General features: G+C 66.1%; 55 protein-coding genes and 4 pseudogenes (1 of these 59 running past the window's edge). 36 read left to right on the top strand and 23 right to left on the bottom strand.

Features of this window, described 5'->3' with window-relative positions:
- Together A5764_RS16850 and A5764_RS16845 are read left to right on the top strand one after the other, a co-directional pair.
- Positions 1–215, top strand: partial view of an alpha/beta hydrolase gene (locus tag A5764_RS16850; RefSeq protein ID WP_067114647.1) — the 3' end only. Its footprint begins 829 nt before the window's first position; 215 of the gene's 1,044 nt are visible here — the last part of the coding sequence; its start codon lies beyond the left edge, outside the window; the stop codon is at positions 213–215.
- A 182-nt stretch (positions 216–397) separates the two neighbouring features.
- A complete protein-coding gene (locus A5764_RS16845; protein ID WP_197501559.1) occupies positions 398–3,064 on the top strand; it encodes an FHA domain-containing protein in 2,667 nt (888 codons plus the stop codon).
- Between the two features lie 14 nt (positions 3,065–3,078).
- Here the strand turns inward: A5764_RS16845 and A5764_RS28905 are convergent, their stop codons facing one another.
- Positions 3,079–3,243, bottom strand: coding sequence for a hypothetical protein (locus tag A5764_RS28905; RefSeq protein ID WP_197501543.1), 165 nt, complete (start codon positions 3,241–3,243; stop codon positions 3,079–3,081).
- On the opposite strand from A5764_RS28905, the gene A5764_RS28425 reads away from it, so the two are divergent.
- Positions 3,242–3,385 carry a hypothetical protein gene (locus A5764_RS28425; protein ID WP_156664729.1) on the top strand — a complete coding sequence of 48 codons (144 nt, stop codon included), beginning with the start codon at positions 3,242–3,244 and terminating at the stop codon, positions 3,383–3,385. The two genes, A5764_RS28905 and A5764_RS28425, sit on opposite strands and share 2 nt — an antisense overlap.
- Before the next feature lie 74 nt (positions 3,386–3,459).
- Here the strand turns inward: A5764_RS28425 and A5764_RS16840 are convergent, their stop codons facing one another.
- Complete coding sequence (locus A5764_RS16840) at positions 3,460–4,311, bottom strand: DMT family transporter (protein ID WP_067114646.1); 852 nt, start codon at positions 4,309–4,311, stop codon at positions 3,460–3,462.
- 243 nt (positions 4,312–4,554) lie between these two features.
- Here A5764_RS16840 and A5764_RS16835 point away from each other — a divergent pair, with 243 nt between their 5' ends.
- Together A5764_RS16835 and A5764_RS16830 are read left to right on the top strand one after the other, a co-directional pair.
- Complete coding sequence (locus tag A5764_RS16835) at positions 4,555–5,652, top strand: ferredoxin reductase (protein ID WP_067114645.1); 1,098 nt, start codon at positions 4,555–4,557, stop codon at positions 5,650–5,652.
- 30 nt (positions 5,653–5,682) lie between these two features.
- Positions 5,683–7,077 carry a fatty acid desaturase gene (locus tag A5764_RS16830; protein WP_067114644.1) on the top strand — a complete coding sequence of 465 codons (1,395 nt, stop codon included), beginning with the start codon at positions 5,683–5,685 and terminating at the stop codon, positions 7,075–7,077.
- A 57-nt stretch (positions 7,078–7,134) separates the two neighbouring features.
- On the opposite strand, the gene A5764_RS16825 is transcribed toward A5764_RS16830, so the two are convergent.
- Positions 7,135–8,016 carry an alpha/beta fold hydrolase gene (locus tag A5764_RS16825; protein WP_067114643.1) on the bottom strand — a complete coding sequence of 294 codons (882 nt, stop codon included), beginning with the start codon at positions 8,014–8,016 and terminating at the stop codon, positions 7,135–7,137.
- Positions 8,017–8,069: 53 nt separating this feature from the next.
- The gene (locus A5764_RS16820; protein WP_231989733.1) at positions 8,070–8,615 is read right to left on the bottom strand and encodes a hypothetical protein; all 546 of its coding nucleotides are present in this window, start codon (positions 8,613–8,615) and stop codon (positions 8,070–8,072) included.
- An 81-nt stretch (positions 8,616–8,696) separates the two neighbouring features.
- Between A5764_RS16820 and A5764_RS28420 the strand changes: the two genes are divergently transcribed.
- The 4 genes from A5764_RS28420 (at position 8,697) to A5764_RS16805 (ending at position 12,831) form a co-directional block, all read left to right on the top strand.
- Positions 8,697–9,011, top strand: coding sequence for a hypothetical protein (locus tag A5764_RS28420; RefSeq protein ID WP_156664728.1), 315 nt, complete (start codon positions 8,697–8,699; stop codon positions 9,009–9,011).
- A 49-nt stretch (positions 9,012–9,060) separates the two neighbouring features.
- The gene (locus tag A5764_RS16815) at positions 9,061–10,683 is read left to right on the top strand and encodes a class I adenylate-forming enzyme family protein (protein ID WP_067114642.1); all 1,623 of its coding nucleotides are present in this window, start codon (positions 9,061–9,063) and stop codon (positions 10,681–10,683) included.
- Positions 10,670–11,443: a class II aldolase/adducin family protein gene (locus tag A5764_RS16810; RefSeq protein WP_067114641.1), complete on the top strand. Its 774-nt coding sequence runs from the start codon at positions 10,670–10,672 to the stop codon at positions 11,441–11,443. Before A5764_RS16815 ends, A5764_RS16810 begins: the two co-directional genes overlap by 14 nt.
- A gap of 119 nt (positions 11,444–11,562) precedes the next feature.
- Complete coding sequence (locus tag A5764_RS16805; RefSeq protein ID WP_067114640.1) at positions 11,563–12,831, top strand: amidohydrolase family protein; 1,269 nt, start codon at positions 11,563–11,565, stop codon at positions 12,829–12,831.
- Here the strand turns inward: A5764_RS16805 and A5764_RS16800 are convergent.
- The 4 genes from A5764_RS16800 to A5764_RS16785 form a co-directional block, all read right to left on the bottom strand.
- Positions 12,828–13,139 (bottom strand): hypothetical protein, encoded by a 312-nt coding sequence (locus A5764_RS16800; RefSeq protein WP_156664727.1) that lies wholly within the window; start codon positions 13,137–13,139, stop codon positions 12,828–12,830. The two genes, A5764_RS16805 and A5764_RS16800, sit on opposite strands and share 4 nt — an antisense overlap.
- A gap of 398 nt (positions 13,140–13,537) precedes the next feature.
- Positions 13,538–14,359, bottom strand: coding sequence for a class I SAM-dependent methyltransferase (locus A5764_RS16795; protein ID WP_067114638.1), 822 nt, complete (start codon positions 14,357–14,359; stop codon positions 13,538–13,540).
- Positions 14,356–14,826 (bottom strand): GbsR/MarR family transcriptional regulator, encoded by a 471-nt coding sequence (locus A5764_RS16790; RefSeq protein WP_067114637.1) that lies wholly within the window; start codon positions 14,824–14,826, stop codon positions 14,356–14,358. Before A5764_RS16790 ends, A5764_RS16795 begins: the two co-directional genes overlap by 4 nt.
- A 113-nt stretch (positions 14,827–14,939) precedes the next feature.
- Positions 14,940–15,959, bottom strand: a complete 1,020-nt coding sequence (locus A5764_RS16785; RefSeq protein WP_067114636.1) for a nitronate monooxygenase family protein — start codon at positions 15,957–15,959, stop codon at positions 14,940–14,942.
- Positions 15,960–16,076: 117 nt separating this feature from the next.
- Between A5764_RS16785 and A5764_RS16780 the strand changes: the two genes are divergently transcribed.
- The 5 genes from A5764_RS16780 (at position 16,077) to A5764_RS16760 (ending at position 21,994) form a co-directional block, all read left to right on the top strand.
- Entirely contained in the window at positions 16,077–17,705 is a 1,629-nt protein-coding gene (locus A5764_RS16780) for an arylsulfatase (protein ID WP_067114635.1), read from the top strand.
- Complete coding sequence (locus tag A5764_RS16775; RefSeq protein WP_067114634.1) at positions 17,705–18,928, top strand: FAD-dependent oxidoreductase; 1,224 nt, start codon at positions 17,705–17,707, stop codon at positions 18,926–18,928. Before A5764_RS16780 ends, A5764_RS16775 begins: the two co-directional genes overlap by 1 nt.
- 105 nt (positions 18,929–19,033) lie before the next feature.
- Positions 19,034–20,032, top strand: a complete 999-nt coding sequence (locus A5764_RS16770; protein ID WP_067114633.1) for a Gfo/Idh/MocA family protein — start codon at positions 19,034–19,036, stop codon at positions 20,030–20,032.
- Between the two features lie 29 nt (positions 20,033–20,061).
- On the top strand, positions 20,062–21,138 hold the full coding sequence (locus tag A5764_RS16765; RefSeq protein WP_067114632.1) for a putative zinc-binding metallopeptidase: 1,077 nt from the start codon (positions 20,062–20,064) through the stop codon (positions 21,136–21,138).
- 121 nt (positions 21,139–21,259) lie between these two features.
- Complete coding sequence (locus A5764_RS16760; protein ID WP_231989732.1) at positions 21,260–21,994, top strand: class II glutamine amidotransferase; 735 nt, start codon at positions 21,260–21,262, stop codon at positions 21,992–21,994.
- On the opposite strand, the gene A5764_RS16755 is transcribed toward A5764_RS16760, so the two are convergent.
- From A5764_RS16755 to A5764_RS16750, 3 genes and pseudogenes are all read right to left on the bottom strand, one after another.
- Positions 21,995–22,801 carry a sugar phosphate isomerase/epimerase gene (locus A5764_RS16755; RefSeq protein WP_067114630.1) on the bottom strand — a complete coding sequence of 269 codons (807 nt, stop codon included), beginning with the start codon at positions 22,799–22,801 and terminating at the stop codon, positions 21,995–21,997.
- A 13-nt stretch (positions 22,802–22,814) separates the two neighbouring features.
- Positions 22,815–22,919 (bottom strand): annotated as a pseudogene (locus A5764_RS29445) (preprotein translocase subunit SecD); the annotation flags it as partial.
- Positions 22,874–23,224 carry a hypothetical protein gene (locus tag A5764_RS16750; RefSeq protein ID WP_197501537.1) on the bottom strand — a complete coding sequence of 117 codons (351 nt, stop codon included), beginning with the start codon at positions 23,222–23,224 and terminating at the stop codon, positions 22,874–22,876. The pseudogene A5764_RS29445 and the gene A5764_RS16750, both read right to left, overlap by 46 nt.
- A gap of 124 nt (positions 23,225–23,348) precedes the next feature.
- On the opposite strand from A5764_RS16750, the gene A5764_RS28900 reads away from it, so the two are divergent.
- From A5764_RS28900 to A5764_RS16695, 13 genes are all read left to right on the top strand, one after another.
- The gene (locus A5764_RS28900; RefSeq protein ID WP_197501534.1) at positions 23,349–23,504 is read left to right on the top strand and encodes a DUF6131 family protein; all 156 of its coding nucleotides are present in this window, start codon (positions 23,349–23,351) and stop codon (positions 23,502–23,504) included.
- Positions 23,505–23,615: 111 nt separating this feature from the next.
- Positions 23,616–24,194, top strand: coding sequence for a hypothetical protein (locus A5764_RS16745; protein WP_067114629.1), 579 nt, complete (start codon positions 23,616–23,618; stop codon positions 24,192–24,194).
- The gene (locus tag A5764_RS29440; protein WP_067114628.1) at positions 24,191–24,757 is read left to right on the top strand and encodes a hypothetical protein; all 567 of its coding nucleotides are present in this window, start codon (positions 24,191–24,193) and stop codon (positions 24,755–24,757) included. Before A5764_RS16745 ends, A5764_RS29440 begins: the two co-directional genes overlap by 4 nt.
- Before the next feature lie 220 nt (positions 24,758–24,977).
- Positions 24,978–25,682, top strand: a complete 705-nt coding sequence (locus A5764_RS16735; RefSeq protein WP_067114627.1) for a TetR/AcrR family transcriptional regulator — start codon at positions 24,978–24,980, stop codon at positions 25,680–25,682.
- A 184-nt stretch (positions 25,683–25,866) separates the two neighbouring features.
- Positions 25,867–27,072, top strand: a complete 1,206-nt coding sequence (locus A5764_RS16730; protein WP_067114626.1) for a cytochrome P450 — start codon at positions 25,867–25,869, stop codon at positions 27,070–27,072.
- On the top strand, positions 27,069–27,905 hold the full coding sequence (locus A5764_RS16725) for a mycofactocin-coupled SDR family oxidoreductase (RefSeq protein WP_067114625.1): 837 nt from the start codon (positions 27,069–27,071) through the stop codon (positions 27,903–27,905). The genes A5764_RS16730 and A5764_RS16725 overlap by 4 nt, the downstream gene beginning before the upstream one ends.
- 23 nt (positions 27,906–27,928) lie before the next feature.
- Positions 27,929–28,900 (top strand): enoyl-CoA hydratase/isomerase family protein, encoded by a 972-nt coding sequence (locus A5764_RS16720; protein WP_067114624.1) that lies wholly within the window; start codon positions 27,929–27,931, stop codon positions 28,898–28,900.
- A 7-nt stretch (positions 28,901–28,907) separates the two neighbouring features.
- Positions 28,908–31,262: a CaiB/BaiF CoA-transferase family protein gene (locus tag A5764_RS16715; RefSeq protein WP_067114623.1), complete on the top strand. Its 2,355-nt coding sequence runs from the start codon at positions 28,908–28,910 to the stop codon at positions 31,260–31,262.
- Positions 31,259–32,023, top strand: a complete 765-nt coding sequence (locus A5764_RS16710) for an SDR family NAD(P)-dependent oxidoreductase (protein WP_067114622.1) — start codon at positions 31,259–31,261, stop codon at positions 32,021–32,023. Before A5764_RS16715 ends, A5764_RS16710 begins: the two co-directional genes overlap by 4 nt.
- A gap of 23 nt (positions 32,024–32,046) precedes the next feature.
- A complete protein-coding gene (locus tag A5764_RS16705; protein ID WP_067114668.1) occupies positions 32,047–33,318 on the top strand; it encodes a hypothetical protein in 1,272 nt (423 codons plus the stop codon).
- Positions 33,319–33,423: 105 nt separating this feature from the next.
- Positions 33,424–34,527 carry a hypothetical protein gene (locus tag A5764_RS16700; protein WP_231989731.1) on the top strand — a complete coding sequence of 368 codons (1,104 nt, stop codon included), beginning with the start codon at positions 33,424–33,426 and terminating at the stop codon, positions 34,525–34,527.
- 78 nt (positions 34,528–34,605) lie between these two features.
- On the top strand, positions 34,606–35,376 hold the full coding sequence (locus A5764_RS28415) for a hypothetical protein (RefSeq protein ID WP_156664726.1): 771 nt from the start codon (positions 34,606–34,608) through the stop codon (positions 35,374–35,376).
- Between the two features lie 822 nt (positions 35,377–36,198).
- The gene (locus A5764_RS16695; protein ID WP_067114621.1) at positions 36,199–37,122 is read left to right on the top strand and encodes a DUF5655 domain-containing protein; all 924 of its coding nucleotides are present in this window, start codon (positions 36,199–36,201) and stop codon (positions 37,120–37,122) included.
- 53 nt (positions 37,123–37,175) lie between these two features.
- On the opposite strand, the gene A5764_RS28410 is transcribed toward A5764_RS16695, so the two are convergent.
- Both A5764_RS28410 and A5764_RS16690 read right to left on the bottom strand, forming a co-directional pair.
- Complete coding sequence (locus A5764_RS28410) at positions 37,176–37,832, bottom strand: hypothetical protein (RefSeq protein ID WP_156664725.1); 657 nt, start codon at positions 37,830–37,832, stop codon at positions 37,176–37,178.
- A 75-nt stretch (positions 37,833–37,907) separates the two neighbouring features.
- Positions 37,908–38,336, bottom strand: a complete 429-nt coding sequence (locus tag A5764_RS16690) for a phage major capsid protein (protein ID WP_067114620.1) — start codon at positions 38,334–38,336, stop codon at positions 37,908–37,910.
- Positions 38,337–38,351: 15 nt separating this feature from the next.
- On the opposite strand from A5764_RS16690, the pseudogene A5764_RS16685 reads away from it, so the two are divergent.
- A pseudogene (locus tag A5764_RS16685) lies at positions 38,352–38,628 on the top strand (sensor histidine kinase); the annotation flags it as partial.
- 1,221 nt (positions 38,629–39,849) lie between these two features.
- Here A5764_RS16685 and A5764_RS16680 read toward each other — a convergent pair.
- The 5 genes from A5764_RS16680 to A5764_RS16660 are packed head-to-tail and all read right to left on the bottom strand — an operon-like array spanning position 39,850 to position 45,302.
- Positions 39,850–40,983, bottom strand: a complete 1,134-nt coding sequence (locus A5764_RS16680) for a Xaa-Pro peptidase family protein (protein WP_067114618.1) — start codon at positions 40,981–40,983, stop codon at positions 39,850–39,852.
- Positions 40,973–42,208, bottom strand: a complete 1,236-nt coding sequence (locus A5764_RS16675) for a Xaa-Pro peptidase family protein (RefSeq protein ID WP_067114617.1) — start codon at positions 42,206–42,208, stop codon at positions 40,973–40,975. Before A5764_RS16675 ends, A5764_RS16680 begins: the two co-directional genes overlap by 11 nt.
- 1 nt (position 42,209) lies before the next feature.
- On the bottom strand, positions 42,210–43,376 hold the full coding sequence (locus A5764_RS16670; protein ID WP_067114616.1) for an amidohydrolase family protein: 1,167 nt from the start codon (positions 43,374–43,376) through the stop codon (positions 42,210–42,212).
- 28 nt (positions 43,377–43,404) lie between these two features.
- The gene (locus tag A5764_RS16665; RefSeq protein ID WP_067114615.1) at positions 43,405–44,628 is read right to left on the bottom strand and encodes a cytochrome P450; all 1,224 of its coding nucleotides are present in this window, start codon (positions 44,626–44,628) and stop codon (positions 43,405–43,407) included.
- Positions 44,625–45,302, bottom strand: a complete 678-nt coding sequence (locus A5764_RS16660) for a TetR/AcrR family transcriptional regulator (RefSeq protein WP_067114614.1) — start codon at positions 45,300–45,302, stop codon at positions 44,625–44,627. Before A5764_RS16660 ends, A5764_RS16665 begins: the two co-directional genes overlap by 4 nt.
- 166 nt (positions 45,303–45,468) lie before the next feature.
- Here A5764_RS16660 and A5764_RS16655 point away from each other — a divergent pair, with 166 nt between their 5' ends.
- The gene (locus tag A5764_RS16655) at positions 45,469–45,945 is read left to right on the top strand and encodes a nitroreductase family deazaflavin-dependent oxidoreductase (protein ID WP_067114613.1); all 477 of its coding nucleotides are present in this window, start codon (positions 45,469–45,471) and stop codon (positions 45,943–45,945) included.
- A gap of 189 nt (positions 45,946–46,134) precedes the next feature.
- Here A5764_RS16655 and A5764_RS16650 read toward each other — a convergent pair whose 3' ends face one another.
- The gene (locus A5764_RS16650; protein WP_067114612.1) at positions 46,135–47,076 is read right to left on the bottom strand and encodes a LysR family transcriptional regulator; all 942 of its coding nucleotides are present in this window, start codon (positions 47,074–47,076) and stop codon (positions 46,135–46,137) included.
- A 163-nt stretch (positions 47,077–47,239) separates the two neighbouring features.
- On the opposite strand from A5764_RS16650, the gene A5764_RS16645 reads away from it, so the two are divergent.
- Positions 47,240–48,358 (top strand): sulfite oxidase, encoded by a 1,119-nt coding sequence (locus tag A5764_RS16645; protein ID WP_067114666.1) that lies wholly within the window; start codon positions 47,240–47,242, stop codon positions 48,356–48,358.
- Here the strand turns inward: A5764_RS16645 and A5764_RS16640 are convergent.
- From A5764_RS16640 to A5764_RS16630, 3 genes are all read right to left on the bottom strand, one after another.
- Positions 48,355–48,846: a DUF2231 domain-containing protein gene (locus A5764_RS16640; protein WP_067114611.1), complete on the bottom strand. Its 492-nt coding sequence runs from the start codon at positions 48,844–48,846 to the stop codon at positions 48,355–48,357. The two genes, A5764_RS16645 and A5764_RS16640, sit on opposite strands and share 4 nt — an antisense overlap.
- Positions 48,847–48,895: 49 nt before the next feature.
- Entirely contained in the window at positions 48,896–49,516 is a 621-nt protein-coding gene (locus A5764_RS16635; protein ID WP_067114665.1) for a hypothetical protein, read from the bottom strand.
- 103 nt (positions 49,517–49,619) lie between these two features.
- On the bottom strand, positions 49,620–50,423 hold the full coding sequence (locus A5764_RS16630; RefSeq protein ID WP_067114610.1) for a SigB/SigF/SigG family RNA polymerase sigma factor: 804 nt from the start codon (positions 50,421–50,423) through the stop codon (positions 49,620–49,622).
- 232 nt (positions 50,424–50,655) lie between these two features.
- Between A5764_RS16630 and A5764_RS28405 the strand changes: the two genes are divergently transcribed.
- The 6 genes and pseudogenes from A5764_RS28405 to A5764_RS29435 all read left to right on the top strand — a co-directional run.
- Positions 50,656–50,919: a hypothetical protein gene (locus tag A5764_RS28405; RefSeq protein WP_156664723.1), complete on the top strand. Its 264-nt coding sequence runs from the start codon at positions 50,656–50,658 to the stop codon at positions 50,917–50,919.
- A 57-nt stretch (positions 50,920–50,976) separates the two neighbouring features.
- Complete coding sequence (locus A5764_RS16625) at positions 50,977–51,861, top strand: SDR family NAD(P)-dependent oxidoreductase (protein ID WP_067114609.1); 885 nt, start codon at positions 50,977–50,979, stop codon at positions 51,859–51,861.
- 131 nt (positions 51,862–51,992) lie between these two features.
- Positions 51,993–53,174 carry an NAD(P)/FAD-dependent oxidoreductase gene (locus A5764_RS16620; protein WP_067114664.1) on the top strand — a complete coding sequence of 394 codons (1,182 nt, stop codon included), beginning with the start codon at positions 51,993–51,995 and terminating at the stop codon, positions 53,172–53,174.
- A gap of 56 nt (positions 53,175–53,230) precedes the next feature.
- Complete coding sequence (locus tag A5764_RS16615; RefSeq protein ID WP_067114663.1) at positions 53,231–53,800, top strand: DUF4389 domain-containing protein; 570 nt, start codon at positions 53,231–53,233, stop codon at positions 53,798–53,800.
- Positions 53,797–54,498 (top strand): class I SAM-dependent methyltransferase, encoded by a 702-nt coding sequence (locus tag A5764_RS16610; RefSeq protein ID WP_082951752.1) that lies wholly within the window; start codon positions 53,797–53,799, stop codon positions 54,496–54,498. Before A5764_RS16615 ends, A5764_RS16610 begins: the two co-directional genes overlap by 4 nt.
- A gap of 50 nt (positions 54,499–54,548) precedes the next feature.
- A pseudogene (locus A5764_RS29435) lies at positions 54,549–55,068 on the top strand (PPE family protein); the annotation flags it as partial.
- A gap of 365 nt (positions 55,069–55,433) precedes the next feature.
- On the opposite strand, the pseudogene A5764_RS16600 reads toward A5764_RS29435, so the two are convergent.
- Positions 55,434–56,849, bottom strand: a pseudogene (locus tag A5764_RS16600) (ABC transporter permease); the annotation flags it as partial.
- Between the last annotated feature and the right edge of the window lie 114 nt (positions 56,850–56,963).

Here is a 56,963-nt window from a genome sequence, read left to right as displayed (position 1 = left end):
CCGAACTCATGGCGGAACGTTTGCAATACAGCGGCGTTCGTTGCGACCTTCACCTTTGGGACGGTCAAATTCACGATTTCCCATTGGCGGCCGACGTCTTGCCCGAAGGACGGCGGGCCATTCGCTATATCGGCGATTTCATCAAAGAGGTCACCGCTTCGGCCGGAAGTTTGCCGAGGAGCTGGGACCGGGGCGTCACCGCGGCGGCGGGCTAGCCGATCACGGCATCGCCGGTCATCTAGCCGCCGCGCTGAGCCCGAAGCCACGCACACCCCCGTCGGCGTGTCGTCTGCGTGGCTACGGTGTGACGGCGGAACGGCGCCGACGGGCAGGTCGTCGGGGCGGTCTGAAACCGCGTTGACGACTTAGTCTGCAATCGCCGCCATGGCCGATACAGTTGGTCCTCGTGAGCCCACCAGCCCCGCCTGTGCTGACCGTGCGGTACGAGGGATCCGAGCGCACCTTCGCAGCAGGAACAGATGTCGTCATTGGGCGTGACCTGCGCGCCGACGTCCGCGTCGCACACCCCCTGATCTCCCGGACGCACCTGATCGTGCGTTTCGACCAGGGCCGATGGGTTGCCATCGACAACGGCAGCCTCAACGGCCTGTATGTGAACAACCGTCGCGTGCCGGTGGTCGACATCCAGGACGGCCTGCGGGTCAACATCGGCAACCCCGACGGCCCGGCGCTGACCTTCGAGGTCGGTCGCCATCAGGGCTCGGCGGGGCGGCCCCCGCTGACGGCGTCGATACCGATCGCCAACGCGCCGAACGGGCCGAGCGCACGCGCGCCCCAGGCGCCGCCGCAGCAGGTCGGCGCGCAGTGGCCGGGGCAGCCGCAGTCACCGTCGGCCCAGGTTCGCCAACCCTCACATCCGGTCGGCGGACCGCAGGCGAACGTTCCGCCAGCGGGACCGGTGTTAGGTCACTCGCCCAGCTGGCCGCAGCCGCGCCCCCCGGCAGGCGGATCTCCGTCGGGACCGCACACCGGACCGCAGCAGGCGCCGAAGATCTACCGGGCGCAGCCCATGCACGTGCCGCCGGCTCCCACTTCGGAACCCGCTGCCGGCGAGACCTCCAACATCGCGACGTCGATGATGAAGATCCTGCGGCCCGGTCGCGCGGCGATGGAGTCGGCGCCCGGCGCCATCAAAATCGGCCGGGCCAACGACAACGACATCGTCATTCCCGAGGTACTGGCCTCGCGCCACCACGCCACCCTGATCCCGACGCCGCACGGCACCGAGATCCATGACAACCGCAGCATCAACGGCACGTTCGTCAACGGCGCGCGGGTCGAGACGGCCGTTCTGCACGACGGCGACGTCGTCACGATCGGCAACATCGACCTCGTCTTTGCCGGCGGCACGCTGGCCCGCCGCGACGAGAGCGCGACGGCGACGCGCACCGGCGGCCTCGACGTGCGCGGGGTGACGTGGACGATCGAGAACAACAAGGTCCTGCTGGACGACATCTCGCTGGGGGCTCAACCGGGGACGCTGACGGCGGTCATCGGTCCCTCCGGCGCCGGAAAGTCGACGTTCGCCCGGTTGGTGGCCGGCTACACACACCCGAGTACGGGCACGGTGTCCTTCGAGGGTCACAACGTTCACGCCGAGTACGCCTCGCTCCGCAGCAGGATCGGGATGGTGCCGCAGGACGACGTGGTGCACGGGCAGCTCACCGTGCAACAGGCACTGATGTATGCCGCCGAGTTGCGGCTGCCGCCCGACACCACCAAGACCGACCGCGCCCAGGTGGTGGCCCGGGTGCTCGAGGAACTCGAGATGACCCAGCACCTGCACACCCGCGTCGACAAGCTGTCGGGCGGTCAGCGCAAGCGCGCGTCGGTTGCGCTGGAGCTGCTGACCGGGCCGTCGCTGCTGATCCTCGACGAGCCGACGTCCGGGCTGGACCCGGCGCTGGACCGGCAGGTGATGACGATGCTGCGGCAACTGGCCGACGCCGGTCGCGTGGTGCTGGTGGTCACCCACTCGCTGACCTACCTGGACGTCTGCGACCAGGTGCTACTGCTGGCGCCCGGCGGCAAGACCGCGTTCAGCGGGCCGCCCAACCAGATCGGCCCGGCCATGGGCACGACGAACTGGGCCGACATCTTCAGCACGGTCGCCAGCGACCCGGACGGGGCGAAGGCGCGGTACCTGGCGCGGACGGGTCCGCCGCCCCCGCCGCCACCCGCCGAGAAACCGGCCGAGCTGGGCGACCCGTCACACACCAGCCTGTTGCGGCAGTTCTCGACGATCGCGCGGCGGCAGGTGCGGTTGATCGTGTCCGACCGCGGCTACTTCATCTTCCTCGCGTTGCTGCCGTTCATCATGGGTTCGCTGTCGATGTCGGTGCCCGGCGATGTCGGCTTCGGCAGGCCGAACCCGATGGGAGCCGCGCCGACGGAGCCGGCGCAAATCCTGGTGTTGCTCAACGTTGGCGCGGTCTTCATGGGAACGGCGCTGACGATCCGCGACCTGATCGGCGAACGGCCGATCTTTTTGCGCGAACAGGCGGTCGGCCTGTCCACGTCGGCGTACCTGCTGGCCAAGGTCGGCGTGTACACCGTGTTCGCGGTCATCCAGTCGGCGATCGTGACGGTCATCGCCATCCTCGGCAAGGGTGGCCCCACCCAGGGTGCGGTCGCGTTGGGCATCCCCAATCTGGAGCTGTTCGTCGACGTCGCGATGACCACGGTCACCTCGGCGATGCTCGGGCTGGTGTTGTCGTCCATCGCCAGGTCCAATGAGCAGATCATGCCGCTACTCGTCGTGGCGGTGATGTCGCAGCTGGTGTTCTCCGGTGGCATGATCCCGGTTACCGCGCGAACCGGTCTCGACCAGATGTCCTGGGTTACCCCGGCCAGATGGGGTTTCGCGTCGTCAGCCTCCACTGTCGACCTGCTCAGCCTGCAGGATAAGGTCCCGCAGACGCCGCATGACTCGCATTGGCGTCACACGGCCGGCGCGTGGTGGTTCGACATGGGCATGCTGGTGTTGCTCAGCATCGCCTATCTCGGCTTCGTGCGCTGGAAGATTCGCCTCAAGGGCGGCTGACCGCACGCCGGTGGCTACGCGCCCTTGCGGACCACCTGCTCGGCGGCCGCGCGCATGCGGTCGGAGAGCTGAAGCAGGCTGTGCTCGCCAACCCCGTGCGGCAGCGTGTACGCCAGCTGCCGCAGCTCGATGGCATAGTCGCGCAACTCCTGGCGGAGACGTGTCTCAAAGGTCGGCATGGCTTTCTTCCTGTCAGGAGGGGACTGGCAAAATGCCCTGTTATTCCGCATATCTTCCCAGCCGGGCCGCATCACCGCGATTGAGCCGGAGCAGTTTTACGGGACATTGACAGCGTTTTTACATCCGGTGCCCACCGGTTGAGGCGATGGTGAACATCGCGCGAGGGGGACGCTGTCACGGCGCCAGCGCTGCCGCTGATGCAAGAGCAAAGTGGCTCAACCGGTTTCGGCCGGATTGGGCGCCTCGCCGAAGCGCGCAAGCACCAGCGTTCCGGCCACCGCCACAACAAATCCCGCGATCACCAGCCAGCCCAGACCATCGCGGGCGGTGTCACCCAGCCACACCACGCCCACTATCGCGGGAGCGATCGTTTCACCGACGACCATCGCGGCCACCGTTGTGGTCACCGATCCGCGGTGCAGGGCGGAGGTGAGGAGCAGGAATCCCGCGGCGCCGCCACCCGCGGCCGCGTACAAAGCGGGTTGGGTGTAGAAGGCGGCTTTCGTCGGGTCGATCACATCGATCAGGCGCACGCCGATCTCGACCACACCGAATCCGCTTCCGGCACAAAGCCCAAGGGCAAGCGCGCGCTCCCGGTTATGCAAACGGCCCGCCGCGGCACCGACGATGAAGAGCGCGGCGACCACACCGATCAGCGCCCAACCGAGTCCGGCCGGGGCATGACGGAAGTGCCCCGGCCCGGCCGCGCAGGCCAGCGCGACCAGGCTCACGCAGACCACTCCCACGGCCGTCCACTCGGCCGGGGACAGCCGCGCCGACAACGCCCAGGCGGACACGATGCCGGTGACGGCGATCGAGGCGGCCAGCGCCGCTGCGACGACGTAGATCGGCACCATGCGCAATGCCATCACCTGAAGCAGAAAACCGACGGCGTCGAGGCCGACGCCGGCCAGATAGCGCCACTGCCGGACGGCGCGCATCAACAGCACGGCATCGACACCCGACGTGCTGGCGGGTTCCACCGATCGTGTCGCGACGGCTTGCAATACCGAGGCGGTGCCGTAACACACCGAGCAGCCCAGAGCCAGCAGGAACCCGATCAGCACCCACCGACAATAGCCGCGACGCTGGGCGGCAAATCCGATGGTCTTCGCCGCGCGATGTTTGCGCGGGTGAGCGGATGGGCAAGTCATAGGGCACGTGCGATGTGACCGCGAACACACCTGAAGGCGAGTTGAGTAAACACTCCTGCCGTCTCGGTGCAATGCCCTAAATCGCAAAGCTGCTGTTTCCCAGCACATTTAAATCCGCTACTTGCGTTCAGTGTACAACTGTGTACTGTAGAAACCATGGCGGAACGCGGCGCTCCTCCCCAAGTCCCACGCGGACGCCGGTTGTTCTTGCGCGCGATTCGGCAACTGTTCAGTCCTTTGCAGCCGGACGACTACCTGGAGATGATCAACCCGCTCTGGACGACCAAGGAGCTGCGGGGAAAGGTCGAGCGGGTCGAGCCGCAGGGCTCAGAGGCCGCGAGTGTGCTGATCCGGCCCGGCTACGAATGGCCGGGCCACAAGCCCGGCCAGTACGTGCGGCTGGGTGTGGTCATCGACGGCGTTTATCACTGGCGCGCGTACTCGCTTACCTCGGATCCGTCGCCCGACGACGGTCTGATCAGTGTGACCCCCAAGAAGGTGGACAGCGGGGTGGTGTCGCCCTACCTGGTGCAGAAGATCCAATCCGGAGACCTGGTGCGGCTCGGCGAGGTGGAGGGCGTGTTCACGCTGCCCGAACCGCTCCCGCCCAAACTGCTGTTCATCAGCGCCGGCAGCGGCATCACGCCGATCATGAGCATGCTGCGCAGCCTCGACCATCGCGACGATCTGGGCGATGCGGTCGTCATTCACTCCGCCCGCACCCGCGACCAGGTCATGTTTTTGCCCGTCCTGGAAGACCTGGACCGCCGCCACGAGCGGATGCGCCTGGATTTGCGCCTCACCTCCGAACGTGGCCGACTCTCGCCGGGCGACCTCGACGAGGTGTGCCCGGATTGGCGTGAACGCGAGTCGTTCTGTTCGGGTCCGGGCGAAATGCTCGACGCGCTGATCGAGCACTGGGAGAACAACGGCGATCCGGATCGCCTGCACTTCGAGCGGTTCCAACCGAAGATCGGTGGTGACGCCGCCGCCGGCGAAGGCGGCACGGTTTGCTTCCTGGACAGCGAGAAGACCGTCGAATGTGACGGCGGCACATCGATTTTGGACGCCGGCGAAAAGGCCGGCCTAAACCTTGCGTACGGCTGCCGAATCGGAATCTGCCATACCTGTGTAGGAACGCTGAAGTCGGGCAAGATGCGTGACCTGCGCTCCGGTGAAGTCATTGAACCCACCGGACAGGACGTGAGGATCTGTATCAACACCGCCGAAGGCGATGTCGAACTCGAACTGTGACCGAAAGGAGCCACAGTGACCACTACGGATGTGACTAAGGCCGTGGAAAGTCCGCTCGCCCGCCTGGGCGAACAGGAGCTGGAAAAACTTGCGAAAGAACTCGACGCGATCCACGACGAGGTGTTTGCCGACCTCGGTGAGCGGGACAGACGCTACATCAAGACCGTGATCTCGGTTCAGCGGCAGATCGTGGTGGTCGGGCGCGTGCTACTGCTGGCGTCGCGCTCGAGAACCGCCTGGGTTCTCGGCACAGCGTGCCTCGGTATGGCAAAGATCTTGGAGAACATGGAGATTGGCCACAATGTGATGCACGGCCAATGGGATTGGATGAACGACCCCGACATTCATTCCTCGGTCTGGGACTGGGACACCGCCTCGACGGCGGAGGCTTGGAAGCACTCGCATAACTTCATCCACCACACCTACACGAACATTCGGGGCAAGGACAAAGATCTCGGCTACGAGATCATGCGTATCGACCCTAATCAGAAATGGCGACCCATATACCTCGCCCAACCGCTTTACAACTTGCTATTGACGGTGCTCTTCGAGTGGGGCGTGGCAGTTCACGACATGGACATCGAGGCGATCCGGGCCGGCGAGAAGCCTTGGTCGGAGGTGCGGAAGGACCTGAAAGGAATTGGAGTTAAGGCCCGTTCGCAGGCCATCAAGGACTACCTCGGTTGGCCGCTCATCAGCGCCGGCGCGTTTGGACTTGTGCAGCTTGCCTTGCGGGGCAGGATCGACCAGCCCGCAGAGTCCCGCGTCGGCAGAGCGCTGCGGAGGGTTTCCGACAAGGGACGGGTAGGCGCCGCGGCGACGCTGTTGGACCGGGTTCTGCCGGGCGTGGAAAGCACATATCTGCGCACCCTGGCCGCTGACGCGGTGGCGAACGTGATCCGGAATGTGTGGGCGCATGCCATCATCTTCTGCGGGCATTTTCCCGACCAGACCTACACCTTCAGCCAGGACGAGGTCGAGAACGAAACGCGCGGCGGTTGGTATGTCCGCCAATTAGTCGGCGCGGCGAACATCGAGGGCAGCCCCCTGTTCCATGTCATCAGCGGCAACCTGGGTTATCAGGTGGAGCACCACCTGTATCCGGACATGCCGAGCAGCCGATACTCCGAGATTGCCCCGAAGATCAAGGATATCTGCGAGCGGTACGAGCTGCCGTACAACTCCGGGCGATTTTCCAAACAGTGGTTCATGGTGCACCGCAGCATCTTCCGATTGGCGTTCCCCGGCGGAAAGCCGCGGCCCAAGCCCGGGCCGTATCGAAGCCAGGACGGGCGGCCGGCGCCACAGGAACCCGGCGAGGCCACGCGGTTCCGTGAGCGTGTCCCGGCTGAACACCCGGCCGCCGGACCCGAGCATGAGTCCACCGGTGTCGAGGTGCAGCCCCCGCCGCGTGGTAAGGACTGAATGGAACGGGGCTTCGCGCTGAACTCATCCTTCGACTGAGCCCGCCAGCGTCCTGGGCTAGCCGCCTGTGGTCGCGATGCGACGGACCGCCGCGGCGATCTCCTCGGGATGGTCCTCCTGCAGGAAGTGTTTGGCCGGCAATATGATTGGGTCCCGCACGCCGGCCGCGCGCTGGGCCTGAACACCGTAGCGGCGCCAGGGGAGCATCGTGTCGCGCGCGCCCCACACGATCTGCACCGGGTAAGGCGTGTCGCGGACCGCGTCGAGGTAGCGGCGCTGCTTGGCGGCGGTGAGTTCGAAGCCGCGCATGATCTTCAGGAAGGCCCGACCGCCGTCGTCGCCGAACAGCAGCGGCAACCAGCACGCGAGTTCGGCGGCCGGGACGCGGCGGCTCACCCCGACGAGTCGCATGATCGAAAGGAAGGCGCCCGGCAGGTGCATCGAGGCCAGCCACGCTTCTCCGATGCCCCGATGCGCGAAAGGCTCCATGGGCCATGGCCGGTGAAACGACTGCACCTCGATGATCGTGTTCAACACCGTCATCGACAGCAGCCGATCGGGCACCGCGGTGGCCACCTCGAAGCCGATCGGGCCGCCGATGTCGTGCACCACGAGGTGGAAGCGCTCGAGTCCCAATGCGTCGATCGCCGACAGCAGCCAGCGGCCGAGTCCCGTCCAGCTGTAGTCACCGTCGGCGGGTCGCTCGGCGAATCCGAGCCCCGGCAGGTCGACGGCGATGCCGCGCAAGCCTTCGGCGGCCAGGGCCGGCACCACCTTGCGGTACAGGTAGGCCGAGGCCGGAACTCCGTGCACGCAGACCACCGGGGGCGAGTCCCGCGGGCCGTCGTCGAGCACGAAGGACGAGATCCCGTCGGCGCTGAAGGTGCGCCCGGAGGATCGATGGCGTTCCAGCAACCGGGTGACCTGTGCGCCGCTCATCCCTCCTTGATATCGGATGGCGCGTGGCGGCGGCGTTCGTAACCGGCCACGGCTCATTTCGATCCGCGATCGACGCCATCAGCCGTCGCGATGGCGTCTCGAAGCTCCGGCTCGGGCCGGTAGAGGTAGTGCAGCACGAGCGCCGTCACGATCCCGTAGCCGAAATGCGGAACCAGATCGCTGATCCAGCCGACGACGCCCCAGGTTCGCGGATCGGTCACGCCGAGCACGGTCATCGGCCCGTTGGTGCCGATCAGCGCGATGAGCGTCGCAACCAGGGTCGCGACGAGGAGACGGGGGCGCCATCCCAGCGCGTAGGCCAGCCCGAGGATCACGCCCATCCCGATGCCCGCGGCATACCCGGTGAGCGCGCCAAGGCCCAAGAGCCGGTTGGCCAGGGTGTCGCCGGTGCCCGGCACCGTGAGGCCGACCAGCCGCGTCATCGCTTCGACGGTTCTTTCGGGCGTGCTGCTCGTCGGCCGGCCCCGCACCGCGATGTCGAGATAGGTGATCACATCGAGGGCGGTGGTCCCCGCCGCCCCGGCGGCCGCGCCACTGAGCAACCCGGGCCAAAGCCCGGATATTCGTCGGGTTTTCATCGGCCACCGCCTCCTGAGCATTGAAGTGCCATCGCACTGCCACTGTGCGCATCCCGTGCAGAGAAATTACAGTTGACACCCATGGCGAATCGCAGAGGCAGGAGGGCCGCCGCATGGTGCGGTGGCGCCGCTCTGGTTCTTGCGGTCGGGCTGGGGCTGGGCGGTTCGGATGAACCGGCGACTGCCGCGATCGGCACGTCGTCCAGCGTCACGCCCGCGCCCCTGCCGGCCGGTGACGGCGGCGGCGCCTTGCCGGTGCAGCCCGTCGGCGGGGGCGCCTGCATCGTCGGCCTCAACTGTGGCTGCATTCCGCGTCGCACCTGTCCCACCCCGCACGCGCGTCCGGGGATTCCGGGGGCCAACCAACACAACGCCCCCGCCCCACAGAATCCCTAGCGGCAGCACTCGCTGACTCAACGCCGGGCGGCTTTCCTATCATTTGGGGATGAGCGCCGCTGGGCTGGCTACCGTGGGCTCGCCGGCCTTCACCGACGAGGACGCGGCCCGGTTTCGTGCCGCCGGCTGGTGGTCCGACTCGACGCTATCGGACGCGGTGCGCCGCAACGCCGCATCCACACCGGACCGTCCCGCCTACGTCAATCACCCAGGCGCATGCCTGAGCTGGCACGAATTCGACGGCGCTGCAAGCGATTTAGCCTGGCAGCTGGCCGGTGTCGGCGTGGGGCGCGGCGATCGGGTCGCGGTGTGGCACGGGGACTCCGCGGCCATCCACGTGTTGTTCGTCGCGATCGAACGCTGCGGCGCCATCGTGGTCGGGATCGGCGCGCGGGCCGGGGTCCGCGAGGTCGCTGCCATACTGCGCAATGCGAAGCCCAGCATCCTGGTCAGCGATCAACGCCGCCGTGCCGCCGCCATTGGTGTGGCCGACGAATACCCGGTGTCCCCGCTGGTCTTGGGTGGCGATGCCGGCGCGCCCCGGCTCGACACCCACGCCGAGCCCAAGGAGTTGGGGAACGAAGCCCAACCCGGTCCCGACGACGTGTTTCTGATCAACTCCACCTCGGGCACCACAGGCCTGCCGAAATGCGTCGTGCACACCCAGAACCGTTGGTACTACTTCCACCAGAAGGCCGTCGCCAACGGGCTGCTGACGTTTGACGACGTCTTCTTGCCGGTCATTCCGACGCCTTTCGGCTTCGGTATCTGGACCAGCCACACCACTCCGATCTATCTCGGCGCCAGCGCCGTGATCCTGCCGAGGTTCAGCGCGGCCGCGGCGTGTGAGGCGATCGCGCGCCATAGGGTCACCGTGTTGTGTTGTGTCAGCACGCAATTGACCATGCTGATGGCAGACCCCGCTTCTCGCGAGCACGACCTGAGCTCGCTGCGTGTCGTGTTTGCCGGCGGTGAGGCGTTGCCGTACCGGCCGGCCGCGGAGTTCGAGGAACTCACCGGCGCGACGATCCTGCAGTTCTATGGCTCCAACGAGACCGGAATGCTGAGCGCGACCACGATCGATGACTCGCGCGAACGCCGATTGCGCACCGGCGGTCGCATAGTCCCGGAAATGAGGGTCCGGCTCTTCGATGGGGATCGGGACGTCACCGAGACCGGGCGTGGCCAGCCCGCCTGCCGGGGCCCGGCAACCAGCGTCGGCTACCTCGGCGGAACCGATCACGACAAGCTGTTCACCCCCGACGGGTGGATGCGGATGGGCGACATCTGCGAGATCGACGCGGACGGCTATCTCACCGTCACCGGCCGAACCTCCGATTTCATCCTGCGCGGCGGCAAGAACATCAGCGCCAGCCAGGTCGAGGATGCCGTCGCGACGCATCCCGCCATCGCCGTGGCGGCGGCGGTCGCGATGCCCGACCCGGTGTTCGGCGAAAAGGTCTGCCTCTACACCGAACTCGTCGACTCGGCCACCATCGAACTGCCTGAGCTGGTCGAGCACCTGCTGGCGCTGGGGGTGTCCAAGGAGCTGCTACCCGAACGGCTCATCGTCCTCGATGAGCTTCCCCGATCGTCAGGCGGCAAGGTTGCCAAAGGCCAACTCCGCGAGGATATTCGAACCAGGATGGAGGCCGACCATGAACGCTCCTGACCCGCGGCGAGGCGGCCTGGAGGTCTGGGCTCCCTCGGTGGTGCCCCCGATCGGCGTCGACCTGTCCAACGAGCAGGCACTCGCGGTGGCCTTCCGCCACCTTGCCGCGATCGGGTTCGCGGAGAACATGGCCGGGCACATCACCTGGCAGGCCGACGGCCAAACAGACATGTTCGTCAACCCGTGGGGTCTGTGGTGGCAGGAGCTCACCGCCTCGGACATCTGCGTGGTGGACAGCGAGGCGCGGGTGGTCCACGGCCGCTGGGATGTCACCCCGGCCATTCACATCCACACCGAACTGCACCGTGTCCGCGCCGACGCCCGGGTGGTCATTCACAACCACCCCTACTACGCATGTGTGCTCGCCGCGTTGGGCAGGCTGCCCGAACTGGTCCACCAAACCGGATCGCTGTACCTCGATGACCTCTGCCTCGTCGACACCTACGACGGCGAGATCGACACTCCCGCCCGCGCAGCCGATCTAGCGGCCCGCATCGGTGGGGCCAACCTCACCATCCTGGCCAACCACGGCGTCATCGCGACGGGCCGCAACCTGCCGGAGGCCGTCTACCGCGCGGCATCGATCGAGCGGGTCTGCAAGCTCGCTTATGACGTCATGCTGACCGGCCAGCAGCCGGCGAAGATGAACTGGTCCGACATGGCCGGCATGCAACGCTCGCTCATCGAACGGGCCGCCGACGTGTATTGGGCCGGCGCCGCCCGGATGACCATCAAGGCCGACCCAGGCGTGCTCACGTGATGCGTCGTGGCGGTCCAGTGTGCATCCAGGGTGGCGACACGCCGACAGGCCTCGCCCTCACTTCACACCCAAAGCCGCGATTGCACACTCGATGCGATGCCGCGCAAGGAGGTTGACGAGTGAAATCGATCGATGAGCTGGCCGCGAACCTGAACTTCACGACCGCGAAAACCGGCGAGCATCGCGCGGTGACGTTCCTGCCGGATCCGCCCCGGGCGCCCCGCCGCTACACGGTGATCTCGGTCGACGATCACATCGTCGAACCGCCGGACACCTTCGCCGGACGGCTGCCGCGCAAGTTCGCCGACCGCGCGCCCAAGGTCGTGGAGGCCGAGAGCGGGCGACAGACATGGGTCTACGACGGCCGCGAATTGCCGAACGTGGGATTCAACGCCGTCGTCGGGCGACCGGTGGCGGAGTACGGCTTCGAGCCGGTCCGGTTCGACGAAATGCGCAGGGGAGCATGGGATATCCATGAACGTGTCAAAGACATGGACCTGAACGGCATCTACGCCTCGCTCAACTTCCCGTCGTTTTTGCCCGGGTTCGCCGGCCAGCGGCTGCAGCAGGTGACCAAGGACCGCGACCTGGCGCTGGCCTCGGTGCGCGCATGGAACGACTGGCACCTCGAGGTGTGGGCGGGCTCGTATCCCGAACGCATCATTCCGTGTCAGTTGCCGTGGCTGCTGGATCCCGAGCTCGGCGCGAAAATGATCTACGAGAACGCCGAGCGGGGCTTTCACGCCGTCACGTTCACCGAGAACCCGGCGATGCTCGGGTTGCCGAGCATCCACTCGGGTCACTGGGATCCGATGATGGCGGCCTGCGCCGAGACCGGCACCGTGGTCAACCTGCACATCGGATCTTCCGGGTCCTCACCGTCCACCACCGACGACGCGCCGCCGGATGTGCAAGGGGTGCTGTTCTTCGCCTATGCCATCTCGGCGGGGGTCGACTGGTTGTACTCAGGTCTGCCCAGCAGGTTCCCCGACCTGAAGATCTGCCTGTCCGAAGGCGGGATCGGCTGGGTCGCCGGGCTTTTGGATCGCCTGGACCACATGCTGAGCTATCACGCGATGTACGGCACCTGGCAGGCACATGGCGAAAGCCTTACCCCGGCAGAGGTTTTCACCCGCAATTTCTGGTTCTGCGCGGTGGAGGACAAATCGTCGTTCGTGCAGCGCGACCGGATCGGCATGGACAACATCATGCTGGAGGCCGACTACCCCCATTGCGACTCCACCTGGCCGCACACCCAAGCAACGATCCACGAGCAAATCGGCGATCTGCCCCAGGACGTCATCCGGAAGTTCACCTGGGAGAACGCGTCTCGCTTGTACCGCCACCCCGTGCCGGACGCAGTGCAGCAGGACCCCGACGCGTTCTAGGGCGATTTCGCGCTACCGCTGTGCGGACACGGGCAGTCTCCCCGGTTGAGGGCGACCTCGGCGGGCGCCGCCAGGCGGGGTGGTCCGCCGGCCTGGGCGGAGTCGAGCAGCACTGGCGCCGAGGACACCGGCGGCGTCGACGCGACGGCCTGGCACGACGGTGCGCCTACCCAGTCCATGAATTGCCAGATGGCAGCGACCAAAGCGATGAGCAACAGGGCCGTCGCGATCGCATGGGCCACCAAGTAGTAGCGATATCCGGAGGGGGACTGGGGCGAACCGTCGCCGGCGGCAACCATTCTGTACATCGCGTATCCCATCGGCATGGGCCTCCCTTTCTGACCTAACCGTGTTAACCGTCACATCCGCTCGGTAGTGCTTCGGAGCCGCGACCGACACGGATGACCGCCGGTCGCAATCAGGTCTAGAAGCCGCTGCGCACAATGCGCAAAAGCTCAAAATCGCTTGTTGCGTGGCTATCGAGCACAAGCGCGTCACGGGCGCCGTCGCTCCGTAGCTTCGGATGCAGCCAAGCAGCCAGCGTGCGGGGTGCCACGCACCTGCACCGACCCGCCGCCGGGCACATGCTCCTGCACCAGGACCCAGAATGCGTCAGCGATGCAATCGACCGCGTCATCGGGACACAGCGCCCGTACGCCCGCGGCGCGGCCGGTTGATTGCCGCGGCGGCTATGCGCCGCATGACTTTAGAACGCGAAGCGATTGAGCACGTCGTAGTTGCCGAGCGGTGTGGTGTTGACCAGCCGCCACAACAGCCGCAGTGACGCCGAGGGTATGCGTTCGTAGAGTGCCCCCACGCGGGACTGCTCGAGGAAGCGCAGCCGCGGGTTCCATCGCTCGAGTTCGCGGACATCCCGGATGCCCCACTTGGTGATGCCCTTGGTGAGCACCTTGGACAGCCGCGGCCCCATGGGCGAGGTCGTGTCGAAGAGGAGCTCGCCGCCGCGGAACCGGTCGGTGAGGTTCTGCAGCAGCCTGCGCACCTCGGGCTCGGTGAGGTACATGATGAGTCCCTCGGCGATCATCAGGGTCGGGCGATCGGTGGGTATCTCGTCGAGCCATGCCTCATCGGTCACGGACGAGCCGATCATCCGGTAGCCGTCGCGGTCGTCGTACAGCTTGCGTCGCAACGCGATTACGTCCGGTTGGTCGACATCGAACCACAGCACGTCTTCAGGTGGACACAACCGGAACGCCCGGGTGTCCATGCCGCACCCGAGGTGCAGCACGACGGCGTTCGGATGCCGGCGCAGGAAGTCGGCGCACCAGTCGTCGAGCTGTTTGGCGCGCATCGTGACCAGGTACTGGTTGGACCCGGGTCGCATCGAGCGGCGCATCCGGGCCCAGTCGTAATCGATGCGGTCCACCGCCTCCGCGGCCGCCGCATCGCCCAGAATCGGTGCCGGCGAACCATTTTCGTAGGCCCGCAGGTACAACGTGCACAGGTTCGTCCACTCCACCGACCCCCACGGCACGTTGGTGAAGTCGACTTTGTCCGTCCGAGTCACGACCGTTTCCTTCCCTCCCGGTATTCGGTCCACATCCGCATGAGCTGGTCGCGATAGGCCTGGGTGCAGAACTCGCAGAAATCGCGGAAGTCCTCGACACGCTGTCGCTGCTCGGCGCGGTCGTCGCCCAACACGGACAAAGCGAACTCGGCGGGCTCGATGCCCCGACGCATCAGCGACAGCTGCGTTTCCAGAACGCTGGTGAATCCGCCCGGCGTGACCCGGTAGAGGTGTTGACGATTCGGGCTCGGCAACCGCTCTACCATGCCGCCGTCCTGCAGTTGCCGGGCGACGGTACTGATCGAGGCCTTGCTCACCGATAGCGCGGCGGCTAGCTGGGTCAACGACTGCTGGGGCGGATCACAGATCAGTAGCCACCCATATATGCGGCCCATGGTGCGGCTGGCGCCGAGCAGCTCGAAGAACAAACCTATGCGGTCGACGAACTCGCCCTCTTCCGGAGACATAGGCCTCGCTTTGTTCGTTCAGTACGTACTAAACGCAGATTACAATACCCCGCGAGGCGGGGAAAGGCATTCAGAGTTGGAGGGGTCCGACACGCGAAGCGGGTCGGTATCGATCAGAGGTCGGAGACCAATCGGCGCAGAATGTCGGCCGCGGGTTCGGCGGTGGCGTGCCGGTACCCGGTGCCCGCCCACAGGTGGACGTAGTCCGGTTTGCCCGCCGCGGCGGCCGCCTTGCGCATCGGGCTGGTGAGGTAGTGAATCGCCGGATAACCCAGCGGCGCCTCCGCCTCGTGGGCGTCGATGAACGCGTTGCGCAGGCCGCGTGCGGGGCGACCGGTGAAGGCGCGGGTGATGACCGTCTCTGTGTAACCGGGATCGGCAAGGGCGGCCTGGTGCGTGGCCGAGGCGCCGCTTTCGGTGGCGCGCAACAAGACCGTGCCGACCGCGGCCGCCGTGGCACCCGCCCGGATCACCTCGGCCACCGCGGCGGGGGTGGCGAGCCCGCCCGCGGCCAGAACCGGCAGCGGCACCCTCGCGACGATGCTCTTGACGAGGTCGACGATCGGGACGGGCGTCAACGGTTTGCGCGGCGAGAGGGTACCCGAGTGCCCGCCGGCGGCCGCAGCCTGCACGGCCAGCATGTCAACCCCGGCTTCGTGGGCCTGCGCTGCCTCGTCGGGCGTGGTCACCGTCTGCACCACAACGCTATTGGCCTTTTTCAGGGCGGTGATCACGTCGCCCGGCGGTATCCCGAACGTGAACGACACCATGGGCACGGGGTCGTCGAGTAGCAACGCCACCTTCTCGTCGAACCTGTCGGTGTCCTCGATCGGCTCGGCGGGAAGGGTCAGGTCGAACTGGTCGGCCTCCTTCTGGACGATCGCGGCGTATTCGCTGTAGCGGTCCGGGTCGATAGGCAGGGGATTGGGCGCAAAGACGTTGATGCCGAACGGGATTCCCTCGGCTCGGACCTTCTTGATCTCGGCCTCGACGGCCTCCACGGTCTTGTAGCCGGCCGCCAGCATGCCCAGCGCACCCGCCCGGTTCGCGGCCGACACCATCGCCGGGGTAGTGGGGCCACCCGCCATCGGGGCGGCGACCAGCGGAATGGACATCCCAAACTGTTCCAGCATTTCGGTGCCCCTTCGACGTCAAGGCGTGGCGTGCATCGAGCGTTATCCCGACAATATCGACCACAGCGTCGCGTCAAACATTCCATCCCGACCCAGGACCTGACAGGATGCTTCACCGTGACGCGGCCTAATTTTCTTGTGATCGTGGCGGACGACCTCGGGTTTTCCGACATCGGCGCGTTCGGTGGCGAGATCAACACGCCGAACCTCGATCGGCTGGCCCACGCGGGCATCCGGTTCACCGACTTCCATTCCGCGCCGGCGTGCTCGCCGACGCGGGCGATGCTGCTGACCGGCACCGACCACCATGTCGCCGGCATCGGCACGATGCTCGAGGTCGCGCTCCCCGGCTTCCAGGGCGCGCCCGGTTACGAGGGCCACCTCAACGACCGGGTCGTGGCGCTGCCCGAGCTGCTGCGCGACGCCGGATATCTGACGCTGATGTCGGGCAAGTGGCATCTGGGCGACACCATCGAAACGTCGCCGTGGGCCCGCGGATTCGAGCGCTCGTTCGCGCTGCTGCCGGCCGGCGCCAGCCATTACGGCCCCGCCGCGGGCGGCGGCTTTTCGCCCGTGCAGACGCTTTACACCGAGGACGATCGATTCGTCACCGTCGGCGAGGACTTCTACTCCTCCGACTTCTACACAGACACGCTGCTGCGCTACTTCCAGGAACGCTCTCCGGAGGACGACCGGCCGTTCTTCGCTTACCTGCCATTCCAGGCGCCGCACTGGCCATTGCAGGCGCCCGACGAGTCCATCGCGACCTACCGCGGCCGCTACGACGCGGGTCCGGACGCCCTGCGGGAGGAACGCCTGGCCGCGCTCAAGAAGCTCGGTCTGTGCCCACCCGACGTCGCGGCACACCCCGTCGTGGCGGACGGCGCCCCCGAGTGGGACGACATGACCGACGACGAGCGCGCGCGCTCGGCCCGCAGCATGGAGGTCTACGCCGGGATGGTGGACCGCATGGATCAGAACATCGGCCGGGTGATCGACTACCTGGCGGGCACCGGTGAACTGGACAACACGGTGGTGATCTTCTTGTCCGACAACGGCGCCGAGGGCGCGATGGTCGAGGCGATGCCGCTGCGCGGGCCGCAAATCGTCGCGCAGATCGAAACGTATTGCGACAACAGCCTCGACAACCTCGGCCGCCCCACCTCGTTCATCTGGTACGGGCCGCGCTGGGCGCAAGCGGCCACGGCGCCGTCGCGCCTGCACAAGGCGTTCACCACCGAGGGCGGGATCCGGGTGGTGGGCTTTTTGACCTGGCCGGGCTTTTCCCGGCAGGCCGAGATCGGCACGGCGTTCACCACCGTCATGGACATCGCCCCGACCGTGCTGGAACTGGCCGGCATCGCGCATCCGGGCACCGCCCACAACGGGCGCTATCAAGGCCGCGAAGTCGAACCCATGCGCGGCCGCTCCCTGGTTCCGTACCTGGCCGGGGACAGCGAAGCGGTGCACGACGCCGAGACCGGCACCGGCTGGGAGTTGTTCGGGCGCAGGGCAATCCGCCAGGGCGACTGGAAGGCGCTCTATCTGCCCGTGCCGTACGGTTCGGGCGCCTGGCAGCTCTACGACCTGTCCGCCGACCCGGGCGAGACCGACGACCTGGCCGCGGTGCGGCCCGACAAGCTGACCGAGCTGGTGGCGCTGTGGGACCGCTACGTGGAGGAAACCGGGGTGATCCTCGACCCAGTCTCGGTGTTCGACGCCGACCTGCAGTCCTTCGAGCGCTGATGGCTCAGACAACCACCTGCGCGATCATCGGCGGCGGCCCGGCCGGCATGGTCCTCGGGCTGCTGCTGGCCCGGGCGGGCGTGGAGGTCACGCTGCTGGAGAAGCACGGGGATTTCCTTCGCGATTTTCGCGGCGACACCGTGCATCCGACCACGATGCGGTTACTCGACGAGCTGGGCCTGTGGGAGCGCTTCGCGAAGCTGCCCTTCACCGCGGTGAGCAACGCGAAGTTTGAGTCCGACGGGCGCTCGGTGACCTACGTCGACTTCGGGCGGCTCGGGCCTTTTGGCCAACCCCATCCCTTTGTCGCCATGGTGCCGCAGTGGGACTTGCTCAACCTGCTCGCCGACGCGGCCCAGGCAGAGCCGAGCTTCACCTTGCGGATGAAGACGGAAGCCACGGGCCTGCTGCGGGAGGGCGGCCGGGTCGCCGGGGTCCGCTACCACGGGCCCGACGGCCCCGGTGAGTTGCGGGCCGAGCTGATCGTGGCCTGCGACGGCCGGTCGTCGATCGTGCGCCGCGAGACCGGCCTGAAGACGCGGGAATACCCGGTGAACTTCGACGTTTGGTGGTTCCGGTTGCCGCGCAAACACGCCGCGCAATTCTCCTTCCTGCCGCGCGTGGCTCCCGGCAAGGCGCTCGGTGTGATCCCGCGCGAAGGCTACGACCAGATCGCCTACCTCGGCCCCAAAGGGACGGACGCCCAGTTGCGCGCTCGGGGCATCGAGGAGTTCCGCCGCGATGTCAGCGCGCTGCTGCCGGACGCGTCCGAGGCGGTGGCTGCCCTGACTTCCATGGACGACATCAAGCACCTCGACGTCCGGGTGGATCGGCTGCGCCCCTGGCACACCGACGGGCTGCTGTGCATCGGCGACGCCGCGCACGCGATGTCTCCGCTCGGAGGCGTCGGCATCAATCTGGCGGTCCAGGACGCCGTTGCGGCCGCGACGATCTTGGCCGAACCACTGAGACAACACCGCGTCACGATTCGCGAGCTGGCGGCCGTCCGCCGCCGCCGCCTTTTCCCGACCGCGGTGACCCAGGCGGTGCAACGGGTGCTGCAGAAGCGGCTGCTCGGCCCGCTGCTTCGCGGCGCCGACCCCACGCCGCCGGCGGCCTTGTTCAGCGTGATCGAGCGGCTGCCGTGGCTCTCGTTCCTGCCGGCGTACTTCATCGGCGTCGGGGTGCGGCCCGAGCACGCGCCCGCCTTCGCCCGTCGATAGCCGCCGAGATCGACGCAAGCGCGGAAAAGTGCGAGTGAGCCGCACGCTGGCGTCGATTTGGGCGATGGCCGCGGCCAGACATGACCAGCTGCTAGCGTCGGCTCCGTGTCTGGACAGGGGAGCCCGTTGCGGATCGGCATCCTGGGCGCGGCCCAGATCGCACCGTTGGCGCTCGTAAACCCGGCCAAGGAAGACAGCGAGGTCGCGGTGGCCGCCGTGGCGGCGCGCGATGCGTCGCGCGGGCGGGCCTTTGCCGACAAGCACGGCATTCCGCGGGTGCACGAAAGCTACGACGCGCTGATCGCCGACCCCGACCTCGACGCGGTTTACATCCCGCTCCCGAACGGCTTGCACGGCCGGTGGACGCGTGCGGCGCTGGCTGCGGGCAAGCATGTCTTGTGCGAAAAGCCGTTCACCGCCAACGCGGCCGAGGCCCGTGAGGTCGCCGAACTGGCCGCGAATTCGGATCGGGTGGTGATGGAGGCCTTCCACTATCGCTATCACCCGCTGACTCGTCGCGTCGAGGAGATCATCGCGTCGGGCGAGCTGGGCAAGCTCAAGCGGGTGGAGGCCGCGCTGTGCTTCCCGCTGCCGAGGTTTTCCGACATCCGCTACAACTATTCGCTCGCCGGCGGCGCCACGATGGACGCCGGGTGCTACGCGGTTCACATGGTCCGCACGTTCGGCGGTTCGACGCCGGAAGTCGTTTGGGCAAAAGCAAAATTGCGCGACCCGCGAGTCGACCGGGCCATGACCGCCGAGGTCCGGTTCGCCGGCGGCCACACCGGCCGGGTCCGCTGCTCGATGTGGTCGGCACGCCTGTTGCAGATCAACGCCAAGGTGGTCGGCGAACACGGCGAGGTGCGCGTATTGAATCCGGTGCTGCCCAACCTTTTCCATCGGCTCACGGTCCGCTCACGCGACGGCAGGCGCGTCGAGCGTTTCGGGCGACGCGCCTCCTACGCCTACCAACTCGACGTCTTCGCGGCGGCGGTGCTGCGCCGCGAACCGATCAGGACGACTCCGGAAGACGCGATCGAGAACATGACCGTCATCGACGCCATTTATCGCGCCGCCGGCCTCCCGCTCCGAGAACCGAGCTAAGCGCACCCAGACCGTGCCACGATGGATCCGTGCGCGCGTTCGCCTGCCCCGTTTGTCGGGGCTTCGCACCATTCGAGTCGCGGCGTTGCCCGAGTTGCTCGGCCGAGCTGGGATTGCACATCCCAAGCCAAACCATGGTCGCGACCTCATCGGGCACGGCCGTACTCGACGGCCAGGCATGGGTCGCGTGCACGCGATCGGTCACCCTCGGCTGCAATTGGCTGGTTCCCGAGCAACAGGGATTCGGCGGCCAGCAGGGGCGATGCCTCGCCGATTCGCTGATCCGTCGCGAGCCGGAGGCGGACGACACCATCGCCATGGAAAAGCTGATGTCCACCGCGTTTGCGCTGCGGCGGTTGATTTATCAGCTTGTCGATATCGGGCTGCCGGTCGACCCGTATTGGCGTCACGACGGAGGGCTTGCATTCGATCTGCTGTCCAGTTTTACGGGCGGCGAGCGCATCGTGATCGGTCATGCGGGCGGGGTGATCACGATCGATCTGGTCGAGTCGCTGGACGCCTATCGAGAGTCGTTGCGGGTGCACCTCGGCGAGCCCTACCGCACCATGCTGGGTCATTTCCGGCATGAGGTCGGCCACTATTACCAGAGCGTTCTGGTGGAACGCGATCCCGGCGCGGCGCGCTATCTCGACGAGTGCCGCAAAATCTTCGGCGACGAACGCGCCGACTATCAAGAGGAGATCGCGCGTCACTACAAATTCGGTGCCCCGCCGAACTGGAGCGACTCCTACATTTCCGAATACGCGACGATGCATCCTTGGGAGGACTTCGCCGAGTGCTTCGCGCACTACCTGCACATCACCGACCTCGTCGACACCTGCTGTGAGGCGGGACTGATCTTGCACGCCAACAGGCTTCGCTTCTCTTTCCCGCGCGACGTCGTTCCCGTTGCGTCGCACGACGATGCACCGATCGAGCAGGTGTTGGATGACTGGAAATGGTTGGCGGTGTTCTTCAATCGGGTCAACGCGGCGATGGGCAAGAACCCGCTCTACCCGTTCCAGATCCCGCCACCGGTCGTCCGCAAGTTGGCCTTCGTGCACAAAGTGATCCGCGAGCAGGCTGTCTCACGTTCGGGCAACTAGAGGCAAGGAGACGCAGATGTGTCGCTGGGTTGGGTACCTGGGCAGCCCGATCGCGCCCCGGGAATTGCTACACGATCCGCCGCGGTCGCTTATCGAGCAGAGCCGCAGGCACGCCCCTAACATGGAGATTCCCAACGGCGACGGCACCGGGCTGGGCTGGTATGAGCACCGCGCGGAACCTGCGCTGTTTCGCAGCATCACGCCGGCGTGGGGCGATGACAATCTCCTGGAACTGGCCACGGAGATCCGGACGCCGCTGTTCCTCGCCCACGTGCGCGCCGGGACCGGGACTCCGGTGCAGCAGAGCAACTGTCACCCGTTCCGCTACCGCAATTGGCTGTTTGTGCACAACGGATATATCGGCGGATATCACAAGTTGCGCCGGGACCTGCTGCTCGCCGTGCATCCCGACTTGTTTGGCAACATCGCCGGTTCCACCGATTCGGAATTGATGTTCCACCTCGCGCTCACCTTCGGCCTCACGGACGATCCGATCGCCGGGATCGCTCGGATGGCGGGTTACATTGAAGCGGTCGCCGCCGCGGCGAAGGTGGCTGAACCCGCCCTCCAGATGACGGTAGGGCTCAGCGACGGCGTACGCCTGTACGCCGCCCGTTACGCCAGCGGGCCGCAAGCGAATACCCTTTACGTGAGCGAAGATCCGGAGTCGGTGCGGATGCTGTATCCGGACAACGAAAAATTCGAGCACTTTGGTGATGATGCCCGCGTGGTGGTGTCTGAGCCGCTGACTCGATTGCCGGGAATGTGGCGGGAACTGGCCGCCGGGACCGCATTGATCATCGACCAGGACATCGAAGAGCGAGCCTTCCAGCCGATCGGCCCGCAGGCTGCCTGACTACAACAAACGGCGCGCGGCCTCGACGCACGGGCGCAGTCGATCGATCGGGCTGACGCCGGCCAGCGCCAGTGATCGCCGCGGCACCTCGAGTTCGATCACGATGTCGGGCGGAAGCGCGGACAGGATGTCGCCCAGCGGCAGTTCGCCTTCGCCGGGAACCATGCGCTCAAACATGGCTTCCTCCATGTAATTGTCCATGCGCGGCCGCAGCGTCGTGTCGTTGAGTTGGGCGTAGCCGACGCAGTCGGGGTCGGCGGCCGCGACGTCGGCGGCGCCGGCCCCGGATCGCACCAGGTGCATGGTGTCGATCAACACGCGGAAGTCGGGCCGTCCGACGTGCTTTCGGGCGGCCAGCGCGGTGGGCAGGTCGCCGACGGTCAGGCCGGGGACCGGTTCGACCACCGTGTCGATGCCACGTTGGGCGGCCAGTTCCGTCAGCACCGCGAACTGGTCGAAGGTGCGGCCCAGATCCGGATCGAGGCTGACGACATTGATCCGCGGGACACCGAGTTCGGCCAGCGCGTCGAGGTCCCCCGAGAAGCTGCCCATGTCGGCGTCGGGCAGCACCAGGAACCCGTCGCCGAGCGAGATGGTGACGCCGCGGTGATCCATGGCGGCGAGCACGTCTCGCCGCGTTTGCGCGTCCTGCAGCGAGAACGGCGCGTAGCCGAGCGGCACCAGCGGTTGGCCCCGTACAACGGCCGACATGTACCCGCAGCCAAGGTCCGCGGTGAGGTTGACGAATTCGACTGGCGGAAGCCCGAATCCGCAGAGGAAACCGATACCCAGCCGATCTGTATTCATCCGCGGGGTCCGGTCAAGCGGGCCGCCCCGCCAGCTTGGCCAACTGGTCGGTGGCTCGGGGTGTTTGGGTGGTCAATGCGATCCGCCCCGAAGTGACTTGCTCTTCGATGATCGGCGATAGATAGCCCTGGGCTCGTGGTTCCGCGCACTTTCGATGAGATCGGGGTGAGAGTTCCAGGTGTAGAACACAACTCGCCGCGCCCGAGGATTCGCAACCAGGACCCCGATCTCTTCATGATCGGATTCGAGTTGGGCGAATGAGTCGTACAAGACGACGTCGACGGCGTCATCGACGGGGATGGTGGAGTCGAGCTCTGCGATCGCAACACGGTCGCGGTACGGGTCCAGCATGTTGGCCACCCCTTTCACGACGACGTCGTAGTCATCGACAAGTGCGACCGTGATCGGTGCGCGCGGAGGCATGTCGGGGACATTACCTCCCTAGGGGTGTACTGCTGCCCCCCTTAGGGGTGGTCAACTGAAGTCAGCGTCGGGCCAACCGACCCGACCAGTCTCCGTCAGCGACTGCGAGAAGAAAGGCCTCACCATGATCATTCTCGGCATTGTCCTGCTGATCGCAGGATTCCTGCTCAAGATGTCAATCCTGTGGACCATCGGGATCATCCTTGTCGTCATCGGCGCGATCCTGGCGATCGTGGGTCACACCGGACGCGCTATCGGCGGCCGCCGGCACTACTTCTGAAACCATCCGTCGGCCACATCGCTGGAGCCGGCTTCGTGGTGCACGCCACAAAATGGGCGTTTGCCTCGGCGCGGGCTGGGCTATTCGACACGAGTATGAGAGGAGCACGAGATGCCCGTTTGGGAATGGATTTTGATCGCGGCCTCCGTCGTTATCGTGGTCGCCGCGCTGGTTGTCGTAGCGAGCTTGATGCGCAGCCGCAGGAAAACAGCGCGTATGAAGCAGCACTATGGCCGCGAGTACGAGCGTCTGGTATCGCGGACGGGTGACCCGAAGGCCGCCGAGAAGGAACTGACCGCTCGCGAACGTAAGCGGGACACACTCGACATCGTTCCATTGACGCCGTCGGCGCTATCGGACTTCGCCACCCGCTGGCAGCAGGTGCAAACGCAGTTCGTCGACAACCCGGCGACCGCTGTAGGTGTCGCCGATCGTCTGGTGAACGCGGCAATGCGCGCGCGGGGCTATCCGGTCGACGACTTCGATCAGCGGGCGGCTGACATCTCGGTGGACCACCCGCAGATCGTCGAGAACTACCGCGCGGCGCACGGCATTCACCTTGCGCAGCAGCAGGACGGGGACGTCAGCACCGAACAGCTGCGGGAGGCGTTCGTGCACTACCGGGCGCTGTTCGAAAAGTTGCTCGAGAACACAACAGATGACAACACGTCACAGGAGGCAAGCGCATGACAACGCACGATCATCCAACACTGACCGGTTCGGACCCTGAGTCCCAGGCCCCGCAGTCGGGAACGGGTCCGGTCGGCGAGCACACGACGCGGACGGCGGCCAACCCCACGACCGTTTCTGGCGAGCCGTCACCGCCGTTGGGCGCACCAGCGCCTTTTGGTCAGGAGCAGAATCAAAATCAGCCGCCGGTCACGCCGGCGGACCCCTCGACCGCTCCCGGCGAAACGGCGCCCACCGGTGAGGCTGCGGCAGTGCCTGCGGGGCATTCGGGCGAGGAAGCCGAATCACCAACGAAGCCATCGTTATTCGCCGATGAAGAACTCGGGGACTTGCGCGCGCGGTGGGCCGCCGTGCAGGCGGCTTTTGTCGATGATCCGAAGGAGTGTGTCCACAAGGCTGATCATCTGGTCTCTGATCTGGTCGAACAGCTAACGACTGGTTTCGCCCACGCGCGCTCGCGCCTCGAAGAACAGTGGGCTCGCGGGGAGGAAGCGTCCACCGAAGACCTCCGCTTGGCCCTGATGCACTATCGCGAGTTTTTCGAGAGGCTGCTCGCCGTGTAACGCCACTAATAAAGCGGTGCCGCAGCGCATTTCGGCTCCGGGCAGCCGACGAAGCGACCCGCGGCAGGTATCGCCGCCCCAGACACTGTGGCGGCGATACCTGCTTGTGTTGCGTCGACGTCGAAGCGGCTGCGACCCTTTTGCTGACACTACAAATATAGAGTAGCCTCGTGGTTCAAGCTAACTAGCTCCACGTCCGTCGGCAGGAAAGCTACTGCTCATGGCCCGACCCACATCCGCTGTACCGCAACGACGCAAGCCCAACCCGGCCGAGCGCCGCCGCGACCTGTGCGATGCGGCGATCCAGCTGTTGGCCGGCGACGGGGTCAAGGGGCTGAGTCATCTCAAGGTCGACCGCAAGGCCGGCGTGCCCGACGGCACGACCTCGTTTTATTTCCGAACCCGCTCGGCGCTGTTGCGCGCGGTGGCCGAGCGGCTGGCCGAGCTGGATCTGGCCACGCTGCAATCCGTCGCCGACGGCGCGGACGGGCCGGGGAAGCGTCCATTGCCGTCGCGGTTGTCGCAGGTGGTCATACAGGCGGGCACCGAGCCCCAGTTGTCCCGGACGAAGGCCAGGTACGAGCTCACCATGCAGGCCAGCCGCGACCCCGCGCTCGCCGCGATTCTGCAGCAGGCAACGGACGGATTCACCAAGCTGCACCGCGAAATCCTGGTGCAGCTGATGCCGCACGGCGCCGATTTGGATCCGGCCGTGGTCGAGGATCTGAGCAATGTCACGCTGACGTTCATCAACGGTCTGCTGATGCGGTCGGCCCACGGCGACCGGATCGTGGACAGCGCAGAGCAGCTCGACGGCATCTTGTCGGCTATTGCCGCCGGCATTTTGAAAAGTCCCATCAAGGGCCGCCTGACCGAAAGCGGCGGGCGTCCGGCGCGTCGCCGCCGGGTGGCCGCATCCGGTTGAGTGTCGTGTCCGGGTCTTGCCAGAGTATCCGCGGTATGGTTCTCTACGAGAATAGAGTAGGCCCTGCCGAGGCAAAAGCATTTAAGCGGAGTGTACAAATTGCCCGAACAGATTCGGCGCTGACGCGAACCGGCGGCAGGCATCTTTACGGAAATCCGGAAACGGAAGCGGTAGGAGGCATTTCGTGACGACGAGCACCGACAGCGATGTTCATTTCGATCCGTACGATGTCGAGCTCATCACCGACCCGTACCCGATGTTCGCGCGCCTGCGCGACGAGGCGCCGCTTTATTACAACGCCGAATACGACTTTTTCGCATTGAGCCGGTACGCCGACGTCACCAAGGCGCTGGTCGACCACACCACCTTCAGCTCGGCGCGCGGCGCGATCCTGGAATTGATCAAGGCCAACCTGGAAATCCCGCCGGGCATGCTGATCTTCGAGGACCCGCCGATCCACGACGTGCACCGCAAGCTGTTGTCGCGGATGTTCACGCCGCGCAGGATCGCGGCGCTGGAGCCGATGATCCGCGAGTTCTGCGCTCAATGCCTGGATCCGCTGGTGGGCTCGGGCCGATTCGACTTCGTCGCCGACCTGGGTGCGCGAATGCCCATGAAAGTCATCAGCATGCTGCTCGGCATTCCCGAGGACGACCAGGAGTACATCCGCGACCGGGGCAACGCCCAGCTGCGCACCGAGGCCGGCAAGCCCATGAAGGCCGCCGAACACGGCCTCTCGGTGGGCGAGCAGTTCGAGGCCTACATCGACTGGCGCGCCGAGCATCCTTCCGACGACATCATGACCGAGCTGCTCAACGTCGAGTTCGTCGACGAGGCGGGAACGACCCGGCGGCTGACCCGCGAAGAGATCCTCGTGTACCTCAACGTCGTCGCCGGAGCGGGCAACGAAACGACGACACGCCTGATCGGTTGGGCGGGAAAGGTTCTCGCCGAGCACCCCGATCAGCGTCGGGATCTCGCCCAAAGCCCGGGGCTCATCCCGCAGGCCATCGAGGAGGTGCTGCGCTACGAGCCACCCGCGCCCCACGTTTCGCGGTTCGTGACCCGCGACGTCAGGTTCTATGACCGGACGGTGCCCGAAGGCAGCGTGATGATGATGCTTCTCGGTGCCGCGTGCCGCGACCCCCGCCAGTTCGGCCCGGACGCAAACGACTTCAACATCCATCGCACCGCCCGACCGCACCTCACCTTCAGCGTTGGAACCCATTTCTGTCTGGGCTCGGCACTCGCGCGACTCGAAGGGCGCGTCGCGCTCGAGGAAATTCTCAAGCGATTCCCCGAATGGGAGGTCGACATGACCAACGCGATGCTCAGCCCCACGTCGACCGTGCGGGGTTGGGAATCCATGCCCGCCCTGGTGCCCAGATGACCGGCCGGGTCGCGGGCAAGGTCGCATTCATCAGCGGCGCGGCTCGAGGTCAGGGCCGCAGTCATGCCGTGCGCCTGGCGCAGGAAGGCGCCGACATCATCGCCATCGACATCTGCGGACCGATCGACAATTTGGCCTATCCGCATTCGACCCCTGAGGATCTCGCCGGAACGGCGGACCTGGTCAAGGGCCACAACCGCCGCATCGTGACGGCCCAAGTTGACGTCCGCGATTACGACAAGCTCAAAGCCGCCGTCGACAGCGGCGTGGAACAACTCGGGCGGCTCGACATCATCGTCGCCAACGCGGGTGTGGGTACCGACGGCAGGAAGCTGCACAAGATTCGGGAGAACGTCTGGCAGGACATGATCGACATCAACTTGAGCGGCGTGTGGCACACCGTGAAAGCGGGTGTACCCCACATTCTTTCGGGTCGCCGCGGTGGCTCAATCGTGCTCACCAGCTCGGTCGGCGGCCGCAAGGCCTACCAGAACACCGGCCACTACGTGGCCGCCAAGCATGGCGTCCTCGGCCTGATGCGGGCCTTCGCCGTGGAACTGGGCCAGGACATGATCCGGGTCAACTCGGTGTTGCCCACTCAGGTCAGCACCACGATGGTGATGAATGACAACACGTATCGGCTCTTTCGCCCGGACCTGCCCAACCCCGGACCCGACGACTTCGCGCCGATCTCGACCATGATGCACACCTTGCCGGTGCCCTGGGTGGAGGCCGCCGACATCAGCAACGCCGTTTTGTTCTTCGCCTCTGACGAATCTCGTTATGTCACCGGCGTTTCGCTTCCTGTCGACGCAGGCAGCTTGCTCAAGTAGAGACTGACGAATTGGAGAGGACCATGCCCGAATACGACTACGAAGAGATGAAGAAGGAAGCCGAGCAGTACATCAAGTTCGAGAAGGACACGAAGAACCGAATCGCCTACATCACCTTCGATCGTCCGGAGGCGCAGAACTCCACCACGTTGGGAATGCGGCAGAACTACGCCGATCTGATCCACAAGTGCAACGTCGACGACGATGTCAAGGTCGTGGTGATCCGCGGCGAGGGCGAGGATTTCGGCAGCGGCGGGGACCTGCCCGAACAGCGCGGAATGCTCGAGAACCCCGGCATGCCGCTGTTGCATGAGCTTGCGATCAACGACGACGACGTCAAATACCCGCCAGGCGGCTCGTATCGGTACCTGTCCACCGTGACCGACTTCTACGCCAAGGCGCGCGCGGGGAACCGCCCGCTGCAGGAGCTGCGCAAGATCAGCATCATCGAAGCCAAGGGGTACTGCTACGGGTGGCACTTCTATCAGGCCGGCGACGCCGATTTGGTGATCGCCTCCGACGATACGCTTTTCGGGCATCCCGCCTTCCGCTATGTGGGTTGGGGCCCGCGCCTGTGGTGGTGGGCCGAGACGATGGGGCTGCGGAAGTTCTCCGAAATGCTGTTCACCGGGCGGCCGTTCAGCGCCAAAGAGATGTACGAGTGTGGCTTCGTCAACAGCGTGGTGCCCCGCGAAAAGCTCGAAGACGAAACGCTGAAGTACGCGATGGCGTGTTCCCGTTCTCGTCCCACCGACACCGTCGCGGTGCAGAAGACCTTCCTGGAGCTGTACAAGCAGCACAAGGGGGAGTACTTCGGGAGCCTGCTCACCGGGATGGTCGAGGGCATGCTGCCGCTGATCGCCAACGACCAGGAGAACGACGTCGACCTCACCGAGGGAACCTTCAGCAGGGGTCTCAACAACGTGGTGAAGGACAACGACATGAACTTTCCGCCGGAGTGGCGCCTGAGCCGCTCGGGGCGCAAGAAGCCCTGACACGCGCATGGCGGCTCTAGCCGGTATCCGGATCGTTGAGCTGGCCGAAACGGTCGCGGGGGAGTACTGCGGAAAACTGCTGGCCGACTTCGGCGCCGACGTGATCAAGGTCGAGGCGCCGGGGTGCGGCAGCCCCACCCGGGCGATGGCACCCGTCGTCGCTCGGGACGCCGGCCCCGAGGGCAGCGCACTGTTCGCCTACCTCAACACGAACAAGCGCTCCGTCGTTCTCGACGCCGACTCGACGCCGGGCGCCGAGCGTCTGGACCAGCTGATCGCCACCGCCGACGCGGTCATCGAAGACCGCGCCGCGGACTGGTCCGGGCGGCACCCCAACGTGGTGTTCTGCTCGATCACCCCCTACGGGCAGAATGCTGCCGCCGGGAATGCCCAGAGCATCAACGTCTTTCATGACAGCGGGTGGGGGTATCACACGCCCAGCCACGCCGATCCGGACAAGCCGCCGCTGCAGGGGCCGGGACGATTCCTGACCGACTACGAAGCGGGGCTGGACGCGGCTCTGTGTGTCGCGTCATCGCTGTTCGGGCGCCTGCACACCGGCCGGGGCGAGGAGATCGACATTTCCCAGCATGCCGTGCTGGTTTCCCGGGCCGACTGCATCCTGGGCCGATTCATCACCGGGGAGGTTCCCGCCGCGGGCGGCCGCGACGATTACGACCAGGCCGGCCCCGCATCGTTTTTCCCGTGCGCCGACGGCTACGTGTACCTGTACATGACCAGCCGCGCGCACTGGCTCGGCGTGAAGGAACTCCTCGGCCACCCGGAATGGCTCGACGCTTTCGACGAGGACTGGCTGGAGTTCTCCGTCACTGTCGACAAGGTCGCCGCTTTTCGGCGCGGGTTCGCCGCCTGGGTGCTCGGCGTGGCCAAGGACCGCGCGGCGGACAAAGCGCAGCGCCTGGGCGTGCCGTTGGTCCCGGTCAACGAGGCCGCGGATCTGCGCCGCTCGGCGCAATACCGCCACCGCGGTTTCTTCCAGAACGTCAGCCACCCCGCGCTGGGCGATGCGGCCTACCCCACCGTGCCGTACGCGCTCAGCGCATCCCCGGCCGAAATCACCTCCGCGGCACCGGCTCTCGGTCAGCACACCGCGCTATTCCTGGACCGCCCTCCTACCCGCCAGTCGTTGGTGGTCAAGTCGGCGCAGCTCAAGCCGCCCAGGGAGCCCCGCGGCGGACCGCTGCAAGGGGTGCGCGTCGTGGAGCTCACCAAGGTGTGGGCCGGCCCGTACGCCGGCAAACTGCTCGCGATGCTGGGCGCCGAAGTGATCAAGGTCGAAACCGCCGCCAACCCCGAGGAGATGCGCGCCTACGGCGGCACCGACCTCAATCACGCCCCTTACTTTTTGAGCATCAATCCCGAGATCCTCAGCGTGGATCTCGACATCAAGTCGGTCGAGGGCATGGCGCGGCTGCGCGAGCTGATCGCCCGCAGCGACATCGTGATCAACAACCTGCGCCCGGGTGCAATGGAGCGGCAGGGCCTGGCCTACGAGCAGCTGAAAGCGATCAAGCCCGACATCATCTCGGTGTCGATCAAGATGTGGGGGAACGACGGGCCGCTGGGGCATCAAACCGGTTACGCGCCATGCTTCGCCGCGCTCGCCGGGCTCGCGTCGCTGGTTGGCTACCCCGGTGGCCCCCCGCTCGGGACCAGCATGCGCTACGGCGATTCCACGGTCGGCGCGGCCGCCGCCTACGCTGCCGTAGTGGCATTGCTGCATCGCGACCTCAGCGGCGCGGGCCAATTCGTCGACGTGTCGGCCGTGGAAACACTCTCCTCGATGGTCGGCGACTGCCTGCTGGAACAAAGCCTCACCGGAAAACGGCTGGGGCCGAACGGCAACCGCCACGCCGATATGTGCCCGCACGGCTGCTACCCCTGCGCGGACGGCGCGTGGCTCGCGCTTGCCGTTTCCAGCGACGCCGAATTTCGCCGGCTGTGCGACGCGCTCGACGCCGGCGAGCTGGCCCTGGATCCGCGCTACGCCACGATGCACGCGCGACACCGTCATGCCGAAGCGCTGGACGCCGAGTTGGCGCGCCTCACCCGTAACCACGACGCCGAGGGGCTCGCGCACCGCCTGCGCGCGGCGGGGGTAGCGGCCAACAAGAGCGCCACCGCCCTCGATGTGATCGGCGATCAGCGACTGTGGGACCGCGAGCTGTACCGCTTCGTCAGCGATCACCGCGAAGGGCAGCGGCCGATCATCGGACCGTCCTGGCTGCTGGCGCGCTCCCCGGCCCGGATCGCACGCGGCGCACCGGACCTGGGCGAGGACACCGACTATGTGCTGCACGAGGTCCTCGGCGCCGGATCGCCCGCTGGGGGCGGCACATGACGGCGCTGCTGGCGGGCACCGCGGCCCTGGTGACCGGCGCCAGCAGCGGAATCGGCGCCGCGACGGCGAAGGCGCTGGCCGCACAGGGCGCCGCGGTGGGGCTCCTGGCCCGCCGAGCCGACCGGCTGGCCGAACTGAAGGACGACATCGAATCCGCAGGTGGCACCGCGCTGGTCGTGGCCGCCGACGTCACCGACGCCGAACAGGTATCGACCGCCGTTCAGGGCACCGTCGCGGAGTTCGGGCGGCTCGACACTGTGGTGAACAACGCCGGATTGATGCAATCCGCCCCCGCGGCCGAGGCGCGTCTGCAGGACTGGGATGACATGGTGGCCGTGAACGTGCAAGGCGTCCTCTACGTTACCCGCGCGGCGCTGCCACACCTGGTCGACGCCGCGGCCAGCGCACCGCGCGGGGTGGCCGATCTGGTCACCATCAGTTCCACCGCCGGATGGGTGTCCCGGCCCAACACCGCGGTCTATTCGCTGACCAAGTTCGGCGTGAACGCTTTCAGCGAGGCCGTGCGTCAGGAGGTGCTCGGTAAGCGGGTCCGCGTCGGAGTGGTCGGTCCCGGCACCGTCGACACCGAGATCTTCAGCCACCTGGCCGCACCGTCGCGGGAAGCCATCGAGCGCCAGACCGCCGGGATGGTCAAGCTGCGCCCCGAGGACATCGCCGATGCGGTCCTTTACATGGTGACGCGCGACCGACGGGTGTCCGTCAACCACATGTTGGTGCGCGCGGCCGAACAGACGTGGTGACGGACAAGGGGATTCACCGGCATGTGACCGGCGACCACTTGGGCCTGCCATTCCCAGCCGATCCCGCCGGCCTACGTGAGGGCGGGGCGCGGTTTCTCACCGACGCGTTTCAAGCCTCGGGGGCGCTCGGCGACGACAACAGGATCACGGGCATCACCGAGTTTCGTGAGGTCGCCGGCGGCAGCACCGGACGCAAGGCCGTGCTGTCGGTCCACTACGACCGGCCGCAGCCGGGTCTGCACACCGACCTGTTCGTCAAATTCTCCCGCGACTTCGACAACCCGATGCGCGACCGCGGGAGGACGCAGATGGAACCGGAGGTCCGGTTCGCGTCGCTGTCCCGGGCGCCGGGATTCCCCATCGCGGTACCCGCCGTGCAGTTCGCCGATTACCACCGCTCGACCGGCACCGGAATAGTCATCACCGAGCGAATCGCATTCGGCCACAACGGCATCGAGCGCCAATACCACAAGTGCCTCGACTACGACATGCCCGAGCAATTCGAGCACTATCGCGCGCTGCTCACCGCGCTGGCCCGCCTTGCCGGCGCCCACCGGGCGGGGCGCCTGCCATCGGTCCTGACGGCGCACTTTCCGCCGGACGTGCCTGCGGCGACGGTGGGGGAGAGAACGCCGCTGTGCCCGGACGCGCTGGACCGGAGGTTGGTCCAACTGACCGAATTCGTCCAGACCAATCCCGGCCTGGTGCCCGCGAATGTCGGGTCGCCACGGTTCCTTACCCGCCTACGCGAAGACGTTCCGCGGGTCGCGCAGCACGACCGGACGATCGCGCACCAGCTCGCCGCCGACTCCGACTACGTCGCGCTGTGCCACTGGAACGCTAACGTCGACAACGCCTGGTTTTGGCGCGGTGCCGACGGCGTGCTGCGCTGCGGCTTGCTCGACTGGGGGTGTGTCGGCCAGATGAACCTGGGCATGGCGATCTGGGGCGCCATGTCGGGTGCCGAAACCGACCTGTGGGACAGGCATTTCGACGAACTGCTGCGGTTGTTCGTCGCGGAGGTGGAACACTGCGGCGGCCCGCGCCTCCATCCGGGCCGCTTGCGTCGGCACACGCTGCTGTACGCGGCCGCGATGGGGGTCGCGTGGCTGCTGGATGTGCCGGCGTTGATTCGCAAGCGGTTCGGGGCCGACGCACCGAATAGCCGCATGGATCACCGGATCCGGGACGACGAGAGCGTGCGCGCGCCCCTGCAGATGCTGTCAAACCTGTTGAGCCTGTGGGAGCGTCACGACATAGGCGATTTGGCGGACGACGGGTCTTCGTCGTCGTAGCGCAGAAATCGTTCGGGGTGGTGGTAAGGGTTGGTTCGTGGTTGGCCGCGATTCCACGAAAAACTCTTTATAAGTGCTGTCAGTAGTCTTCAGTATTCTTGACGCGTGAGCGATGGCTTGGAGCATCCCATTGAAGACCTCCGTGAATCGGTGTTGCGGGTCGCGGACGTTCCTGAAGGCGGACAATTCTTCGGCCTGGGACCCGATGACGAGTGCCCATGCGGATCACTAGAGAAGGCGCACAACTGCCATCGCGCCAGCGATCACTCTTGGATCGCTCCACGCCCGCCTGCCCTACTAACTGACGAGCGGACCGGGTACGCGAACCCCGGCTGTTACGCCCGTCGCAGCAACGATTGCAGCGACGACCTCACGCTGGAGCACTATCTGACTGAAGACCTGCTCGAAGCCATCTCGGCCGATAAGAAAGTGGTCATGGTGGATGGAGCAGCGTGGATGGATAAGAACGTCAAACAGAAAGCCATCGGGATGAACTCGCTGGCGAAGCGGATGCTGTGCGGGCGACACAACCATGCACTTTCACCGTTGGACACGATGGCAACTGGTTTCTTTCATCACTTCCGCGCCGACCAGCTCGACGTTATGCGGTTCCAGGGGAACTACTTTCAGCGGGACCTCACCCTGATCAGCGGTCCGTACCTTGAACTGTGGTTGCTGAAAGTCATCTGGGGCGCGGTCGAGGCGGGTGCCGTGAAGGTGGAGGGCAAGCGGGCTTATCGGTTCCGCCTCGGCGTCTCTACACAGCAGCTCGCCGAAATTCTGTGGCGCGGAGCGGAATGGCCACCGCACTGGGGCATGTACGTGCTTCACAACCAGAACTGGGATCATCCCGTGCGACAGAACTCCGTCCAGCTTCGGCCCGCGAGCATGGGCAGCGAAATTCTGGCCGGCTTCATCCAGATCGCCGGGTTCGAATTTTTAATTTCCTTCGAGCTGCCCCCCGTCCCGCGCACTTACCGCCCCTGCGGGCTCACATTCCAGCGAAACGGATTTCCGAAGAGATGCTGGAAGATGTTCGCTTTCGCCTGGCCAGAAATTGGCCACCCCATCATCAACGTGGTCAGTGCCGTGCCACCAAACGTGAACTTCACGGAGCCTCCCAACGCGTACGCTGCGAGCCTCGCGAACCAGACCCTGCCCGGTTCGCTGAACATAACCAGCGGAGCGACGCCAGCCACGCCGGGTTAACACTCCTCAGGGGTAATCCTCTTCGAGTAAGGACCTCTGGAACTTTGACTTTGAGACCGCTCCTGGTGAAAATCTGGTTTGGAGACCGCAGCTTCCGACGAAGCTCCGTCGCTGGCCAAAGAGCAAACCTCAGTTGCTTATGTGGCCGCATCAGCATCAGGAGGGTTGTTGGCCGATTCCCGGTTCAATGGTCTTAGGGAGTGGTTTTTGGGTTTAGCCGATCCAACTTCACTTAAGTACAGCTTGACAGGCTGGTTCATCTTCGGCGTTGTCGTATCGTTAATCCCGCTTGGGTGCATCTCTTACCAACGCTGGGATAACGGAACACTGCAACACCTTTGGGATCTGTTCGATTTCCAGGTGCTCTCGGGTGGTGAGGTGATTATTACGTCGGTTGTGTTGGCAAGTGCTTCTGTAGGGGACCTCATGGTCCGGATCTGGCTCGTCCTGATAGACCGAAGCAGATCAATGCCCCACCCCGGCATTGCTTTCATAAATGTCGCAGCAGCGTTTTTATTTCTCATATGCGGAGCGTGGATATACGGAGAAATTGACACAAAAAACCATGAGGCCGGGGTCACGTCAACGCTGCTCGCAGCTCACAACGATTCTCGAGGTCAAATTGATAAAGATGCCGCTCACCTCAGGCATGTCGCGGATGTTTCGTTCTGCTCTCTTGGCCTCGCGTTGGTTCTCGGCGCAGGTAGCATCTGGCTTAGGGCAATGGAGGAAGGAACGGCTCTAGCTCTGAGGTCCAACATCCTTACGAATGATCCGACCCAGGCTCAGGCGGGAGCAACAGGCGCGCCTGGCCCGCATGAGGACGCGAATCAACGCGAGCAGGCATGATCGATGACTTAATTCCCGTAGCAGGCATGGTAGTAGGTGCCGGCCTGTCCGTTACGGCTGCTGCGATTGCGACCGTTCGTAGTAATCGCGTCAAGCGTTCGCTGAAGTCCCGGGACGCCAGCGCGGTACGTCAGCAACCTTCTCCGCCTCGTGGGTCGACTTCGTCGATTGGAACTTTGGAAGCCGAAGCATCGCCGCACGAACCACTTCCGCAGACTGAAGGGGCTCTACCTCCGGGCATGGCGGTCCCCTACTTTGGGTCGGTGCTCGAGACGATTTATTCGAAACTAAAGGAGCTCGCGGTATACGACCCGGCTTTCAGGCAAGGGATAACCATCTACGAAAGCGAGCTGAAACCCGACAGCATAACCGTTGTTTACGAACTCGCTTCTGACCAACAGCGCCTAGTCGAAAGCGCTGAAGACGATGGCTCTATAGGCAGCGGACTGCAATGGGAGTGGGAAATGCGACCGTCGGATTCACCTGAAGGGCCGGTAATTTTCCTGCGGTGGAGCCAGGTAAAACCTCGGAACCGGCCCTAAGGCAAACCCGCTACTGCGCTTGTGCGCACAGTCGGAGATCGTCGCCTCAAGTCATAAGGGGGGAACTTTACGGAAGTCTGCTCGATGCACCATGTGACGTGCGGGTTCGACGCAAATCGCCTGCAAACATGACGTCGGGGGAGACAGCAGATCGCTTACCGAGTCGCGACGAGGCGCGCCGCCGAGCGTTTCGCGCCCCTACCGGTCTCGACTGCACATCACGGGCAGCTTTCGGCCCCCACCGGGTGGGAGCGGTGGCGCGTTCGGGTAGATATCAGACATGAGCGATCTGAAGCTGTTCCGCATCGTCAACTCCAAGGCAGAGGAGTTGAAGGGCTCCGCGATGGAGCTTGAGCGTCACCTCCAGCACCTGATCGAGGCGAACATGGAGACGTTCTTCGGCGTCAAGTTCCTTGCGTCGGAATACTCCACCGGCCGGAAGCACAAGGGAAGGATCGACTCGATCGGCATAGACGAGAACAGATCGCCGGTCATCTTCGAGTACAAGCGGTCCAGGAATGAGAACGTCGTGAATCAGGGCTTGTTCTACCTGGACTGGCTGATGGACCACAAAGCCGAGTTCGAACTATTGGTCATGAAGTCGCTCCCCACCGAGAAGCTAGAGATCGACTGGAGGAATCCAAGGCTCCTCTGCATCGCCGGCGATTTCAATCAGTACGACGAGTATGCGGTGGAACAGATTCAGAGAAGCATCGAGTTGATTCGTTACCGCGACTTCGGCGGCGAGTTAATTGCCTTCGAACTTCTCACATCGACGACCAACCCTATGGCTGACGATGACGCAAGTGGCAGCTCCGCGCCGGCTCGTCCACGATCGCAGCAAGTGGAGAAGACAGCGGCACAACTGCTTGCGGAAGGTCAACCCGCATTTCTCGACTTATTCAGGGACCTCGACGCGTTGCTAGTAGGAATGGGCGACGACGTCACAAAGACCGAGAGGAAGTTCTACTTCGCATACCGAAGGATCAAGAACTTCGCCTGTGTCGAACTACATCCCTACTCGAACACACTCGTCGTCTACGCCAAAGTTGACCCAACGACTGTCGAGCTAGTCGATGGTTTCACGCGAGATATGAGCAAGATCGGTCACTACGGGACAGGCGATCTCGAGATTCGGATCACCGACAATGCGCAGCTAGCTCAGGCCGAGCCGCTTCTCGCGATGAGCTACGCCAACAGCTGACGTGCCCTGGGAGTGCAGAAGGGCTGCCGGACGGCCATTAGAGATGGTTGAAGTCAGGTTGTCCACATGAACAATGAGTATTCGATGTCTTCTGGCGTCGTTCCTTCCGGAAGCTCTTCTCGGAGCTGCGAAGCCCAGGCCGCGCATGCCTTCAGGTAGGCGACGTAGCGGTCGCCCCACCGGTTTGAATTAGCAGCCCGCTGACTGTCCCACCTGAGTTGCCTGAGTCCTTTCCACACGCGGCTGTCGAGGATCAGAGGAGTCCATGGAGTCTTCACGGTCGTGCCGACCACCCAGAGCCACTTCGTAAGGAATGGTGGACCAACACCGTCCAGTTGCGAGGCGCAATCGTATGCGCCTGCGATGTCGCTACTTTGCAGCAGGTTCCGCGCCTCACGAAGGGCCCTGAGCGCCGGCTTCTCCACACTGCTCAACGCCGCTTCTGTGTATCGCGGGCCGCGACCATTCGTCGTCCCTGACCCCCAAGCCATAGTCATCACAAACAGCTTTCGAACCTGATCGTCGTTCGGCCAATCCGTCTTAGCAGCGAGCTTGGCGAGGTCTGACCGATGGATCGATTGGGGAAGAGGCACGTCGGCCACCGAGCGGTACTTTGTCCACACACCTGGATTAACATTCGCCGGCAATTGCGTTGTCGCGGACCGTAGCTTCCCCTTCGGGAATTTGATCCCGAGCGTCGGATCACTCATGCTCATAGATCCACATCTCTACACGATGATGGTGACACACACCCAGCTTCTACGAGGTCGGTAAGCCGGTCACACTTAGGACGGCCGCCGGCCGCTCGACAGCCAGCAACCACCGCTCCTCGGCGACGAACTAGTCAAATTCCGGATCAGGTCGTCGTTAGCAAACCCCACGCGTAACGACAAACTCTCGCGCAAATGGATACGGCCGAACTTGCTAGTGTCCAGCAGGACAGCCGCGCCGGGCGCGATCTGCGTGGTTTGCAAGACGCTCACACCCCACAAGCTATCGGTGACGTCGCGGGTCGGGTCCGGCGCGATCAAATACCGGCCGTAGTTGTCCGTGGCTTTACGCATCGCGTACCACGTATTCGGGTGCAGCACAAGCACATTTGCCGCGGCCAGGGCTGGGCCGGTGCGCAGCGCGGCGATGCTGCTCTCAACAGCGTCCAAAGCTGTCTCGCCGGTAGCGACCGTGTGCGTCAGAATCCCACTCGTCGCGAGCAAGCCTACGGTGTGGCCGATTCGGTCGAGGTAGCCGCCTATTACGTGGTGCCGAAGCGCTGACCAACGCCGCCAAATATTCCCGACCCCCGAGGTGAAGGTCTGCGCAGAAATCAAAGACGACGATCTGTGCCTGTCGATTCAGGACGACGGCATCGGCGGAGCCGATTCCCGCAAAGGCTCCGGACTCATCGGGCTTACGGACCGCGTCGAAGTGCTAGGCGGTCACATGGAGGTCGTCAGTCCGTCGGGAATCGGCACGTCGCTGCACGTCACCATCCCACTCACCGGCTGAGTGCAAGGCCATCCGGTCGCTGGAGTCACGCGGACTGGTGGTCGTCACGGGCGACACCGGCAACTGGCGTGCCATCTGGGTGTTGTTCATCGCGCCAGCCGGCCCAGAAAGTCTTCAGGTGGTACCGACTGCGGAAAGAATACTCTCCCGAAGGCAACGGTGGCCCGCCTCAGGCAGCCGTAGCAACAACGCACAGGAGAGGCCCCCGCCAACCCACGGCGCGGGCCTCTTGCTGTGACCTATCCGGTGCTTGTCCGTCAGCAGTGAACGTGAGGAACAAGGGGCCGCCGAGGGGGTAAACAAGCTGGACCGGCTCCCGGCGCGGTGGCCGGTCCAACGCCCGGTGTGAGATTAATCGGACCGTTTTTCGTAACGCCGGGGGTGAGGTCAATCTGACCGGGACCAGTACCGAATGGGCTGTGGCCGTGGCCGCCGCCTCCGCCGCCGACGTGACCGCAGTAGTCTACGTCCGTAACGTCGTTAGAACAGGGCAGGGCTTGTGCGACGCCGGACCCGGCGCCGAGTCCGGCAAGCGCCAGACCGCCGAACGCCATCATGGTGGCGGGTATCGCGACAAACCTGCGCTTGATCAGTGGGTTTCCTTTTGGGTTGGTGTTCATGACTTCTCCTTATGTTGTGGTCGAGGGCACCTCGTGTTGGGCCGCGCATCCGATTCTGCGGCGAAGTCCTTGGGAAATCCTTGGGGAGGCTAGAGCCGACCGGCCGCGAAAGTCGCTGCCCCAGCGGCAAGGGAGGGGGTGGTCGATGTCGGCGAACTCGGCGGGAGGATCGCAGCCGGGGAAGCGACCTCGCCTACGACTCGGGTTGCCGCTGCGCCGAGTGCCGTGAACGCCATAACAAGTCGCGAAAGTACAAGCGTCGTCGCCGAATGCAGCAGATGGGCTGACGTTTCTATCTCCAACGTGAAGATTCGCGCCGCCGTCGCCGGGTGGCCACCGCTCTGACCGAGGCGCAGCGCGTCCAGGTGGCGGCTCTGTTCGTAGCAAACAGTGGTTCGCTTGAACTGCGGAAGCTATGTCATGCGTATATCGTGCGGCGATTCAGTCCGACCTCAAAAATAGGCTCTGAGCTGCGAAGACAGTTGTGCCCCCCGCAGGACTCGAACCTACTGTGACACAAGGGATTAGCGAGATCTGACGCCTCCGCACCCCCTGGCCGCGCGAGTGGTGTTGTTCTACAAAGCGCTCCGCCCGCAATGCCTCATCGGCCGGCCCCATCCCACAACGGGCTGGCGGTCAGCACCTCGGCGCCTTCCTCGGTGATGTAGACGGTGTCACGGCGGAACACCGCCCCCACGCCCTGCTGCCACACGTAGCCGGTTACCGCGAGCACCATCCCGGCGTCGAGGCGGTCGTCTTCGCCAGCCGCACATAGGGTTTCGGTCACGACGGGTGGATCGAAACCCAGGCCCAGCCCGTGCGCGACGGCCATGGGCGGCAGCGCCTCGCCGACCGCCTCGTAGGCGGTGAGCAGCCCACTGGCCGGTGCGCCGGGACGGCAGGCGCCGATCAACCTTTCGTGCAAGGCATTCGAGCGGCCGAAGAGCTTGCGGGCCGGCCCGTCGGCGGCATCGCCGGCCACCCAGGTCCGGCCGACCTCGCCGACATACCCGTCCGCGAGCGCGCCGGCAGCCAATGCCACCAGGTCGCCAGCCCTCACCTCGCCGGTGGCACCCGGGCGCCGCCATGGGTGCTCCCGCGGCGTCACCCACGCGGCGTCCTGGGTGGCCGGGGTGCTCACCCCGCCGGCGGCCATGGCCTCGAGCACGGCCCCGGTGAGCGTGCGTTCGGAGCGCCCCGGCCGCAATTCCGCGACGGCAGCGGCGATTCCACGCTCGGCCACACGCAGCGCCGGGCCCATCGCCGCGATCTCGTCGGGCGTCTTGATCCGGCGCGCCGCGCGCATGGCCGGCTCGGCGTCGACGAGTTCGGCATTCGGGAACGCCTCGGGCAGCAACGCCGCGAAAGTCGGTGTAATCGCATCGGTTCCGACCCGCCGCGCCGACGCCGCGCCCTCGATGCTCTTCAACACCCCGACGAGGGTCATGGGATTCCAGGCCAGCCCGTAGAGGTGGTCGCGGCCGATCTCGTCGGGAACCCCCTCGTCGTCGGTGCTGTTGAGGTAGATGTCCCCGGTGGCGCGGACCACCACACAGACCGGGCCGAACGGCCTGGTCCCGGCTATCCAGAGTTGGGGCGCGCCGGTGACATAGCGGACATTGGCTTGTCGCCCCAACACCAAGACGTCGAGGTCGTGCGCGTCCATCTGGGCCAGGGCCCGTTCCCGGCGCCCCGTCCGCAGCGGGCGGGGGTCGGGCGCGACCTCAGTCGCCATAGGGTGCGTAGGGGTAGTCGGTGATCGGCGTGTAGCCGTCCTCGGTGATCACCACGATCTCCTCACTGCGATAGCCGCCCGTGCCGTCCTCCCACACCACCGGCTCGAGCACCAGGACCATGCCGGCCGGGAAGACGAAGTTGTCGTCGAATTCCTCGCCGAGATCGGTGCCGATCATCGGCGCTTCGGCGGGGTAGGTGCCGATACCATGGCCCAGATAGAAGTGCGGCAGCCACGGCTTGCGGCCGCCGTTGGCAGCGATCGCCGCGCGCGCCAGGTCACCCGACGTGGCACCGGCCTTGGTGACCGACAGCGTCGCGTCCAGGATGGCGCGCCACTGACGGAATTGGTCCCGCTGCCGCGGCGTAGGTTCGGCACCGACCAGCCAGGTTCGCCCGAAGTCCGAGCAGTATCCGGCGTAACTGATGCTGATGTCGGTCCACAACACATCGCCGGCGGCCAGTTCGCGCGCGGTGGGGAGCAGGGGCAGCGCGAGATCACCGTGGGTCGTCCACACACCGGCCTCCCGCGAGCTGGGCATCACCTGCCAGATGGCCTCGAGCATGTTGGTGGTGGCGCCCAGCTCGAAAGCGCGGCGCACCAGCATCGCCGAAAGGTCGATCTGTCGAACCCCCGGCGTCAACGCCTTCTGCACGTCCACCACGGCCTCCTCGGTGATGCGCGAGGCACGGCGCAGACAGGAGATCTCGTCGCGGGTCTTGACCAACTGGGCCGCGCCGACGACGATCGCCGCGTCGTACGGCGGCGTCGGTCCGAACAGTGTGGCCGCCGAGCGCCGCATGGCGCCGGTCAGCTCGTCGACGGCGACGGTCGCGTCCCGCGGGATCAAATCGGCCAGCACGCGGGCGAATTCCGCTACCCCCTGGTCGAATTCGAGATAAACCGGGCCGTGCAGATGGTCCTCGGGCACCGGCTGCTCCGCGGTGGCGCCGCCGCGAAACGGCATGAACAGGTGTGGATGTTCGTCGTCGGCCAGTACGACCGCCACCGGGCGCTCGACATGCGAAAGGCCGGCGTCGAGCAAGGGCCAAATTGCGCCAGTCGCATAGCCTACGTAGCCGTTCATCAACAGGACGAGCGCGTCGACGCCGTGGTCGGCCATCGCACCGCGAAGCCGTGCGCCGATCTCCGAACGCATGCGCGCCCAATCCGGCTCATCCGGAATGTCGATCACCGAGCCCCGGGCCGTGAGTGAGTGACTCATGCTAAACGCCCAGAAACTTTCTGACGTTGCCGCTGACGACCTGCACGGCGTCCTCGGGACCGACGGCGTCGACCACCGCGGCCAGCGACCTTTCCGAGTAGCCGAAAGTGCTTTCGTTGTGCGGATAGTCGGACGACCACATCACTTTGTCGATTCCGATGTCGTCGATCTGGTCGAGGCCCAGGCCGTCGACCATGAAAGAGGCGCACATGTGGTTGTCCCAGTAGTAGCGGATCTCGCGCTCGGGGTGGTGTTTGAGCATGTGCCGGTAGGAGGCCAAGACGTGTTCGGCGTCTTGCAGAGCCGGTGGCACCCAAGCGATTCCACCCTCGAACCAGCCGACCCGCAACCCGGGATGCCGGTCGAGGATGCCGCCGAAGATGTATTTGGAGAACATCTCCCGAAACGAGTCGATGTTCACCATCATGGCAACCGCGACGCTGTTGACCTCGCTCGGGCACTTCGGCTGGCTTTCGCCGATGTGGTGGGTGACCGGCATCCCGGCCTCCTCGATCTCGTCCCACACGGCGCTCATCGCCGCGCTCGAGTAGTCGATGACGTGGCCGTTGTCGTCGTTGCCCGGGTTCAGGGGCATCAGAAACGTCTTGAGCCCCAACGACTTCAGCTCCGCCAGCGTGCGCCGAGCGCCGCGCGGATCCCACCAGTTGATCAAACCGACCCCATAGCAGTGGCCGCCAGAGCGCTCCTGTACGCCGGCGACGTGTTCGTTGTAGATACGCAGAATCCGCTCGCGCAGGTCTTTGTCGGGATAGTGAAACAGGGCTAGCACCGCGTTGGGAAAGACCAATTCCTTGTCGATCCCGTCTTCGGCGAGCTCACGGATGCGGGCGTCGATGTTGTTGGTGGCCGCGCCGGCAAGGTCGTCGTATTGCATGAGCACGGCGCTGAAATCGCCGACCACCATCGACTGGCCCGGGCGACCGAGCAGGTATGCGCCGTCCTCGTACCAGATCCGGGGGGCATAGTCCTTCAGGTCGTCGGGGAAGTGCTCGTAGAAGATGTCGTCGGCCACCGAGATGTGGTTGTCGGCCGAGAAGACCTCCGTCCCGGCGGGCAGGCCGGTGGTCGCTTCCGCGGCGCGCCCGCGGCGGTGCTTGGGCGCGCCGATCACGCCCTCCGGATACAGGGTTCGGGTTTGACCAGGCATCAGCGTCCCTTCGTTCCGATCGCCTCTCTCACCAGGTGACGGGCAGCTCGTAAACACCGTAGGCCAGCGAGTCGTGTTTGAACGGAAGCTCGTCGAGCGGCACCGCGAGCCGCAGCGTCGGGATGCGGCGCAGCAGGGTGGGCAGAACGATCTGCAATTCCATCCGGGCCAGCTGCTGACCAACGCACTGGTGGCGGCCGTAACCGAATCCGACGTGCGGGCCGTCCTCGCGGCGCAGCTCCAACCGGTCCGGGTCGGGGAACTGGCGGTCATCCCAGTTCGCCGGCGCGACGTCGAGGATGATGCCCTCGCCGGCCCGGATGGTCTCCCCGCCGATCTCGATGTCCTCGACGGCGATGCGACGCTGACCGGTCTGGATGATGCTCAGATACCGCATCAGCTCCTCCACGCCGGTGGCGATGACCTTCGGGTCGTCGGCGTCGCGCATCAGCTCCAGCTGATCGGGGTGCTCCAGCAGGGCCGCCACACTCAGACTGAGCATGTTCGCGGTGGTCTCGTGCCCGGCGATGAGCACCCCGGTGGCCAACTGCGCGGCCTCGCGCACGCTGAGCTCTTGCGCGTTGACCCGCTCGGCGAGGTCGGACACCAAATCCTCGGAGGGGCTTTGCATCTTGGCCCGGACCAAGTTCGCCAGGTACTTCGCCAACGAGGCGGCACCCTGCGCCGTGTCCTCGGCGGTTGCGTAGCGGCCCATGCCCCGGTGGGCTTGCTGCTGAAAGAAGTCCGCGTCCTCGTAGGGCACGCCGAGCAGTTGGCTGATGACCAGCGACGGCACCGGCAGCGCCAGGGTGTTGACGATGTCGCCCGGCCGCGGCCCCGCCAGCAGGGCGTCGATGTGGTCGTCGGTGATCTTCTGCACCGCGGGGCGAAGCGCTTCGACACGCTTGAAGGTAAACGGTTTTGACAGCATCCGGCGAAATCGGGTGTGCTCTTCGGCGTCGGAGGTGAACACCGAGCGCGGCCGGGTGTGCACCGTCGCCAGCATTCCCTCGTTCCAGTGCGGATAGCCCGGCAGCCGGTCGTCGACGCTGGCGCGCGAATCGGCGAACAACGCCCGTGTCGCGTCGTAGCCGTGGATCAGCCACGGTGTGCTGCGGTCCCAGATCCGGACCCTGCTCAACTGCCTATCGGCGTTGAACTGCAATACCGTCGGAGGCGGCGCGAACGGGCAACCGGGTGCCCGCGTCATGGGAAACTCGGGGATCTCGGTGGCGGTGGGGATGTCGGTCATCGTCCTCCTCGGTTCTCATCGGCGGCGCTCACATGGACCGGCGCGCGCCACAGGCCGACGATCGCGTCGATGAGCCCCTCGCCGGCGACCGGCCAGCTGGAACGCGACGGCGGCCCGTGCTCGGCCAGCGCGCCCTCGTGCTCGGCGCACGTGTGCATGAGCGCGTTGCGCACCATCACGATTCGCTCGTGGCGCACTCGCCTGGGCAAGTCGGGGAGGCAACGGTTGATGCCGTCGATCGTTCTCACCAGCATCGGGGATGTCAGCGCGTCCCTGGTGACGACGTGGCGGTACGTGGGGTCGGCCATCGCCTGCGCGGCGAACCGCGCGTACCAGCTGGGGGTGCCCAGCGCGGCGAGGTGATCGGTGAGGGGGCGCACCAATGCGCTCACCCAATCCCGCAGGTCGGTCGAATCACCGACGTCGGCCAGCATCTGCGTGCGCAACGCCTCGATCGGCTGCCGGTGCTTCCTTTCGATCGCGCGCAGCAGATCGGTCCTCGTCCCGAAGTGATAGCACGCGGCGGCGTTGTTGCCCTGGCCGGCGGCCTCGCTGATCTGTCGGTTGGACACGGCGTACATGCCGCGCTCGGCGAACAGCACCTCGGCGGCCGACAAGAGCGCCTCACGGGTGCCCGTCGATCTGGGGGAGCGGGCGATCCGCTCGGCGGTCATCGCCCCAGTGAACCCCGGCCTACGGCTTAAATCAAGCGATTTATTTAATCGTGGCGACGGAGGGTCGGCCGTCCTATCCCGGCCGGCGCATCCGAAATCGTCCGCGGTCAAGATGAATTCATCGTGGCGATGCCCGCTCCGCGGTCGCGGGGAATACAGTGATCGCGTGAATCCGCTGCAGCGGGTGGCGCGAAACCCGACGGCATACCGCTGGCTGGTGCTCAGAGGGAGACGGATCGCCGACTTGCTCGAAGCCCTGCTTCGGTTCGTCACCGCTGGACGCCTCGGCGTCCTGGACCTCACCGGCCTGCCCAACGTGCAGCTCACCACCTCGGGACGCAAAACCGGGCTGGCCCGCACGGCCACGGTCCAATACGTGCCCGCCGAGGAGGGGTTGCTGGTGGTCGGCTCCAACTGGGGCCGGGAACGTCACCCGTCGTGGTCGGCGAATCTCAAAGCGGCAGAACGCGTCAGCGTGCGCAGGCGGGGCCATGGCTTCACCGCCACCGTGCGGTTGCTCGCCGGCGAAGAACGCGACCGGGCGTGGGCCGAGGTCCTGGCGCATTGGCCGAACTATCAGATCGCCCAGGATCGAGCCGGCGGCCGCGAATTTCGCCTGTTTCTTCTGACGCCCACCGCGTGATGCGATGGCGCATCGGTGTCCAACCGGTGCTGCCCCGCTACCGGCAGTCGATCGAATGGGCTGGCCGAGAAAACCTTTCGGGGGCGGCTAAGCTTCTCGCGCCACCGAACGTGTACTGGTTGCGAATTCTGGGGCAATTTTTCGCGGTGGCTGCACGTTCGGCGATGGATCAGATGGCGGGAAAAGCTGCTAACGAGCGGCCTGGGCGCTGATGTGGGTGAGCAAGTCCCGGGCGGCCCCCGCCGGCGGTGTGCGTCCGCCCACCCAGATGGCGCGGAGGCGGCGGCTCAGGTTCAACTCGGGGACGGCGACCGTCCGCAGCCGCCCGATGGCGAGGTCGTCGGCGACCGTCAGCCGGCTCATGACGGCCGGGCCCGCGCCCGCGATCACCGCGGCACGGACCGCGGCCGCCGAGGACAGCTCGAGGGCAGGATGCGCTTGGGGCGCTGTCTCGCCCAACGCCCGCCGGAGGGCGGCGGTCAACGCATCGCGGGTCCCCGACCCCGGTTCGCGGGACACCAGCGGTGTGCGGCTGAGTTCCGCGGCGGACAGGGGCCGCTGGCGGTGAGCCCACTTGTGGTCGGCGGCCACCACCAGCACAAGCTCGTCGTGCCCGACTACCCGGGTGTGTAATCCCTTTGGCAGATAAGGGGTCTCGATGAAGCCCAGGTCCGCGGTGCCGTCGTGCACGGCGGCGATTGCGTGGTCGCTGTTGGTCGCGGTCATGATGATTTCGGGACTGCTGGCGCCGAGTCGGCGGGCCGCAACCTGAAGCGACACCAGCCACCGGGGCATGAGTTGTTCGGCGATCGTCAGGCTGGCCGCGACCCGGACGCGCCTGCGCCTTTCGGATCGCAGTGATGCTAACCCGGCGTCCACGTGTTGGGCGACGTCGAGCAATCGATCCGCCCACTCGGCCACGACAACCCCGGCCGCTGTCAGCTGCGAGCCGCGCGGCGTCCTGACGACCAACACGACGCCGGTCTGAGCCTCGATCGATGCCAGCCGCGCCGACGCCGCCTGCTGCGTCAGCCCGAATTCCCTGCCCGCGGCGCCAATACTGCCGGTGCGGGCGATCGCCAGGAATATCTCCAGCGCGGAAAGGTCTGGCATATGGGCGCTAAGCGGCATCACGATCCTCCGACGGACAGCCTACAAGTCATACTTGTGAGCGTCACCAGGCCACAACGCAGGCTTGTGAGCCCACAAGGTGGGCACCCCTGGCGCCGGCCGTCGAAACGAGGAACGATTTCTCGTAACGCCAGCCGAGCGAGAGACGGTAAGAATGATCGCCATGACGCCTACCACGGCACTGTGGGGCAAGCGCGGTGAGATGGTCGTGCATAGCAACGATCCGTACAACGCCGAACCGCCGCCGGCGGTACTGGCCGGCAGCGACATCACCCCGGTCGACGCGTTTTATGCCCGCAATCACGGCCCTTTCCCCGACATCGCGCCCTCACAGTGGCAATTGACGGTCGATGGGCGTGTGGAGCGGCCGCTCGTCCTGACCTACGACCAGCTGACCACCGAATACACCCAGCACCGTGTGGTGGCGACGCTGGTGTGCGCGGGCAATCGGCGCGCCGAGCTGCTGCGGGTGCGGCCCATACCCGGCAAAGAGCCGTGGGCGCACGGGGCAATCTCGACCGCCGAGTGGCGCGGTGTCCGGCTGGCCGACGTCCTGGCCGCCGCGGGGGCGGACCGAGATGACGGGCTGCACGTCGCGTTCGAGGCTCCCGACATAGCCGAGGAAGCCAAGCCCGCACAGCCCTACGGCGGGTCGATCCCGCTCAAGAAGGCGATGTCGCCGGAAGTTCTGCTCGCCTGGCAGATGAATTCCGAACCGCTGCCCCGGGCCCACGGCGGCCCGGTACGGCTGGTGGTTCCCGGGTACATCGGTGCCCGCAGCGTCAAGTGGGTCACCGACATCACGGTCCAACCGGGCCCGTCGCAGAACTACTTTCAATCGCACGATTACCGGATCCTGCCGCCGGACGCCGACGCCGATTCCGTCGCGGCGGGGGAGGGAATCTCGTTGTCGTCTCTGGCGCTTAGCTGCGACATCCTCGATCCCACCGATGACGAGCGGGTGGCGCCGGGTCAGCTGACCATTCGCGGCTATGGCATCGCCGGCGACGGCCGCAGCGTCGAGCGAGTCGACGTGTCCCTCGACGACGGACTCAGCTGGCGGCAGGCCGAGCTACACGCCGCGCCCGGTAAATGGTCCTGGCGGCCATGGTCACTGCTCGTCGACGTCGCGCCGGGACCGCTGCGCATCACCGCCCGCGCCTGGGACGACACGGGTGCCTTGCAGCCGGAATCCGCTGCGTCCCTGTGGAATCCGCGCGGATACGGCAACAACGCGTGGGCCCGCGTCGCGCTGAACGTGATGTCGGGTGGATCCGGCTAACTTCCGTTGGCCTTCTTCAGGCGCGCTATCTCGCCGCCCCACACCGACTGGGCGCCGGCATCACCGATGCGGTAAACCTGGATCGTGGCCGAGACCCCGACGGCCAGAACGACTAAGCCCGCGATGACCCGGGTCACCGTCCGGCGGTTGGCGGATCGTCGTTCGAGCAAGCGCAGCAGCACCAGTCCGATCGCGACCGCCAGCAGAGCGGCCGAGAAGTAGATCATCGACTCGCCACGGTCGGCGTGTTCGCGCAGGATCGGGCTGGGCTTGGCCCTCAGTCCATACAGCCATTCCCCGGCGTTGATGGTGATGGGCGTCAGCACCATCGTGGCAACGGCCAGCGCCAGCGTGACCCACAACAATTGGCCCCGCCGGGCGGCCGGCCACAAGCCGCACACGAGCTCGAGCAGGGCGGTCAGGGGCGCCAGCACCACGACGAAATGCAGCCACAGCGCATGAGCGGGCAGGTTGCCGATGATGGTCATCGAACTGCGCCGCCCCTTGCTGTGGCGGCGCCGAAGTCAACCCGGGCGGTCAGCCGCCGAGCCCCTTCTTGACGGCCGCGTCCTGTTTCTGCGCCACGTCGGTCACGAACTCCTCCGGCGGGAGCGAGTCAACGGGGCCGTCGAATTCCAGCGTGACGAACGCCTTGCCCTCGGTGAACAGCAATACCAATACGCCCTTGGAGTTGTCCGGCGAGTTCCCGGTCAGCGTGGTGCCGCCAGCGCCAACGTTGAACGGCGCCGTCTTCGGGTTCGTCACGGCGTTACCCTGCCCACCCTTCGCCGCGTTGAGCGCGTCGGTGGCGGCGCCGGGATCCGCCAACACCAGGATGGTGTCTTTGATGACGTGGCTGCCGTCGTCGGTGCTGAAGGTTGTCGCGACGCCCGGCTGGCCGTTCGGGTTGGCGGTCGGCGGGCTGCCGTTGAATTTGATCGGGGCGTTGATGTCTGAAGCCTGGATGAGCAGCCCGGTGTAGTCGGTCGGCTGCGCCGGCGCCGACGAAGCCGGCGCCGAACCGCTGGTCTTCGGCGCCGACGTCGCGGATCCCGAAGTCGACGGCTGTGGTGCCGGCTTGCTGCCGCAACCGGCCACCGAAACCGTCAGCGCCGTCGCCGCCGCGACGCCCGCGACCACCGTCCGAGAAATCCTCATCGCATCGCGCTCCTTCTGGACCTTTTCTGGCGAGACAGTCGACTCGTTCCCGAATCGCACAGTACATCGCTCCGCCCCGAAGGTCCCGGCCGCGATGAAACCGTCACTCCAATTGGTCGCGCAGGGAGCTCAGGGTGTGGGCCAGGATGCGTGAGACCTGCATCTGCGACACGCCGATTCGCTCGGCGATCTGGCTTTGGGTCATCGCCTCGAAGAATCGCATGTGCAGCACCTGACGTTCACGTTCCGGGAGCGCCGACACCAGGGCTCGCACCGCTTCCCGGTTGGTGATGTGCTCGATTTGCGGATCGACACCACCGACCGCGTCAGCCACTACCCGGGGTTTGCCCGAGCTGTCGGGACTCATGGGCGCGTCCAGGGAATCCAGCCGGTAGGCATCGCCCGCGACGAGGCATTCGACGATTTCCTCGCGGGGCACTTCCAGCAGCTGGGCAAGCTCGCCGGCGGTGGGTGCGCGCCCCAGCCGCTGTGCCAGATCGCCTGTGGCCCTGCTGATCTGGACGTGCAGTTCGCGCAACCGGCGCGGCACCCGCATGCCCCAGCTGTAGTCGCGAAAGTAACGCCGAACCTCGCCCATCATGGTCGGAACCGCGAACCCGATGAAGCTGGGTCCTTTGGACGGGTCGAACCGGTTGACGGCATTCATCAACCCCAGTCGGGCGACCTGGGTCAGGTCCTCGAGGTTTTCGCCGCGGCGCGCGAAGTGGCTGGCCACATGATCGGCGAGGGGCAGGCATCGGGCCACGATGCGCTCGCGCTGCCGCTGGTACTCATGGGATTCGGCGGGCAGCTGGCGCAGCACCATGAACATGTCGACAACGTCGTCGTAGGAATCATCGGTGCTGGTTGTTCGGGTAGCGCGGGTCGGGACCGCTACATCGGTCATCGGCTGACGCGCGTCTTCTGGATGCGACGCAGCGGTAAAACATAAGCGCACGAATGGGTTTGCATGGCGGGGCCCACTTCCTCTGGATCGTGCAGCGGGCGACTTCGCAGTTGCCTCTACCGTCACTGTCGCTGCACCCGTGTCCGCGGGATCAGTCGGTTGTCAGCGCACGCAATGATGAGGGGCGGGTGACTTGCTGATATCGCCGGAGCCACTTCCAAGCCCAACAGCCGTGCGGCTGAATAACCGCTTTGAGCTAAACGGCGACATGTCCAGAGCGGACTTCCCGGCCAACTATACGCCTGCCAGCATGAAGCCGCGATTGATCGGCGCATGGCAATCGGGAAGTCGACCGACGATCGTTTCGAAAGTTCGCTGGGGCCACCGCCTTAAAATCGTCGACGCTGCCCAGCCCGGGACCGACGAGCGCGCAGCGATAGCCACGCTGCGCCGGGCCGGTTCTCATTTTCGGGTCGGCCCGTTACTGTTCGGCTGATGGTCGCGACGGTGCATCGAGAACAGCGTGGGCACAACGCGTTCCGGAGCCGCGGCAATGACTAGCCACGAGCTACTGGCGGGGCGCGGCGTGGTGGTGACCGGCGGCAGCCGCGGCATCGGACGTGCGGTCGCCGAACTGCTGTGCAATCTGGGCGCCGGCGTCGTGGTCAACGGCCGCGACGCCGAGGCCGTGGACGAGACCGTCGCGGCAATCACGAAGTCGGGCGGACGAGCCGCACCCGTGGTCGGGGCCGCAGACCAGGAGCGAACAGCCGCCGCGCTCGTCGACGAATGCATGAACACGTTCGGGCGGCTCGACGCCCTGATCAACTGCGCCGGCATCGCCGAACCGGCCGGTTCTTCGATCCTGAACATCTCGCCGGACGAATTCGACCACCTGATCAGCGCCCACCTCGGCACGGCGTTCCACACCTGCCGGATGGCGGCCCGCGTGATGGCCTCACAGGGGCACGGCTCGATCGTCAACACCAGCTCGGTGGCATTTCTCGGCGACTACGGCGGCACCGGCTACCCTGCCGGCAAGGGCGCCGTCAACGGTCTGACGACGGCCATCGCAGCAGAACTGAAGCCCCATGGTGTGCGGGCCAACGTGGTGTGCCCCGGCGCGCGGACCCGGTTGTCTTCCGGTGTGCAGTACGAACAACACATCGAGGACCTGTACCGCCGGGGCTTGCTGGACGAGATGACCATGCGGGCCTCGTTGGATAGCGCTCCCGCGACGTTTGTGGCCCCGCTCTACGCCTACCTGGCCAGCGACATGGCGCGCGGCGTGACCGGTCAAATCTTCGTCGCTGCGGGCGGATTCGTCGGAAGCTTCGACCGGCCGGCGCCACGCGTGCTGGGCTATCGCGACCACCACGACGCCGAACCATGGTCGATCGACGACCTGCACGGGATGATCGGTGGCACGCCGGCCTGATCCGGATTGAACCGATCGCCGCGCGCCTCCGTATCCCCAGAGTGGGGAGCCCCAGCGAGGCATCCGAGCGCCCACCGGCCGAAGCCCTCGAGGTTCGAGGGCCAACGCGCCGGCCGCTTCGGGTACTTGTCATCGGCGCCGGCGTGAGCGGCATTTCCGTCGCCAGGGGGCTGCTGCGCGACGGCCACGATGTCACCATCTTTGATCGGCGCAAAGACACGCGCGCCGGTGGCGGGGCCGTGACTACCTGGTCCAACGGCGAGACCGTGCTGCGGCAGCTGGGCGTCGACATGGACGGGTCCGGCCAATTGCTCTCCAGCGTGCGGGTGATGACCTCTGGTGGGCGGCGGCTGGCCACCTTGGATGTGACCGCGATGGTGAACCGGCTGGGTGCACCGGTTCGGATGGTCCCGCGCCGTGTGCTGCTGGAACGGCTGCTGGACGGCTTCCCGGCCGACCGCATCCGGTGCAACCGCCGCGTGGTGAGCGTCGACACCACGCCCGCAGGCGTGCGGGTCGAGTTCGAAGAGGGCGACACCGTCGAGGGCGATCTGCTGATCGGTGCCGACGGCTTGCATTCGATCGTTCGGGATGTCGTCGGGGCACCCGCCGCTGAGCCGACGGGTTGGTGCAGCTGGCAGGGCCTGGTCACGCTTCCCGAACTCGCCGACAAGGGTGCAGCGATGATCGTCATCGGCGAGCGGGGAAACAGCGGCGTGTGGCCCGCGGGCGGTTGCGACGTGCAGTGGTGGTTCGACATGCCGTGGTCCCACGACTTCGTCAGCCCGCGCCGTCCGATCGAATTGATCCGGTCCACCTTCAGCGGCTGGTCGGACTCCGTCGACCTGGTACTCAACCGTCTGACCGACGAACATCTGGTCGGTTCGCCGTACCCACATTTTCGGCATCCGATGTCCCGTGCGTCGCACCCTGGCCCGGTGACACTGCTCGGCGACGCCGCCCACACAATGCCGCCGACCCTTGCGCAGGGAACCAACCAGGCGCTGCTGGACACGATGGTGTTGTGCAAGGCGCTTTCGGCCCTATCCGGCGGGCCGGGCGGCGACGGCGAGCTTTCACGGGCGCTGCGCAGGTACGAGAAGACGAGGCGCCGTCGGGTCGGGCCGGTGTCGCGGGTGGCGTCGCTGCAAGTTGCGCACAGTGAGTCGGTGCTGCGCCCCGCGGCGTTGCTCTCCGACGGGCTGCACACCTCGATGCTGACCGCGTTCCTGCGCTGGACCAGCCACCGCCGGATGTCGGCGAAGATCGACCGTGGCCTCCGGACCCTGGCTCCCGCGGAGAGACGCCCGTGACCGCTCCTCAAACCGCGGAACTGAGCGCGGCCCCCACGACGCCCGATCCCGTGCGGGTGCGCGGTGATCTCGAGGCACCCTCGCGCTGGCTATGCCTCGTCAAGTGGTGCCTACTGGCCGTCCCGCACTACCCGATCCTGATACTCCTTTATCTGGTGTATCCGCTGCTGACGATCGTTGCCGGTGTCGCGATCCTGGGTACCGGGCGCTACCCCCGGCCCATCTTCGACTTCAACGTGGGCGTGCTGCGCTGGTCGTGGCGGGTGATGAACTACCGCTTCCCGATGAACAGCACCGATAAATACCCGCCGTTCACGCTGGCCTCACGCCCCGACTATCCCGGCGATCTGCAGGTTGATTATCCCGAGCGGCTCGCGAGATGGTCCGTACTGGTGAAATGGTGGCTGCTCGGGCTTCCACAAATACTCCTGTGCTGGTCGATGGAACCCCTGCTGCAAGTGCTTTGCGTGACCTCGGCGGTGTGGTTGCTGTGCACCGGCAAGGTCCATCCCGGCATGTTCGACCTCCTCATGGGTCTCGTCCGCTGGCGCTACCGGGTGGCGGTCTATGTATCGTTGATGCGTGACGAATATCCACCGTTCCGACTGGATCTAGGTAGCAGATAACGCGCGCAAACCCGTTGTTCCCCTACGTCTATCGGCTCGGTCAGCCGATCTTCGACCGGCTTTTCTACAACCGCTATCGGCGGGCCGCGATCGCGCAAGCGACCGGGCGGCTCTTGATGGTCGGGCTGGGACCCGGGACCGACCTGAAGTTTGTGCCGCCCGCGGTGACGTCGGTCGCCGCCGTCGAACCGGCGGCCGCATTTCGGCGGATGGCGGCTCGCCTGGCCGACCGGCACGGCACCGCGGTCGATATCGTCGACGGGACGGGGGAGTCGATTCCGTTCCCGGACAACAGTTTTGATTCTGTCCACACCGGCCTGGTGCTGTGCTCGGTCGACGACGTAGCCGCCACGCTGGGCGAGATCCGGCGCGTGCTGGTCCCGGGGGGCAGGTTGGTCGTCCTCGAACATGTCCGCGGGGAAGGGACGATGGGCCGGCTGCAGGACCTGGTCGCCAAGCCATGGTCCTGGTTGGCCTCCGGTTGCAACCCGAACCGCCGAACCGTCGACGCCATCGCCGCTGCCGGTTTCGATACCAGCGGGCTGCGCAGCGTGCGAACTCCAGTGCCGTTCCCGTGCAAACCGCACCTGCAGGGCTTCGCCACCGCCATCGAAGGCGGCCCATCGTGTGATGTAGATCACACTGAACCATTCGGGTGTGGATCTCGTTTAGTGGAACACGGGGCACGTCGTCGGTGAGGATGCCGCCGGCGTGATCGTCGCGGGCCGCCGAGAAATGGACTGTGGTGATGAACTATTCGATGTTGGCGCCGGAAATCAATTCGGCGCGGATGTTCTCCGGTGCGGGTTCGGCCCCGATGCTGACCGCGGCCACGGCGTGGGACCAGCTGGCCTCCGAATTGGGGTCTGCCGCGTCGTCGTTTTCGTCGGTCACGTCGGGCCTGACGGGTCAAGCGTGGCAGGGCCCTGCGGCGGCGGCGATGTCGGCCGCGGCGGCCCCGTACGCGCGGTGGCTTGGTGCGGCGGCGACCCAGGCGTCGGGGGCGGCCGGACAGGCGCGCGCCGTGGCCGGAGCGTTTGAGTCTGCGCAGGCCGCGACGGTGCACCCATTGCTGGTGGCCGCCAACCGCAACGGGCTGGTGCAGTTGGTGATGTCGAACCTGTTCGGGCAAAACTGGCCCTCGATCGCGGCCGTCGAGGCCGAGTATGAGCAAATGTGGGCCCAGGACGTGGCGGCGATGGCCGGCTATCACTCCGGGGCCTCGGCCGCCGTCGCGCAGCTGCCGCCATGGCAGCAGTCGCTCAACGGCCTGGCCACGCGGCTCGCCACGGCGCTGGGCCTGCCGCCGGTCACCAACCCGGTGCCCGGCGACCCCGACTTCATGAGCCAAACCACCAATTTCGGGGGCTTGTTCTCGACCACCTCGCTCGCCGATCCCGACGACAACAACTTCGTCGCGACCAACATCGTGAGCCCGCTCTTCAACGCGGCGGTGACCTCTGGGGCCGAACCGACGCTGGGCCTGGGGGTGCCCGGGCAGACGATCCTGACGTTCCAAAGCCCGGTTGCGCCGTTCCTGAACAGCTCGATCGCCCTCCCGGTGACCGATCCGTTGGCCCCGCTGTTCACCGCGCTGCTTCCGCTCGGCTTCTGATTTCGCCCGCCGGCGGGGCTACTCGACGCTGACGGCTTCGATGATGTTCAGCCGCGCCGCGCGCCGCGCGGGGGGCACCGAGCCGAGCAGGCTGATCGCTAGCGCGCCCACGGTGAAGACCAGCGCCATGGAGCTGGGCCGGAAGGCGACCTGGAAATTCATCATGTCCCCGCTCACCAGGCTGAACAACCATTGATCCGTCAGCCCGAACGCCAAGCCCAGCGCACCTCCGACGACCCCGATGCCCGCCGCCTCGGCCAGCACCATCCGCAACGTGAACCGGCGGCTGGATCCCATCGCCCGAAGCACGCCGATCTCGCGGCGCCGCTCCAACACGGACAGCGTAAGCGTGTTGAGCAGCGCGACCGCGGCGACGAACACGACGATGATCCACACGGCGTTCGCGATGAACATGCTTTGGTGCATCGGCGCCTCCAGGCCCGCGAGCTTTGCGCCACCGTCATACACGTAGGTCGGCGGCGGCGCGGCCCGGCGCACATCGGCCAGCAGCCGGTTGGGGTCCACACCCGGCGCGGCGGCGATCTCGAGCGTGGTCGCCACCGGGCGGTCGAACCACGAGCGCAGTTGATCGAGGCTCATCCCGACCGTGCCGATGACCGTCGAGAAGTACGGCACCAACGCCAGGACGGTGGTCTGGCGCACGCCATGGGGCGTTTGCATCCGCAATTGCTCGCCGACCCGGACGCGCAAGGTCTTTCCCAGATTCTGCGACAACACCACGCCGCGGCCGGCGAGCACCTGGTCGCGAACGCGGTCGTCGAGCGCGCGGTACAGCGGATCGGCGCTTCCCGAGGAGAACCCGTCGAGCATGACGCGGGTGCCGCCGACCTCGGCGAACCCGGCCGCGCCAGCGGTGACGCGCTGCACTCCCGGCAACGCGGCCAGCTTCTCGGAAAGGCCTTGCGGCAGAGCGTCACTGGGGTAGCTGTCCGGGGGATTCGCGCTCACCCACACGGGGACGTCGGCGACCGGTGAGAAGATGCCCCGCGCCGAGGAGATCATGTCGGCGTTGGTGCCGGTGATCGTGACGGTGGTGACCACCGCGATGAGCACCGTCATCACCGTCGCCCACACCCTGCGCGGCGCGCGCTCGATGGTCGCCGCGGCCAGCGCCCCTACGGAGCCGAAGATCCGGGCCGTCGCGGCCGTGGCCTTGACGATGGGCACGGTGAGGGCGAAGCCAAGCGCTATCTCGGCCGAGAACACCGCCGACATCGCGACGAAGGCCACGACGCCTCGTTGGTGCAGCACCAGCACGACGGCAGCCGTGAAAACGACGACGGCCGCGACCCCGCACGCGGCCCGCAACCAGCGCGGCACGCGGTCCGCGGCCGAAACCCCAACCGGCGCCAGCGCCTCGATCGGTGCGACCTTGTACACCTGACGCGCCGCCATCGCCGAGGCCGCCCCGCTGGGGGGCCCGGGCCCCCCACGACGGCGGCCGGTATGAGGGGAGGAGGGGCGCGCATTCGAAGAGGGGGGACCCCCCGTGGCGGGGGCGGGGGGGAGCGGGACAAGGGGGAACGG

The sequence above is a fragment of the Mycobacterium sp. 852002-51057_SCH5723018 genome (assembly GCF_001667035.1).
In the GTDB taxonomy this organism is placed as follows: domain Bacteria; phylum Actinomycetota; class Actinomycetes; order Mycobacteriales; family Mycobacteriaceae; genus Mycobacterium.
This window is presented reverse-complemented; position numbering and strand designations above follow the sequence as displayed.

Excerpts from the sequence above, each read along its gene's own strand:
- A5764_RS16800 (WP_156664727.1), bottom strand. The coding sequence starts at position 13,139 with ATGTACAGAATGGTTGCCGCCGGCGACGGTTCGCCCCAGTCCCCCTCC.
- A5764_RS16695 (WP_067114621.1), top strand. The coding sequence starts at position 36,199 with ATGAGCGATCTGAAGCTGTTCCGCATCGTCAACTCCAAGGCAGAGGAG.
- A5764_RS29440 (WP_067114628.1), top strand. The coding sequence starts at position 24,191 with ATGACAACGCACGATCATCCAACACTGACCGGTTCGGACCCTGAGTCC.
- A5764_RS28900 (WP_197501534.1), top strand. The coding sequence starts at position 23,349 with ATGATCATTCTCGGCATTGTCCTGCTGATCGCAGGATTCCTGCTCAAG.
- A5764_RS16820 (WP_231989733.1), bottom strand. The coding sequence starts at position 8,615 with ATGAAAACCCGACGAATATCCGGGCTTTGGCCCGGGTTGCTCAGTGGC.
- A5764_RS16635 (WP_067114665.1), bottom strand. The coding sequence starts at position 49,516 with ATGAGGATTTCTCGGACGGTGGTCGCGGGCGTCGCGGCGGCGACGGCG.
- A5764_RS16670 (WP_067114616.1), bottom strand. The coding sequence starts at position 43,376 with ATGCCTGGTCAAACCCGAACCCTGTATCCGGAGGGCGTGATCGGCGCG.
- A5764_RS16825 (WP_067114643.1), bottom strand. The coding sequence starts at position 8,016 with ATGAGCGGCGCACAGGTCACCCGGTTGCTGGAACGCCATCGATCCTCC.
- A5764_RS16775 (WP_067114634.1), top strand. The coding sequence starts at position 17,705 with ATGGCTCAGACAACCACCTGCGCGATCATCGGCGGCGGCCCGGCCGGC.
- A5764_RS16810 (WP_067114641.1), top strand. The coding sequence starts at position 10,670 with ATGAACGCTCCTGACCCGCGGCGAGGCGGCCTGGAGGTCTGGGCTCCC.
- A5764_RS16680 (WP_067114618.1), bottom strand. The coding sequence starts at position 40,983 with ATGGCGACTGAGGTCGCGCCCGACCCCCGCCCGCTGCGGACGGGGCGC.
- A5764_RS16720 (WP_067114624.1), top strand. The coding sequence starts at position 27,929 with ATGCCCGAATACGACTACGAAGAGATGAAGAAGGAAGCCGAGCAGTAC.
- A5764_RS16665 (WP_067114615.1), bottom strand. The coding sequence starts at position 44,628 with ATGACCGACATCCCCACCGCCACCGAGATCCCCGAGTTTCCCATGACG.
- A5764_RS16785 (WP_067114636.1), bottom strand. The coding sequence starts at position 15,959 with ATGCTGGAACAGTTTGGGATGTCCATTCCGCTGGTCGCCGCCCCGATG.
- A5764_RS16790 (WP_067114637.1), bottom strand. The coding sequence starts at position 14,826 with ATGTCTCCGGAAGAGGGCGAGTTCGTCGACCGCATAGGTTTGTTCTTC.
- A5764_RS28420 (WP_156664728.1), top strand. The coding sequence starts at position 8,697 with ATGGCGAATCGCAGAGGCAGGAGGGCCGCCGCATGGTGCGGTGGCGCC.
- A5764_RS16815 (WP_067114642.1), top strand. The coding sequence starts at position 9,061 with ATGAGCGCCGCTGGGCTGGCTACCGTGGGCTCGCCGGCCTTCACCGAC.
- A5764_RS16755 (WP_067114630.1), bottom strand. The coding sequence starts at position 22,801 with ATGAATACAGATCGGCTGGGTATCGGTTTCCTCTGCGGATTCGGGCTT.
- A5764_RS28410 (WP_156664725.1), bottom strand. The coding sequence starts at position 37,832 with ATGAGTGATCCGACGCTCGGGATCAAATTCCCGAAGGGGAAGCTACGG.
- A5764_RS16725 (WP_067114625.1), top strand. The coding sequence starts at position 27,069 with ATGACCGGCCGGGTCGCGGGCAAGGTCGCATTCATCAGCGGCGCGGCT.
- A5764_RS28905 (WP_197501543.1), bottom strand. The coding sequence starts at position 3,243 with ATGCCGACCTTTGAGACACGTCTCCGCCAGGAGTTGCGCGACTATGCC.
- A5764_RS16760 (WP_231989732.1), top strand. The coding sequence starts at position 21,260 with ATGGAGATTCCCAACGGCGACGGCACCGGGCTGGGCTGGTATGAGCAC.
- A5764_RS28425 (WP_156664729.1), top strand. The coding sequence starts at position 3,242 with ATGGCTTTCTTCCTGTCAGGAGGGGACTGGCAAAATGCCCTGTTATTC.
- A5764_RS16625 (WP_067114609.1), top strand. The coding sequence starts at position 50,977 with ATGACTAGCCACGAGCTACTGGCGGGGCGCGGCGTGGTGGTGACCGGC.
- A5764_RS16660 (WP_067114614.1), bottom strand. The coding sequence starts at position 45,302 with ATGACCGCCGAGCGGATCGCCCGCTCCCCCAGATCGACGGGCACCCGT.
- A5764_RS16745 (WP_067114629.1), top strand. The coding sequence starts at position 23,616 with ATGCCCGTTTGGGAATGGATTTTGATCGCGGCCTCCGTCGTTATCGTG.
- A5764_RS16650 (WP_067114612.1), bottom strand. The coding sequence starts at position 47,076 with ATGCCGCTTAGCGCCCATATGCCAGACCTTTCCGCGCTGGAGATATTC.
- A5764_RS16835 (WP_067114645.1), top strand. The coding sequence starts at position 4,555 with ATGGCGGAACGCGGCGCTCCTCCCCAAGTCCCACGCGGACGCCGGTTG.
- A5764_RS16645 (WP_067114666.1), top strand. The coding sequence starts at position 47,240 with ATGACGCCTACCACGGCACTGTGGGGCAAGCGCGGTGAGATGGTCGTG.
- A5764_RS16675 (WP_067114617.1), bottom strand. The coding sequence starts at position 42,208 with ATGAGTCACTCACTCACGGCCCGGGGCTCGGTGATCGACATTCCGGAT.
- A5764_RS16750 (WP_197501537.1), bottom strand. The coding sequence starts at position 23,224 with ATGCCTCCGCGCGCACCGATCACGGTCGCACTTGTCGATGACTACGAC.
- A5764_RS16640 (WP_067114611.1), bottom strand. The coding sequence starts at position 48,846 with ATGACCATCATCGGCAACCTGCCCGCTCATGCGCTGTGGCTGCATTTC.
- A5764_RS16630 (WP_067114610.1), bottom strand. The coding sequence starts at position 50,423 with ATGACCGATGTAGCGGTCCCGACCCGCGCTACCCGAACAACCAGCACC.
- A5764_RS16735 (WP_067114627.1), top strand. The coding sequence starts at position 24,978 with ATGGCCCGACCCACATCCGCTGTACCGCAACGACGCAAGCCCAACCCG.
- A5764_RS16710 (WP_067114622.1), top strand. The coding sequence starts at position 31,259 with ATGACGGCGCTGCTGGCGGGCACCGCGGCCCTGGTGACCGGCGCCAGC.
- A5764_RS16715 (WP_067114623.1), top strand. The coding sequence starts at position 28,908 with ATGGCGGCTCTAGCCGGTATCCGGATCGTTGAGCTGGCCGAAACGGTC.